At 61.1% G+C, this 52,317-nt stretch carries 72 protein-coding genes, 1 tRNA gene and 1 riboswitch (2 of these 74 cut by a window edge); of the genes, 32 read left to right on the top strand and 41 right to left on the bottom strand.

Going from position 1 to position 52,317, the window contains the following annotated elements:
- Positions 1-157 carry the 3' portion of a hypothetical protein gene (locus NO932_RS06555; RefSeq protein WP_309210311.1) on the top strand. It extends 263 nt beyond the left edge of the window, so only the last 157 of its 420 coding nucleotides appear in the window; its start codon lies off the left edge, out of view; it ends in the stop codon at positions 155-157.
- A 476-nt stretch (positions 158-633) separates the two neighbouring features.
- On the opposite strand, the gene NO932_RS06550 is transcribed toward NO932_RS06555, so the two are convergent.
- From NO932_RS06550 to NO932_RS06495, 12 genes are all read right to left on the bottom strand, one after another.
- Positions 634-1,224, bottom strand: a complete 591-nt coding sequence (locus tag NO932_RS06550) for a hypothetical protein (RefSeq protein WP_309210310.1) — start codon at positions 1,222-1,224, stop codon at positions 634-636.
- A 23-nt stretch (positions 1,225-1,247) separates the two neighbouring features.
- On the bottom strand, positions 1,248-1,460 hold the full coding sequence (locus NO932_RS06545) for a hypothetical protein (protein WP_309210309.1): 213 nt from the start codon (positions 1,458-1,460) through the stop codon (positions 1,248-1,250).
- Between the two features lie 74 nt (positions 1,461-1,534).
- A complete protein-coding gene (locus NO932_RS06540; RefSeq protein ID WP_309210308.1) occupies positions 1,535-1,729 on the bottom strand; it encodes a hypothetical protein in 195 nt (64 codons plus the stop codon).
- 8 nt (positions 1,730-1,737) lie between these two features.
- Positions 1,738-2,025 carry a hypothetical protein gene (locus NO932_RS06535; protein ID WP_309210307.1) on the bottom strand — a complete coding sequence of 96 codons (288 nt, stop codon included), beginning with the start codon at positions 2,023-2,025 and terminating at the stop codon, positions 1,738-1,740.
- Positions 2,022-3,839, bottom strand: a complete 1,818-nt coding sequence (locus NO932_RS06530) for a toprim domain-containing protein (protein WP_309210306.1) — start codon at positions 3,837-3,839, stop codon at positions 2,022-2,024. The genes NO932_RS06535 and NO932_RS06530 overlap by 4 nt, the downstream gene beginning before the upstream one ends.
- Entirely contained in the window at positions 3,836-4,603 is a 768-nt protein-coding gene (locus NO932_RS06525) for a hypothetical protein (protein WP_309210305.1), read from the bottom strand. The genes NO932_RS06530 and NO932_RS06525 overlap by 4 nt, the downstream gene beginning before the upstream one ends.
- Positions 4,600-4,827 (bottom strand): hypothetical protein, encoded by a 228-nt coding sequence (locus NO932_RS06520; RefSeq protein ID WP_309210304.1) that lies wholly within the window; start codon positions 4,825-4,827, stop codon positions 4,600-4,602. Before NO932_RS06520 ends, NO932_RS06525 begins: the two co-directional genes overlap by 4 nt.
- Before the next feature lie 11 nt (positions 4,828-4,838).
- Entirely contained in the window at positions 4,839-5,324 is a 486-nt protein-coding gene (locus NO932_RS06515) for a helix-turn-helix domain-containing protein (RefSeq protein WP_309210303.1), read from the bottom strand.
- Positions 5,321-5,701 carry an endonuclease gene (locus tag NO932_RS06510; protein ID WP_309210302.1) on the bottom strand — a complete coding sequence of 127 codons (381 nt, stop codon included), beginning with the start codon at positions 5,699-5,701 and terminating at the stop codon, positions 5,321-5,323. Before NO932_RS06510 ends, NO932_RS06515 begins: the two co-directional genes overlap by 4 nt.
- Positions 5,698-5,877, bottom strand: coding sequence for a hypothetical protein (locus NO932_RS06505; RefSeq protein WP_309210301.1), 180 nt, complete (start codon positions 5,875-5,877; stop codon positions 5,698-5,700). The genes NO932_RS06510 and NO932_RS06505 overlap by 4 nt, the downstream gene beginning before the upstream one ends.
- 6 nt (positions 5,878-5,883) lie before the next feature.
- Positions 5,884-6,330 carry a hypothetical protein gene (locus NO932_RS06500; protein WP_309210300.1) on the bottom strand — a complete coding sequence of 149 codons (447 nt, stop codon included), beginning with the start codon at positions 6,328-6,330 and terminating at the stop codon, positions 5,884-5,886.
- 289 nt (positions 6,331-6,619) lie between these two features.
- Positions 6,620-6,928, bottom strand: coding sequence for a hypothetical protein (locus NO932_RS06495; RefSeq protein WP_309210299.1), 309 nt, complete (start codon positions 6,926-6,928; stop codon positions 6,620-6,622).
- 247 nt (positions 6,929-7,175) lie between these two features.
- Here NO932_RS06495 and NO932_RS06490 point away from each other — a divergent pair, with 247 nt between their 5' ends.
- Positions 7,176-7,472 carry a hypothetical protein gene (locus NO932_RS06490; protein WP_309210298.1) on the top strand — a complete coding sequence of 99 codons (297 nt, stop codon included), beginning with the start codon at positions 7,176-7,178 and terminating at the stop codon, positions 7,470-7,472.
- A 5-nt stretch (positions 7,473-7,477) separates the two neighbouring features.
- Here NO932_RS06490 and NO932_RS06485 read toward each other — a convergent pair whose 3' ends face one another.
- The gene (locus NO932_RS06485; RefSeq protein ID WP_309210297.1) at positions 7,478-7,750 is read right to left on the bottom strand and encodes a GapR family DNA-binding domain-containing protein; all 273 of its coding nucleotides are present in this window, start codon (positions 7,748-7,750) and stop codon (positions 7,478-7,480) included.
- Positions 7,747-7,989, bottom strand: coding sequence for a carph-isopro domain-containing protein (locus NO932_RS06480; RefSeq protein WP_309210296.1), 243 nt, complete (start codon positions 7,987-7,989; stop codon positions 7,747-7,749). Before NO932_RS06480 ends, NO932_RS06485 begins: the two co-directional genes overlap by 4 nt.
- Before the next feature lie 101 nt (positions 7,990-8,090).
- On the opposite strand from NO932_RS06480, the gene NO932_RS06475 reads away from it, so the two are divergent.
- From NO932_RS06475 to NO932_RS06455, 5 genes are all read left to right on the top strand, one after another.
- Entirely contained in the window at positions 8,091-8,900 is an 810-nt protein-coding gene (locus NO932_RS06475; protein WP_309210295.1) for a S24 family peptidase, read from the top strand.
- On the top strand, positions 8,897-9,130 hold the full coding sequence (locus NO932_RS06470) for a hypothetical protein (RefSeq protein WP_309210294.1): 234 nt from the start codon (positions 8,897-8,899) through the stop codon (positions 9,128-9,130). The genes NO932_RS06475 and NO932_RS06470 overlap by 4 nt, the downstream gene beginning before the upstream one ends.
- Positions 9,131-9,274: 144 nt before the next feature.
- Positions 9,275-9,706 carry a hypothetical protein gene (locus NO932_RS06465; RefSeq protein ID WP_309210293.1) on the top strand — a complete coding sequence of 144 codons (432 nt, stop codon included), beginning with the start codon at positions 9,275-9,277 and terminating at the stop codon, positions 9,704-9,706.
- On the top strand, positions 9,669-10,109 hold the full coding sequence (locus NO932_RS06460; protein WP_309210291.1) for a helix-turn-helix transcriptional regulator: 441 nt from the start codon (positions 9,669-9,671) through the stop codon (positions 10,107-10,109). The genes NO932_RS06465 and NO932_RS06460 overlap by 38 nt, the downstream gene beginning before the upstream one ends.
- Positions 10,106-10,549 carry a hypothetical protein gene (locus NO932_RS06455; protein WP_309210289.1) on the top strand — a complete coding sequence of 148 codons (444 nt, stop codon included), beginning with the start codon at positions 10,106-10,108 and terminating at the stop codon, positions 10,547-10,549. Before NO932_RS06460 ends, NO932_RS06455 begins: the two co-directional genes overlap by 4 nt.
- On the opposite strand, the gene NO932_RS06450 is transcribed toward NO932_RS06455, so the two are convergent.
- Positions 10,515-10,817 (bottom strand): hypothetical protein, encoded by a 303-nt coding sequence (locus NO932_RS06450; RefSeq protein WP_309210288.1) that lies wholly within the window; start codon positions 10,815-10,817, stop codon positions 10,515-10,517. The genes NO932_RS06455 and NO932_RS06450 overlap by 35 nt on opposite strands.
- Before the next feature lie 212 nt (positions 10,818-11,029).
- Between NO932_RS06450 and NO932_RS06445 the strand changes: the two genes are divergently transcribed.
- The 17 genes from NO932_RS06445 to NO932_RS06365 all read left to right on the top strand — a co-directional run bounded on the left by NO932_RS06445 (position 11,030) and on the right by NO932_RS06365 (position 18,064).
- Positions 11,030-11,293 (top strand): hypothetical protein, encoded by a 264-nt coding sequence (locus tag NO932_RS06445; RefSeq protein WP_309210287.1) that lies wholly within the window; start codon positions 11,030-11,032, stop codon positions 11,291-11,293.
- Between the two features lie 63 nt (positions 11,294-11,356).
- Positions 11,357-11,653 (top strand): hypothetical protein, encoded by a 297-nt coding sequence (locus NO932_RS06440; RefSeq protein ID WP_309210286.1) that lies wholly within the window; start codon positions 11,357-11,359, stop codon positions 11,651-11,653.
- Positions 11,653-11,919 (top strand): hypothetical protein, encoded by a 267-nt coding sequence (locus NO932_RS06435; protein WP_309210285.1) that lies wholly within the window; start codon positions 11,653-11,655, stop codon positions 11,917-11,919. Before NO932_RS06440 ends, NO932_RS06435 begins: the two co-directional genes overlap by 1 nt.
- Positions 11,916-12,095, top strand: a complete 180-nt coding sequence (locus NO932_RS06430; protein WP_309210284.1) for a hypothetical protein — start codon at positions 11,916-11,918, stop codon at positions 12,093-12,095. The genes NO932_RS06435 and NO932_RS06430 overlap by 4 nt, the downstream gene beginning before the upstream one ends.
- Complete coding sequence (locus NO932_RS06425; RefSeq protein ID WP_309210283.1) at positions 12,092-12,220, top strand: hypothetical protein; 129 nt, start codon at positions 12,092-12,094, stop codon at positions 12,218-12,220. The genes NO932_RS06430 and NO932_RS06425 overlap by 4 nt, the downstream gene beginning before the upstream one ends.
- Position 12,221: 1 nt before the next feature.
- On the top strand, positions 12,222-12,416 hold the full coding sequence (locus NO932_RS06420) for a hypothetical protein (protein ID WP_309210281.1): 195 nt from the start codon (positions 12,222-12,224) through the stop codon (positions 12,414-12,416).
- The gene (locus NO932_RS06415; RefSeq protein WP_309210280.1) at positions 12,416-12,922 is read left to right on the top strand and encodes a siphovirus Gp157 family protein; all 507 of its coding nucleotides are present in this window, start codon (positions 12,416-12,418) and stop codon (positions 12,920-12,922) included. Before NO932_RS06420 ends, NO932_RS06415 begins: the two co-directional genes overlap by 1 nt.
- Positions 12,922-13,473: a Rad52/Rad22 family DNA repair protein gene (locus NO932_RS06410; protein WP_309210278.1), complete on the top strand. Its 552-nt coding sequence runs from the start codon at positions 12,922-12,924 to the stop codon at positions 13,471-13,473. The genes NO932_RS06415 and NO932_RS06410 overlap by 1 nt, the downstream gene beginning before the upstream one ends.
- An 87-nt stretch (positions 13,474-13,560) precedes the next feature.
- A complete protein-coding gene (locus NO932_RS06405; RefSeq protein ID WP_309210277.1) occupies positions 13,561-13,893 on the top strand; it encodes a hypothetical protein in 333 nt (110 codons plus the stop codon).
- Positions 13,894-14,105: 212 nt separating this feature from the next.
- Positions 14,106-14,525, top strand: a complete 420-nt coding sequence (locus tag NO932_RS06400) for a hypothetical protein (RefSeq protein ID WP_309210276.1) — start codon at positions 14,106-14,108, stop codon at positions 14,523-14,525.
- Between the two features lie 184 nt (positions 14,526-14,709).
- Positions 14,710-15,150, top strand: coding sequence for a nuclease domain-containing protein (locus NO932_RS06395; protein ID WP_309210275.1), 441 nt, complete (start codon positions 14,710-14,712; stop codon positions 15,148-15,150).
- The gene (locus NO932_RS06390; RefSeq protein WP_309210274.1) at positions 15,147-16,148 is read left to right on the top strand and encodes a hypothetical protein; all 1,002 of its coding nucleotides are present in this window, start codon (positions 15,147-15,149) and stop codon (positions 16,146-16,148) included. The genes NO932_RS06395 and NO932_RS06390 overlap by 4 nt, the downstream gene beginning before the upstream one ends.
- Positions 16,149-16,152: 4 nt before the next feature.
- Positions 16,153-16,380 (top strand): hypothetical protein, encoded by a 228-nt coding sequence (locus tag NO932_RS06385; RefSeq protein ID WP_309210273.1) that lies wholly within the window; start codon positions 16,153-16,155, stop codon positions 16,378-16,380.
- A complete protein-coding gene (locus NO932_RS06380; RefSeq protein ID WP_309210272.1) occupies positions 16,370-16,657 on the top strand; it encodes a hypothetical protein in 288 nt (95 codons plus the stop codon). The genes NO932_RS06385 and NO932_RS06380 overlap by 11 nt, the downstream gene beginning before the upstream one ends.
- A complete protein-coding gene (locus NO932_RS06375; protein ID WP_309210271.1) occupies positions 16,654-16,908 on the top strand; it encodes a helix-turn-helix domain-containing protein in 255 nt (84 codons plus the stop codon). The genes NO932_RS06380 and NO932_RS06375 overlap by 4 nt, the downstream gene beginning before the upstream one ends.
- On the top strand, positions 16,871-17,947 hold the full coding sequence (locus NO932_RS06370) for a tyrosine-type recombinase/integrase (protein WP_309210270.1): 1,077 nt from the start codon (positions 16,871-16,873) through the stop codon (positions 17,945-17,947). The genes NO932_RS06375 and NO932_RS06370 overlap by 38 nt, the downstream gene beginning before the upstream one ends.
- Positions 17,948-17,990: 43 nt before the next feature.
- Positions 17,991-18,064: transfer RNA gene (locus NO932_RS06365), tRNA-Gln, on the top strand.
- 241 nt (positions 18,065-18,305) lie between these two features.
- Here NO932_RS06365 and NO932_RS06360 read toward each other — a convergent pair.
- On the bottom strand, positions 18,306-20,939 hold the full coding sequence (locus NO932_RS06360) for a TRAP transporter permease (protein WP_309210269.1): 2,634 nt from the start codon (positions 20,937-20,939) through the stop codon (positions 18,306-18,308).
- Between the two features lie 70 nt (positions 20,940-21,009).
- Positions 21,010-21,972, bottom strand: coding sequence for a TAXI family TRAP transporter solute-binding subunit (locus NO932_RS06355; protein ID WP_309210267.1), 963 nt, complete (start codon positions 21,970-21,972; stop codon positions 21,010-21,012).
- Between the two features lie 178 nt (positions 21,973-22,150).
- Between NO932_RS06355 and NO932_RS06350 the strand changes: the two genes are divergently transcribed.
- The 3 genes from NO932_RS06350 (at position 22,151) to NO932_RS06340 (ending at position 26,137) form a co-directional block, all read left to right on the top strand.
- On the top strand, positions 22,151-23,395 hold the full coding sequence (locus NO932_RS06350) for a D-amino acid dehydrogenase (protein ID WP_309210266.1): 1,245 nt from the start codon (positions 22,151-22,153) through the stop codon (positions 23,393-23,395).
- Positions 23,396-23,564: 169 nt separating this feature from the next.
- The gene (locus tag NO932_RS06345; RefSeq protein WP_309210992.1) at positions 23,565-25,751 is read left to right on the top strand and encodes a PAS domain S-box protein; all 2,187 of its coding nucleotides are present in this window, start codon (positions 23,565-23,567) and stop codon (positions 25,749-25,751) included.
- The gene (locus NO932_RS06340; RefSeq protein ID WP_309161869.1) at positions 25,748-26,137 is read left to right on the top strand and encodes a response regulator; all 390 of its coding nucleotides are present in this window, start codon (positions 25,748-25,750) and stop codon (positions 26,135-26,137) included. The genes NO932_RS06345 and NO932_RS06340 overlap by 4 nt, the downstream gene beginning before the upstream one ends.
- Positions 26,138-26,246: 109 nt before the next feature.
- Here NO932_RS06340 and NO932_RS06335 read toward each other — a convergent pair whose 3' ends face one another.
- Genes NO932_RS06335 through NO932_RS06315 form a run of 5 tightly spaced genes read right to left on the bottom strand, consistent with a single transcriptional unit; the run spans position 26,247 to position 31,523 of the window.
- Positions 26,247-27,443, bottom strand: coding sequence for an ABC transporter substrate-binding protein (locus NO932_RS06335; protein WP_309210265.1), 1,197 nt, complete (start codon positions 27,441-27,443; stop codon positions 26,247-26,249).
- 30 nt (positions 27,444-27,473) lie between these two features.
- Entirely contained in the window at positions 27,474-28,673 is a 1,200-nt protein-coding gene (locus tag NO932_RS06330) for an ABC transporter substrate-binding protein (protein ID WP_309210264.1), read from the bottom strand.
- A 4-nt stretch (positions 28,674-28,677) separates the two neighbouring features.
- Positions 28,678-29,766 (bottom strand): ABC transporter ATP-binding protein, encoded by a 1,089-nt coding sequence (locus NO932_RS06325; protein WP_309210263.1) that lies wholly within the window; start codon positions 29,764-29,766, stop codon positions 28,678-28,680.
- Positions 29,763-30,839: an iron ABC transporter permease gene (locus tag NO932_RS06320; protein WP_309210261.1), complete on the bottom strand. Its 1,077-nt coding sequence runs from the start codon at positions 30,837-30,839 to the stop codon at positions 29,763-29,765. The genes NO932_RS06325 and NO932_RS06320 overlap by 4 nt, the downstream gene beginning before the upstream one ends.
- A gap of 12 nt (positions 30,840-30,851) precedes the next feature.
- Positions 30,852-31,523: a (2Fe-2S) ferredoxin domain-containing protein gene (locus NO932_RS06315; protein WP_309210259.1), complete on the bottom strand. Its 672-nt coding sequence runs from the start codon at positions 31,521-31,523 to the stop codon at positions 30,852-30,854.
- A 166-nt stretch (positions 31,524-31,689) separates the two neighbouring features.
- Positions 31,690-31,911: riboswitch (cobalamin riboswitch) on the bottom strand.
- On the opposite strand from NO932_RS06315, the gene NO932_RS06310 reads away from it, so the two are divergent.
- Complete coding sequence (locus NO932_RS06310) at positions 31,908-32,120, top strand: hypothetical protein (protein WP_309210258.1); 213 nt, start codon at positions 31,908-31,910, stop codon at positions 32,118-32,120. It overlaps the preceding riboswitch by 4 nt.
- 85 nt (positions 32,121-32,205) lie before the next feature.
- Here NO932_RS06310 and NO932_RS06305 read toward each other — a convergent pair whose 3' ends face one another.
- From NO932_RS06305 to NO932_RS06265, 9 genes are all read right to left on the bottom strand, one after another.
- Positions 32,206-33,171 carry a ring-cleaving dioxygenase gene (locus NO932_RS06305; protein ID WP_309210256.1) on the bottom strand — a complete coding sequence of 322 codons (966 nt, stop codon included), beginning with the start codon at positions 33,169-33,171 and terminating at the stop codon, positions 32,206-32,208.
- Positions 33,172-33,393: 222 nt separating this feature from the next.
- Positions 33,394-34,392: a branched-chain amino acid ABC transporter permease gene (locus NO932_RS06300; RefSeq protein ID WP_309163630.1), complete on the bottom strand. Its 999-nt coding sequence runs from the start codon at positions 34,390-34,392 to the stop codon at positions 33,394-33,396.
- A gap of 144 nt (positions 34,393-34,536) precedes the next feature.
- The gene (locus NO932_RS06295) at positions 34,537-35,394 is read right to left on the bottom strand and encodes a branched-chain amino acid ABC transporter permease (protein ID WP_309210254.1); all 858 of its coding nucleotides are present in this window, start codon (positions 35,392-35,394) and stop codon (positions 34,537-34,539) included.
- Positions 35,395-35,399: 5 nt separating this feature from the next.
- On the bottom strand, positions 35,400-36,104 hold the full coding sequence (locus tag NO932_RS06290) for an ABC transporter ATP-binding protein (RefSeq protein ID WP_309210253.1): 705 nt from the start codon (positions 36,102-36,104) through the stop codon (positions 35,400-35,402).
- A complete protein-coding gene (locus tag NO932_RS06285) occupies positions 36,101-36,823 on the bottom strand; it encodes an ABC transporter ATP-binding protein (protein WP_309210251.1) in 723 nt (240 codons plus the stop codon). Before NO932_RS06285 ends, NO932_RS06290 begins: the two co-directional genes overlap by 4 nt.
- Before the next feature lie 20 nt (positions 36,824-36,843).
- Positions 36,844-37,911 carry a maleylacetate reductase gene (locus NO932_RS06280; protein WP_309210250.1) on the bottom strand — a complete coding sequence of 356 codons (1,068 nt, stop codon included), beginning with the start codon at positions 37,909-37,911 and terminating at the stop codon, positions 36,844-36,846.
- A gap of 127 nt (positions 37,912-38,038) precedes the next feature.
- Entirely contained in the window at positions 38,039-38,956 is a 918-nt protein-coding gene (locus NO932_RS06275; protein WP_309161884.1) for a helix-turn-helix domain-containing protein, read from the bottom strand.
- A 327-nt stretch (positions 38,957-39,283) separates the two neighbouring features.
- Positions 39,284-39,883, bottom strand: a complete 600-nt coding sequence (locus NO932_RS06270; protein ID WP_309210991.1) for a dienelactone hydrolase family protein — start codon at positions 39,881-39,883, stop codon at positions 39,284-39,286.
- Positions 39,884-40,196: 313 nt separating this feature from the next.
- Positions 40,197-40,346 carry a hypothetical protein gene (locus NO932_RS06265; protein WP_309210249.1) on the bottom strand — a complete coding sequence of 50 codons (150 nt, stop codon included), beginning with the start codon at positions 40,344-40,346 and terminating at the stop codon, positions 40,197-40,199.
- Between the two features lie 33 nt (positions 40,347-40,379).
- Between NO932_RS06265 and NO932_RS06260 the strand changes: the two genes are divergently transcribed.
- Complete coding sequence (locus tag NO932_RS06260; RefSeq protein WP_309210248.1) at positions 40,380-42,305, top strand: cation-translocating P-type ATPase; 1,926 nt, start codon at positions 40,380-40,382, stop codon at positions 42,303-42,305.
- Positions 42,306-42,409: 104 nt separating this feature from the next.
- Here the strand turns inward: NO932_RS06260 and NO932_RS06255 are convergent, their stop codons facing one another.
- From NO932_RS06255 to NO932_RS06225, 7 genes are all read right to left on the bottom strand, one after another.
- Positions 42,410-42,820 (bottom strand): DUF6152 family protein, encoded by a 411-nt coding sequence (locus NO932_RS06255; protein ID WP_309210247.1) that lies wholly within the window; start codon positions 42,818-42,820, stop codon positions 42,410-42,412.
- 60 nt (positions 42,821-42,880) lie between these two features.
- The gene (locus tag NO932_RS06250) at positions 42,881-43,414 is read right to left on the bottom strand and encodes a hypothetical protein (RefSeq protein ID WP_309210246.1); all 534 of its coding nucleotides are present in this window, start codon (positions 43,412-43,414) and stop codon (positions 42,881-42,883) included.
- 14 nt (positions 43,415-43,428) lie between these two features.
- Positions 43,429-44,007, bottom strand: coding sequence for a DUF6644 family protein (locus NO932_RS06245; RefSeq protein ID WP_309210245.1), 579 nt, complete (start codon positions 44,005-44,007; stop codon positions 43,429-43,431).
- A gap of 11 nt (positions 44,008-44,018) precedes the next feature.
- Positions 44,019-44,534: a DUF6644 family protein gene (locus NO932_RS06240; RefSeq protein WP_309210244.1), complete on the bottom strand. Its 516-nt coding sequence runs from the start codon at positions 44,532-44,534 to the stop codon at positions 44,019-44,021.
- Positions 44,535-44,685: 151 nt separating this feature from the next.
- A complete protein-coding gene (locus NO932_RS06235) occupies positions 44,686-45,207 on the bottom strand; it encodes a DUF6152 family protein (RefSeq protein ID WP_309161891.1) in 522 nt (173 codons plus the stop codon).
- A 92-nt stretch (positions 45,208-45,299) separates the two neighbouring features.
- The gene (locus NO932_RS06230; RefSeq protein ID WP_309210242.1) at positions 45,300-46,646 is read right to left on the bottom strand and encodes a hypothetical protein; all 1,347 of its coding nucleotides are present in this window, start codon (positions 46,644-46,646) and stop codon (positions 45,300-45,302) included.
- A gap of 83 nt (positions 46,647-46,729) precedes the next feature.
- Positions 46,730-48,127, bottom strand: a complete 1,398-nt coding sequence (locus NO932_RS06225) for a hypothetical protein (RefSeq protein ID WP_309210240.1) — start codon at positions 48,125-48,127, stop codon at positions 46,730-46,732.
- 494 nt (positions 48,128-48,621) lie between these two features.
- On the opposite strand from NO932_RS06225, the gene NO932_RS06220 reads away from it, so the two are divergent.
- The 3 genes from NO932_RS06220 (at position 48,622) to NO932_RS06210 (ending at position 50,384) form a co-directional block, all read left to right on the top strand.
- The gene (locus NO932_RS06220; RefSeq protein WP_309210239.1) at positions 48,622-49,143 is read left to right on the top strand and encodes a hypothetical protein; all 522 of its coding nucleotides are present in this window, start codon (positions 48,622-48,624) and stop codon (positions 49,141-49,143) included.
- A gap of 96 nt (positions 49,144-49,239) precedes the next feature.
- Positions 49,240-49,890 (top strand): HupE/UreJ family protein, encoded by a 651-nt coding sequence (locus NO932_RS06215; protein ID WP_309210238.1) that lies wholly within the window; start codon positions 49,240-49,242, stop codon positions 49,888-49,890.
- Between the two features lie 32 nt (positions 49,891-49,922).
- Positions 49,923-50,384 (top strand): Rrf2 family transcriptional regulator, encoded by a 462-nt coding sequence (locus NO932_RS06210; RefSeq protein ID WP_309210237.1) that lies wholly within the window; start codon positions 49,923-49,925, stop codon positions 50,382-50,384.
- Positions 50,385-50,421: 37 nt separating this feature from the next.
- Here the strand turns inward: NO932_RS06210 and NO932_RS06205 are convergent, their stop codons facing one another.
- The 3 genes from NO932_RS06205 to NO932_RS06195 form a co-directional block, all read right to left on the bottom strand.
- Positions 50,422-50,934: a DUF6152 family protein gene (locus tag NO932_RS06205; RefSeq protein WP_309161899.1), complete on the bottom strand. Its 513-nt coding sequence runs from the start codon at positions 50,932-50,934 to the stop codon at positions 50,422-50,424.
- A 134-nt stretch (positions 50,935-51,068) separates the two neighbouring features.
- The gene (locus NO932_RS06200) at positions 51,069-52,262 is read right to left on the bottom strand and encodes a CoA transferase (RefSeq protein WP_309210235.1); all 1,194 of its coding nucleotides are present in this window, start codon (positions 52,260-52,262) and stop codon (positions 51,069-51,071) included.
- A 4-nt stretch (positions 52,263-52,266) separates the two neighbouring features.
- On the bottom strand, positions 52,267-52,317 hold the final stretch of the coding sequence (locus NO932_RS06195; protein WP_309210233.1) for a citryl-CoA lyase. The gene runs 756 nt beyond the window's last position; only the last 51 of its 807 coding nucleotides appear in the window; the start codon falls outside the window, past its right edge — the gene reads right to left on this strand; the stop codon is at positions 52,267-52,269.

The following is a 52,317-nucleotide window of genomic DNA, read 5'->3' as shown; positions in this document are numbered from 1 at the left end:
TGGCGCAAGAAGCGGGATACAGATAACTGAGCCCCTGCAATCAATCGTGGTAGAGCGCGGCCAAGTCGTCACTGCCACTGTTTCTCGGCAGTGCGGCTACCTTCTGGATATCCGCATCGAAACCGACCGAGGGGACGCATACTTTGAAATCGACTGACGAGCTTGATGGCGTTCCCCTGCGGCTTACGCGAAGCTCTTGTGATCTTGGTTTGGGAGGCTTTCGCCGTGTTCTTTTGCAAATTTCTTCGCGCAGTCGCGTGGTTCGGGCTGATCAGCGGGGCCTTGATGGCGGCAACCGGGTTCGCAGTTGCTTTTGGATGGGTTGGCCCAGGCGCGCTCACTCGGTACACGACGGCAGACACCACGGGAGGCGCCATCGACCGTGGATTGATGATCGTGGGCGTATCGCTGCTTGCCGGCGCAATCGCAGAGATTGGCCTATCGCTTTGGAGCCATAGCGCCCCAGTCCAACCGGGGAGTGAAGTTAGAAAGCAGGAACCGGGGTTTACTTCCAGAGATTGACGCAGCCTTTGTCCATATCTCCAGAAAAAAAGCGCCCAGCTACCGCCAGACGCTATTCTTCGATTTTCAAACTGGTGACAGTAGAATCTGATTTGCGGGGTTGCGTCAAGCCTATGCGGCCCGCTTCCCCACATTACCAGACAGGCCGTAATGGCGAACCAAGGCGTTGAGCGCTTCCCGGAGCGAACCCATCATTGCCTCATTGACCGGCGACCGATCGGCCATGACACAGTGCTGGAGAGCGCCAAAGAGGTTGGAGTGCAGCCTAACGGCGTTCTGCGCTTCCTGCACTGCCTTGCGAGCGTTTTCGTACCTCGCCTTGGCGATCAGCTTGCGCTTGACGTTCTCGCCGTTGCTAATGCCTTGGACGCGATCCAGATCGACGGCGGAAGGCTGTTGCGGCCCTTCGATGGTGAGGTAATAGGCTCGCGCGTCCTGCTCATAGAGGAACGCAGCGTCGGACTGGATGCGCGTGAGCATGTCGCCAAGGACCAGGCGCCCCACGGCGCTCCCGGCCAACTGGTCGCGGCTGAGCTTAGCCGATACGCCATATATCCGCTGACGGGCCTCGGTGCCCACGGAGATCATCTCCTGTTCTAGCTTATCGAGCCCTTCGGTGTATCGCTTTGCCCGTTCCCGGCGCTTGCGGGAGAGCCTACCGTTGGGCTCGCGCTTGCCTGTCGTCTCGATCTTGATGTTCATGTCACGTGCCCCGTGGTGTTGGATTATTCGTCTGGCTGCTGAGGACCGAAATCCTGGGCCAGTGCTCTATGGTCTTCGCGCAAGAAGGCCATTAAGTCGCTCCAATTCGTGAACCCGATCATCGGACGCAACGTCGGGCGGTCGCTCGCAAAGCCGGTGCCCGCGATGAGCACATAGCTGCCGTTCATCCCCGGCTGCACCTCGTAGCCGACTTTTGCAAATTCGCCTTTGTCCATGTTTCATTCCCCGTGGTGTTGGGTGGTGGGTTATTGGGAGAGAATGAGAGCCGCCTAGCAGTTCAGAATCGCGTCTAGCGGCAACCTTCCTTCCCGGCCATGAAGGCCTTGATCTGGATTGAGTTGTTCATCAGCCATGCCAGCGATGCCTTCGCCGCCGTGAGCTTCCGAATCCGCTGCTCGGCTCTGTAGCCAGTGGCCTTTGCCGTCTCATCGAGGACATCGGAGAGTTCACCTATCTGCTCGGCCAGTGGGACTTTGGTGGTCATGCTGCGCCTCAGAACGGAATGCCTTCGTCCATGCCACCGGGCTCAAATGCCGGCGCGGACTGCGGGCGGGACTGCTGGCGAGGCTGCGACTGGCGGTCATCCTGGCGCGGAGGCATCAGAACAAAACTCGTTTCGAGTCCGTTCTGACCCATCCGAGGCACAGGCAGAGCCTCAAGCTGGACACGGTAGCCGCCATTCTTCGTCGGGAAGGCGACCCCGATCTTGGACCATGCCGTTTTCTTCTCGCCGTTCGCTTCGTACTCACGGCCAATCATTGCGTCCAAGCGGTCGCTCATGCTGTCATCCTTTCAAGCTGGGAAAATTGAACGTATCGGCGCGCACCCTTGTCATCGTGCGAGGACCGATAGCGGTAGTTCTCTTGGTCAAACCAAAGGCCGATCTTGCCTTCAAAATCGCCATTGCGCTGCTTGGCGACGTTCATCACAACGCCCGAATTCTCGTCTTGAATGCGGGCGCGTTCCTCGTCGCTTTCGGCTTTCTGGTATTGGTCTTCCACGGCGCGGTTGCGCCAGACGGTCACAATGTTGAAGGCATTTGCGCCAATCTCCATCGCACCCTTGATGTCCTCCGTTGCCGGGGCCATCGCACCTTTCTCGCCCTTGCGGGCGTGTGCCACCAAATGCAGGTGCACGTTGCTTTTGATGGCCCAATCCACGAGCTGGAAAACAGCCTTCTCTTGGCCGTTGTAGTCATCGGTTGCGATGCCAAGCCTCATCAAGCTATCGATGATGAACTGGTCGCAGCCGTATTTGGCGCGGGCATAATCGAACACCTCAAGTAGAGGCTCGACACCGGCTTTCCCGACATGGTCGTAGAGCAGGATGCCTTGATCTAGGAATTGCAGGATTGCCGCGATGAAAGGCTCCGTAGGCCGATCGACCCCACCGGCTTGCTTCACCATACGCTTAAGCGTTTGGCTGGCCTTCATCTCAAGGCTGGCGATGCAGATGCGGCTTCCCTGCCTCACCCAATCTACAGCGCTGTCGGAAAGGATCTGGCTTTTTCCCGCCCCACTCGCCCCACTCCAAAGCGTCACCTCGGCAGGACGGAAAACGAGCTTGTCGCCAAGCTTGCGGTAAGGCGTCGTGTATCCGGTATGCGCCCCCGGCTCCGGCCAAAAGAGCTTGACCACTTCGTCATGGTAATCGCTGGCGCGGCGGAGCCCTTCTGGGTCCAGCCCCTCTGCGTAGAGAACGGCAGCGCCGAATTCCTCGACCGACACACCATCGACCAGGCATTCGTTGGCGTCCTTCCGGGGAAGTTTGACGCGGACACAGCGATGCCGCCCAAGCCTGGAGATGATCTCTGCGGCGGCTTCCTCGCCGGGGCCGTCCATGTCCGTGGCAACAAAGATTTTCTCGAAACGATCGAGCCTGTCGAACTCGTTCTCGATCCACTTCTGCTTTCCGCCCTTGCCGCCCCCGAAGGGAACCGACAGCGCCGGGAAGCCATAGGCGTAGAACGACATTGCATCGATCTCGCCTTCGGTGATGACTATTTCGCGGATATGAGGCGGGATTGCCTGCCAGCCGAACAGGATGGGCTCGCAATTGGCGGCGGTAGGCTTGGGAGCCTCACCATCTGCCGCCTTCCGGGATTTAGCCATTACCAGTTCACCATCTGGCGACAGGAACGGGAAAATGATCTCGTCTCCCCGCTCGCCAATCCGATAAGCCTCAAGAACTGCGTCGGTCAGGTTCCGGTCTTCAATCAGGTAGTCCCGCACTCGCCCCTTGGGCTTCCCACAATTGGGCTTCGGCGGCCTGGAATAGTTCGGGCGGGGATCACGGGCCGGCTGCTGGCGCTGCAAGCCAAGATAGGCGCGTATTTGCTCAAGCCCTTGCGCAAGGCTTACGCCCTTTGCGGCGCACCATAGGTCGATCAGGTCGCCGCTCTCGCCAGTTGCGAAGTCGGACCAGATGCCGGCTTTCTCGCCGCTGAGGTGGACGCCAAGGCTCTCGCCCTTCTCCCCGTTTACCGAACCTGCCCGCCATTCATTCGCCTGCTTGACGCCTCCCGGCAGGAGATGTTCGGCAACGGCCAGTGCGCGGCCAGCCAGGATGCGCTTGATTTCGAGGATCTCCGTCACAGCACACCCCGCATGTATTCCTTGACGCGGGCCTCATGTTCACGCTCCTCGCGGGTTTTGAAATCCACTGGAGGCTTTGGAGCGCCAATCACCCCACGGTACGGAAGCATCTCGGCCGACCGGATCACGCCCTGCACCCACTCCATCGGAGTTTCCTTGTGCTGTGCTTCGCTCAACCAATGGGCGGCGTAGGCCAGATCACCCTCGCATTTCTTGAGCAGATTGGTGATTACCCCGCCGGCAGACCTACCCAGCACGAACTTGCCGAAAGCGTAGACCTGCGCATCAGTCGGGTTTGAAAAATCGATGTGCGGCGCTTGCGCCCCCGAAGGGGTATTATTGTTTTCTATGTTTTCCCTGTTTTCTTCTTTGCGTCGCTTCTGCGTCGGTGCTTCGCCGGTTTTTGCGTCGGTTTCTGCGTCACGTGGCAGCGAAACTTTCTGATAATCGTTGTAATTACAGACAGTTAACCGCGTCACCTGCTGCGTCGTGTCTACGGTCAGCATTGCGTCGGTTTTGAGCTTGTTTAGGAAGCGTCTAACCTTGGCTTCGGACCAGCGGAATTTGGTGGCCATGAAGCGCGTGGTGAATGCGCACTGCCCTCTTTCAAGATCGACAAGATGCTTTCCGACACGAACTCGGGTCGCCTTCCATGCAGCTTCTTTGACGATCCATATCCATGCTTCTCGCTCGGTGAATGGCTCGTCCGCGAAGATCTCGTGGTCGAACAGATTGCGCGCGACAGCGAACACGCCACCCTTCATAGCCGAACCTCGCCTTTAACGATGACCAGGAGGTCGTCATACTCGCGCACAGCGGCGCGGAAGTTCTCGATGGACGGATGGCTTGTCGCGACAGCGTACGCCTCTCTGGCGCGCTCGTATGCGTCTTCCTCAGCCTTGGCCTGGGTGCTGCCAACTAAGTTGGTAACATCGGGCAGCTCAAGGCTAGACAAGTGGTCTGCGATGCTATTGGAATGCACTGTCATTGCCGTTCGTCCTATCGTTCGGCATTGAAACTGGTCCGGTGCGCTAACACCGGTTCGGGCTGGTGGCGGCGGGGCACTCCGCCAAGAGATTTTCGCCCCGCCACCACGATCTTTGATGGCTCGAATCTATCCCATTTCTCAGCGCGTTTCACACTTTCCGCCGACCTTTGCACAATCGATTTGTTTTCTTTTCGTTCTTGTCCGTAATTCCATTCTCTCGGAAGGCCGGCCGCAACGCGAGCATCGCCAGCTTGGCGCTCGCGGAATGTCTTCACGCCTTGCCGAACGCTGGATTCATCAAGGCCGATTGCGCGGGCAATTCGCGCATAGGACCAACCAAGACGGTCTCTCACCGATGTCATTGCCTCTTGGCGGGCGTGTGCTATCGGCTTTTCACGATGACGGCTTAAGATGTCGCGCCGATGCAAGCCGCGCTTGGTAGCGATCTCGTCAATGATCTGGGAAAAGCACTGGCGCGGGGTCATGATCTCAGTCATTCCGCACCCCCGATAGGCGAAAGGCGGACGACAACGGATCCACCAGGAACAATCTCCCCGCGCTCGATCTGGAGAGACCAACGGGAGTCGTCGATACCGGTGGCGTCTGCGATCCCATCCAGTGCGCTCTTGAGAGAGGAAAGAAGGTTGTCGCTATCCCTGCGGCGGTTGTCCGGTGCGTGGAACGTGACCGACACCCGGGCGCGGTCCCAGCCAAGGCCACGGATGCCTTCTGCCAGACAGAGCAAGCGGGCATCGTTACGGGCCTTCTTGGCTACACGGGATTTACGTGCCCAATGGAGGCGGGAGTTGGGGGAGAGATCGCTTGACGGCCACGGAAGCGTGACAGCGGCGACGATGCCGGAATGCATAGTCACTTACCTGCCCTCCCCTGATATCCGCGCAGATGGCGGGGGATGGGCTTGCCAAGCTCTTGAGCGAGGATGGTGTGAGTGGCAGCGTAGGTCTTATCAGCCTCCCGGAGCGCCTTGTGAGAGGCGCGGGTTTGGATGATCGACTTGGGCTTGCGCTTGAAGGGGTTCAGCCAGTTCATTTGTCGTCACGCTCCCTTTTGCTTTTCGAGCCGGAGCGCCGCTTTCTTGGCCGCCACCTTCGCAGCCAGAACCGCAGCGTCACGCTCAAGATCTGAAAAATCGTCATCTGAGACCTGCCCTTCGATCTGGATTTCGTGTTGAAGGCGGTCGATCATCTCGGCGCACATTGCGAGGTACGCCAGCTTGATCCGAGCGAAGACGGACACGTCACATGTCTTCGCGTTCCCTTTGCGCAGGTGCGAAACCTGCCAGAACGTCAGCCCTGTTTTGCGGGCGACTACGCCCATTGCGCGGTCGAGGTCGCCCCTGCCCCGCGTCTCTAGTTCGATCATTCGATTGATCTGATTGGTGGCAGCCGCTGCACTCATTTCGGCAACCTCTTTGTCGGAATTAGACAACGTGATTGTTCCTTTCCGCCGATAGCGTTGAAGCCATCGGTTGAAGCGGAACATGAAAGGTGTTGGTGATGATGCGCAGGATCGGGGATTGCCTGGACAGCGAATTGATCAAACGCATTTCGGAATACGAAGAGAAAGCCCAGGCGGCGCGCACGAAGCGCAGCACGCCTGGGAGTGACGCGGAGGGAGGGAGGACAAACCCCCGCGCTATCCCGGCCATGGAGGAGGAGAGCTTGGCCGGAAAGGTTATTCAGATGCCTTTGCGCAACGGAAGGACGAAGCCGCACACATGCCGCCCCGCTTGTGTCGTTCTTCCGTTCCGTAAGGGCATTGATCGGGAGCATCAGACGCGCTCCTCGATCTTCTGAGGGGTCAGGAGATGGGTGAACTTGGCGAGGTCATCGGATTGGGCAGTAAGCGGGCGGAACCGAACGGCGGCGAACGCTGGCTCGATGAAACCCCAAGCATAATCAGCGCGGGGGTTCTCGATCTCCACCAGACGCAATCCGGCCTGCCCATCGATTTCGAGCGTCTCGCGGATTGTGTAAGTCTCGCCTTCGCGGGGAAGGAACTCCCAGCCATACCAAGAGTTCGGCGGCCAACTACCGTTAATGCAAACGCACTTCACGCCGGGTTTCGCCCAATGAGCCATCACAGCGCCCCCAAGCTCTGCATGACGACGATGATCAGCATCACCAGCAGAGCGCCGGCCATGCATGCGATGTAGAATTGGGAGAGGCGGTCCATCTACCAGCCCTCACCGAGCGCCAGCACGACAGCGACAAACAGCGCCAGGACGAGCCAGTCAGAAGGGTGGGATGCAGAGAGAAGGCGGCGGATCATGGCTCGACTCCTCGGGCACCTTGGGCCACATTCACGATTTGATTGGGGGAAAGTTGATGACCGATACGCCTGTTGACGAAAGCCAGAAGACGATCCTGTTTGGCGGCTTGCACCTTGAGGTTACCGAGCCCACACCCGTCCATCCGGTATGGGTTGATCTGATTACCGAGCTGCGCGTAATTGCTGGCGTGGCCCACATAAGCTTTGGAAGCTTCATCGTTGACGGGAGCGGACCACCCGAGGCACGAGTCGCAACTCGCCTGCGCGTCCCGATGGCAAGCCTCTACGACCTTCAGCAAGGGATTGAGCGCATTCTTGCCGAACAAGAACAGGCCAAGAAGGCGGCGAATTGAGCCCATCACGCGGCCTCCTTACGCGCGTCACGCGCGAGGCTGGCCAGATAGAGGTCAACCAGCGCCTCGAATTCCTCGTCGGCGGCAACCTTCCGCGCGTCCTCGCTGTCGCGCTGACGGCGGAACGCGGCACGGGCAACCTTGGGGTCGAGCCCCTGCCCCTTCAACTCGGCCATAAGCTCTTTCAGGTCGTCAGAGACGGCCTTTTTCGCTTCCTCAAGATTGAGCCAGCGGCGGTAACCGGATTGGATGATCTCGTCGGCAACGGAGGTGCTCATGCCGCCTCCCCTTCTTTCTTGGGGGCGGTCCGCTTGCGATGAGTTTTGATGAAATCCTCGACACCCAGGGTCTTCCCGCGCTTATCTGCAGCCTTGATGATCTCTGGCCAGTGGTCGGTGGGGATACGCCCCCTATCCTTCCATCCCTGAACAGTGGTGACGGGCTTCCCGAGGATGTTGGCCGTAGCGGTCAACCCTCCAAAGAGGTCAATCACATATTCGGCGGCAGAGATTTTCATGAGTTTGCAGGCTCCGATGATCGGCGTTTCCCTCTTATACGTTTTCTGCGTACATCATGTCAACGTGGAAAACGTATACGCGAGATGCGTTGATGCGCGCCATGGACACGACGCCGGAATCAATCACCCGATACGTGAGGTCGCTGCGCGAGCGCGCGGGCCTGAGCATGGCCGCTATGGCGAAGGCTATGGGGTACCGCAATGCGTCGAGCTACCAGCGGTATGAAGACGCCAACGCCTATTCGGGCGGCCACCTAAAACGTGATCTGGTGGCGAAACTAGACCGTGCGCTTGTTGGGAAAGGCACCCCAGCGATAACGGAGGCCGAGGTCTGGGAGCTGGCCGGGCCGGAATTTGCTGAGGTCCGGGAACTCTCCTATGTCCGCAACGAGGACGAAGAGCCAGAAACCTCAGAGGATTACGCGCAGGGTTATACCCGCGACCATTGGGAACCGAAATTTCCCGGTGCTCTGCCCGAGCTCGACATCTCCGCTGGCGCAGGCGAAGGCAAGATCGGCAATGTGATCGTGCTCCCCCTCGACGGCGGCGGAATATCGGCCCACGAGGTGGTGGACGAATGGCCCCTGCCCATGACCTGGCTGCACGAGGCGGTCAACGATGTGAGCCAGTCGCTCGTGGTCAAGGTCGTCGGGGAATCGATGGTGCCCAACTACCTGCCCGGCGATCGCGTCATTGTGGATCTGAGCCAAGACCGGTTCATGAATGACAGCGTCTACCTAATCAGCGACGGTGAAGGCGCACCCCAGATCAAGCGATTGCAGCGCGTACCGCTATCGGTGCCAACGCGGGTAACGATTATCAGCGATAACCCCGCCTACAGAGATCATGAGGTCGAGGTGGATTTGCTGCGCATCCATGGTCGGGTGTGCGCGCATGTGGGGCGGCGATGACACCCGAGCGCTACGTCCAATGTCTCGAAATCCTACGATGGTCCAATGAGACACTGGCCGAGGCGCTTGGCTGTGATGAAAGCCTGACGGAAGCCTATGCCGTGGGGTTAAAGCCGGTCCCGATGAAGCTGGAAGTCTGGCTCAACGTGGCCGCAGAGACGCACCAGGCGCTTGAGGGCGAGAAGCCGACCGGGCTCAAGGGAAAGCGGTTTACGGGGCGGGATTTATAAAGGGGGCCTGCGACATTGCTAACCATTTGTTCAGTTGAAATGCTGTAGGCGTTGACATATATGTCAACTCGCGATCTGATCAGAGAGTGCATAGCGGGCGGTGATCTCGTTCGGCTGAAGCCGCGGCTGCCCGGGTCGGTTCACATGCGGGAAATGTTTGTAACGCACCATGTTCTGCGTTTTCTGAATGTTGAATCTGATACTCCGAAAGAGCTCGTCAAAAAGGCGATGGACACTCGCGGCGCCCTTGATGCTTACATGGCTAACTCGTGGTTGACCGTGGCCATGAATCCGGATGAAAAACCGCCGCACACTCAACTCGCCCGCAACAAGGATGTGTCTGATGGAATCTGGAGCTTCCGAATACGAGATCCGAAGCCGCACGTGAGAGTGCTAGGCGCGTTTGCGGATCGCGATCATTTTGTGGCGATAGACTATCGTGGGCGAGACGGCTTGGATTTTGACAAAGCTGTAGAGGCAACTCTGGATGCCTGGGGGGCGTTGTTCCCCGGCATCAGCCCGATAACAGGAGATAACATTGAGCTATACCTCTCAGACAGATATCGGCTTGTATGAACCTGTCGACGGGGCGAAGGTGGACTTCGCGACGCTGAAATACATGGCGGCGCTGTCGCGCCATCATGCCCACGATTGCCTCGTCGACGCTTTTGTTCGCAGTGGGATTTCTCAATCCGAACTCGCGCACCGCGTGGGTTACGACAAGTCACGCGTCTCGCGTCTCCTTAATACCCCGGCCAACCTCACGGTTGAGACGCTAGGCGAGATGCTGTTTGCCATCGACGGGAGCAGCCCCGTGTACGGGTGTAAGAACTATCTTCGGGAAGCACCCCGCAACCAATGTGAGCCCGAATGGCTGGCGATACCACAAGGCACATTAACCAAGCATAACGTCGTCATGTCGTCTGCGCCTGGGGCCGCGCGCCAGGTTAAGAAGTTTACTGTAAGGGCGCCGAAGTGACGCTACCAGTAGAAGTACTGCACTGCATGATCTGCGATTATGCCGCTATGCAGTCGGACGGAAAGTACACTTTTAGTGGCGTCTACACTGAGGACATCAATTTCGCCGGAGCAGGCGACTTAGGCCCACTGTCGTTTTTCATCTGCATCTTGGTGAGGCCGCTCAGTCCTTCTGGGACACTGATGATCGGATTGACTACGCCTGAGGACGCCAAGGCTCGTACCGTGGAATTCGACTCTGATGCATCGGATGCGGTTAGCGAACGGGATCGGTTCGTTCTGTTCACACCCGTGGCGTTAGACAAACCGGCTCTAGGAAAGCATCAGATATTGATCGGCACCTCGGCGGAAGATATGCATCCGGTCCATACCTTTTATGTTACGCAGCAGGGATCTGCGCCGGATCTCAATTCAGCCCCGGCGCCAGCTCAAACTCCCTGAGCACTTCCTTGATGGCCGGTATCACCCAAGGGTCGAGCGGCTTGCACATATAAATGCGGTCGGGATCGTCGCTGTCCCGACGCATCGTGCCCATGACCGGCACCACGGCGAATTCTTCGGGCTCCGAGAACGGCCCGAACGGCTCTATCTGGAAATGATACTGCGGGAACGAGCGCCCTAGCCTCTCCCGTATCCTGTCCTCCGCATACTCAACGGCTTTTCCCATTGCGCCTGGCGCGATGACGATGAACTGCGACACTTCCTGCATGGTGTTGTTCTCCTTTCGTTCTATTTGAAAGCAGAACGGATGGAAGGAGTCGAGTCACAACTTTATACGTTTTGCACGTACGATTATGCTTGCATCGTACGTTTTATGCGTATACGTTTATTCTCAACGGAGGCACGAAGACGGTTCGCCTGATCTGCCTCATCAACAGCGCATCGGCTCAAGCCTCACTGCGCAGAGAATGGAGAATGGGAATGCAGCGGATCGAAACCAAAGTCACTGATTGGGACCCGTGCAAGAACGGCCCTTGGTATCCGTCCCTGCCTCACGGCGGCTACGTCGCCTATCGCATCTGGCAGCAGTTTGATGGGCTTCGTTGGTTCCAGCGCCACGAGTGGAAGAACGCTGATGGCTCCACCGAAATGGAGGACTGGATCAAGGGCGTATCTGGCTGGTGCACGAGCGCAAAGCCCGCCGACCTGTATGACAATCAAAACCCAATCAAATCCGCAGCGTGACCTTACCCGGCTGCATCCAAACGGTGCAGCCCAGCAAGGCCAACTCCAACGGGAGAACCGATTATGTCCATTTTGTTCTACGCCGAGATCAAGGACGAGGAAACGGGAGCCCTGCTCATCCAAGACCTCGAATGCTTCATCGAGGCTTCCATTGAATATGGCAATGTCGTGATCTATGACATCCGGGTCAAAGACGCCACTGGTGTGACCCGCAGCCTTTACCACGGCACCGATCTTTCCCGCGCCATTGCTGCGCAGGTTCATGAACAAGCCCTAGCCGATGATGACTTCATAGACGCCGTTGGTGTCGAGCCTTGGGGTGTTGTCGAGCAGCAGCGCGAATTGGGGACGTGGTTCTGATGGCGAAGAAACTCACTTGGATTTGCGACGGCTGTGGCACCGAAAAGATCGTGCGCGATGGACGCACAGAGGATTGGCACACCATCACCGTCACACTTGAAGGTTTCAGGGGATACCCGGTCACTGACCATGGGAATTGGACAAAGGAATTCGAGCTTTGCCCAAACTGTCAGCGGTACCTTCACGAGATGGCTAACCCCCTCATGTGGCCACGGGAATCCATCGCCCTCGTGGACGAGGCGCAGAGCAAGGCAGCAGGGAAATGACATTCTTGTCCCAAGCCCAATCCCTATTCGCCAAGGGGGATAGAGAGGGCCTTACGGCCTTCATCCGCCACGAACAAGAGGCGCGGGAACGCGGTTGGTCCCAGACCCCCGCTCGCGACTTCAACAAGGCTTTCGACATGGAAGCCGAACTCAAGCGCAAGGAGACGGCAGCGTGACCGCCCTCTCCACCCTCAAGGGCGCTCTGGCCTTCATTGCCCTTTCCGCCCTCTACCTCTCCGCACTGTGGCCCTTACGCCATGACGGAGAATCCATAATCGAAGTTCTGATGAAGGTGATGTGAAATGAGACAGTACCCGATCGAACTGGAGGCCAAGGTTGCCGCTCAAAACCTTCTGGAGAGCGCAATCATCCTCAATGCCACCCTAGAAGGCTCTGAGCATTACCCGTACCGCCGCGAGGCGTTCGAGGAAGCCTTGGACAAGATGGAGCGTGTCCTGCGCATGCGCATCAAGGCCGCGAGCAAGAGGGCTGCGTGATGGCCGATTATCTCGCATTGGATGTTCGGCAGCTTGAGCGTGAAATCGGCTCTCTGCTCGAAGCGTATCCAGAACTGGCCGACGACGAAGAACTGCGCGCCGATGTGCTGGAGGGGGAAACCGACCTTGAGCATATCGCCAGCAGGATCGTTCGCCGCCGCAATCTGGCCCGCGCCAACGTCTCCGGCATCAAGGAAGTGATGGCCGACTTCAAGGAGCGGCAGGAGCGGTTCCAGCGGCAGGAGGATGCCATGAAGGCAATGCTTAAGCGCATCCTCTCTCTGGCTGGCACAGACAAGCTCACGCTGCCCGAGGCGACCATTTCCATCTCCAAGCCTCGCGAGAGCGTGGAAGTGCTGGACGTGGAAGCTCTCCCGCAGGGTTATTTCAAAACCATCCGCCAAGCCGACAAGACGGCCATCGGCGAAGCGCTAAAGGCGGGAGAGGCAATCCCCGGCGCTGCCTTGGTCTTGGGCGAGCCCGGACTGACGATAAGGAGCCGGTGATGTCTGGCGTAACGATTGAACAACTTCGCGACCTACACCGCCCCTTCCCTGCCGAGGCCATCCACTGGCGCGCGCAGATGGTGACGAAGGCTCGCCAGTCCGATGGCTATGCAGCCTTGGCGCTAGCCTATCTGGACGCCCGTGATGTGATGGACAGGCTGGATCAGGTCTGCACTCCCGCCAATTGGCAGAGCGAGCATTTCGACGCGGGCAATGGCCGGATGGGGTGCCGCATTGGCATCCTCATCAATGACGCTTGGGTCTGGAAGTCGGACGGCGCAGGAGACACGGACATCGAGGCCGAAAAGGGCGCGTTCTCCGGCGCTCTCAAGCGAGCAGCGGTATCTTGGGGCATCGGGCGATACCTCTACGACCTCGGAAACGTGTGGGTGCCGTGTGACGCATATGAGCAGGGCGGCAAACCGAAGTTCAAGAAGTTCGTGGCCGATCCTTGGGCGCACGTAAAGAACGCAGCCGCATTCCTTCCCAAGCCGAAAGCAGCGGACGCGAAATCCCACTTGGATGCGCTTCCGCAATCGAACGCCGCATAGAGATCAACCACAGCCAGGGCGCCCGCCGGGGAGTGATACCCCCATTGCGAACCCGGCGGGCGAGGGCTGGAAGAAGGGGTAGAGAAGATGGGACTGAAAGACAATCTTATCGCAGCCAAGGCGCTGATTGATACGCCCGAGAAGTGGGCGCACGAGGAAAGCCAGCGTGAGCACAATGGCGGATCATGCCTGTGCGCAATGGACGCTTGCGACAAGGCCATCGAGAAGCACGGCCTCATATACCAAGAGGGCTTTCGTATCCATCGAGCAATCGAAGAAGCCCTCCCAGCGAGCTTCACCGCTCGGGACGGAGCCACCGATGATCCTGTCGCGCAATTCAATGACCATCCTGACACCACCCACGCCGACATCATGGCGCTGTTCGATCGCGCCATAGCCGCTGCGGAGGATCACGCATGAGCCCCGCAAAGATCCACCTCCGACGCCGAATACCTCACCACCACTCAGCAGCGGATTCGGTCTGTAGGCCTCAATGCCGATCTATACGCCCGCATCCGAGAGGAGGTGGAGAGCGACCCGAGGTTTAAGGCAGCGCCAGAGCACATTCGGGATGAGATCACGTATGCGCTGGAAGGCCGGCGGGCGCAGATACAGAAGCTAGCGAGCGCGATATGAGCAAGGAAAAGCGCCCCTCGATCCTCGTTCGCAAGACCGCCCGTGGGTTGTCGCCAGTAACGGCCTATGACGCCGAACTGCTCTACGCGGCTGGAATGGGCGAGGAATTCGAGCTTAGCCCGATGACGAAACGAAGCAATCGCCAGTTGCGGACCTATTGGCTGGCCCTCAAGCGCGTCTGCGACACCACGGGACGCTGGCCGACGCCGGAACACCTGCACGACGAACTCAAGCTGGTGTGCGGCTTCAAGCGCAACGTGGTGGACATGCAAACTGGAGAGGTCGCCGTGGTGGTGGATTCCATCGCCTTCAACGCGATGACCCAGGACGAATTCCGGGTCTACATGGATCTGGCGATGGAGAAGCTTTCCGACGCAATCGGCTTCGACCCTCTCGCATTCTTGGAGGCAGCATGAAGCGCGATCCTAAAATGCAACCGATGGACACCGCCCCGAAAGACGGAAGCGTTATCGATCTGTGGAGCCCCACCTACGGCTGGGATCGGAATGTTTGGTGGGATGATGACGGCCCGGTGAATGGCGATGGATGGGTTACGATTTGCCCACGTCCGTTCACTGGCTGGAGAAGAGCGAGGCTCGCATGATCCGATCCCGCAAAATCCTTCGCCACGCCAAGGGCCAACCCTGCCAGCTACGGTTGCCGGGCATCTGCAACGGCAATCCCGAAACCACCGTCTGGTGCCATCTCAACGGTCACGGCAAGGGCATGGGGCTCAAGACCCATGATGTTCTCGGCTTCTTCGGCTGCTCTAACTGCCATGCAGCCTATGACCAGGGCAAAGGCCGTGCCGAGCTCATTCCGTCCGTTCTGGACGCTGTGTGCGCGTCGTGGGTGGTGCTGATCCGCGACGGCATCATCTTCGTCCCACAGGACGCGGAGAATCCCTCCCACGAGCGCCCAGTGAAGCCACGCAAGCCCAGGGGGGAGCGGGCGCCGATCCAATCACGAACCGAATGGCCATCTGGCCGGAAGATGCAATCGCGCCCCTTTCCGAAGCGGGCGGCACAGGAGCAATCATGACCGACGAAGAATTCAAAGGCGCAGCCGAGGCAACGGCGCACGATCACTTGCGTTCGATGCTGAGCCTTATGGCGCGCGGCGCAAGGATCAACCTTTCTGGCATTCCGGGCGATCCTACATTTCTGAGCTCGAACATATCCGGCGAAACGGCCCAGGAATTGGCGGCGCTGATTTCGGTTCAATTCGGCAGAGGCTACATGGCCGCTCTGGACGACGTGGAGTCGGACGCGAAAGCCGCTCTGCCCTCTGGGGTGAGGGAGACGGACGATCTGGCCGACAAACTCTGTCAGGCAATCACTCATTCGGGGGCGCTGATGTATCAGGAGGAGATCGTGGCGGTTCAAGACGTGATCCGCAAGACCCTCTCCGCCATCGAGCCCACCCAAGCACAGGGGGAGTGCGAAACGTGCGGCGGGACCGGAAATGAGGGGGTGAACTCGATCTGTCGAGATTGCGACGACCCCGCCCAAGCACCGCAGGGCGTAAGTCTGGATGGGCCAGAGCTTTGGGAAATCCTGTTCGGGGCGCTTCAAGGCGATGTGCCTGAAGCGCTGACCGACGATAAGCTGTCGGAGATTGCCGAGGCTATCAATTCAGCGTTTCTAGCCCCCTCACCCTCCCACGCCGAAACAGTCGCTCCCTACTCCGCTGCCCTCCGCATGATCCGTGATGCAGTGGGAGAGCTATTCGGTCCTGTCTCTGACCTTGAGAGCGAGGAGGCAGTGCTCTTACGCGGCCCAGAGCCTCACCATGAAGCGGAAGCGATTATTGCGGGGATGCAGAGGGTGGCCAAGCGAATGGATGAGGTAATCGACGCATTGAAGCCCAGCGCAGAAACCAAGGCCGCGTACACCGGAGAATTTTCGTTTCCGCTTGAATACGTCGATGATGACGGGAATAGCGCGACCACGAGGGTCCAGGTGCCGTGGACAACAATCAAGGAAATCATGGCCGCAATCCGCGCCCGCGCCGCCCTTCACCCCGAAAGGGAGGGATAAGGGGATGAGGAAGCTGACGACGGCGCAAATGCATACGTTAAAGCTGCTCGCGATCTCCGATGCGTCTGCCTACGGGATGGGTGTGGGCTTGGGCACTCTGAACGCCCTATCACTGAAGGGAATGGCGCGGATTATCCCGCAACCGGGGAACATGGCGTTCCCGCGTAACGCCATGTGGGCGATCACCCCCGCCGGCCGCGCTGCCCTAAAGGAGCGCTCCAATGAAGCCTGAGTGGTGCCCGCAGGACGTGTGGGAGGTCGCAGACGATCTCGTCGAGAACTACGGTTTCCATGACGTTCGTGAGCAGACCAACGTTACAGATGTCTGGGCTGTAGAGGACGACCTGCATCGCCAAGCCATCGCCCGCGCCCTCCTCGAAGCAGAGCAGCGCGGCAGGCGGATGGGGATGGAGGAAGGGGCAAAGGTGGCAGCGGCGATGCCGGGCTACATGCAGCCTCGTGATGCAGCCGACGTCATCCGCGCCAAGCTTGACGAGGTGCAGAAGTGAGCTTGCCCCTCCCCGCTCGCCGCCTTTTGACCGCGCAGGAAGCTGCGCAGTATCTTGGCCTTAAGTCACCCAATACCCTCAAGGCGCACGTTCGCATCGCCCCTGTGAAGATCGGGGATTCTGTGCGTTACGATGTACGCGACCTTGACCGATGGGTGGACGCAAGAACCCAATCCCGCCCCATCACGGCAGATGATTGGCTGGGGAAACTCGATGAGGATCAAGGTGAAGGGCGTCAAGCGCTATCGTGATCGTCACGGGAAGGTCCGGCTTTATCACCGCAAGAGCGGAGTGGCGATCAACCCCGAGTTATCTGGAGCCGAGATCGCGGCCGAAGTCGCTCGCCTCGATAAGCTTCACGCACCAGTCGAAGCGAAGACAGGAACCTTGGCCGGCCTACTCGAAAGCTACAAGAAGTCTCCGCTATTCACGGATCTAGCTGATAGAACGAAGGCCGACTACCACAAGTGCATGGACTACCTTAAGCCGCTGTCTGGCACGCCGCTTCACCTCATGGACACGGCGTTCATGGCAAAGCTCCGCGATAAGGCCGTGAAGGCCAAACGGGCGGGTTTCACTAACCACATGATGGCCATGCTTTCGAGCGCATTCCGGCATGGGGCGGAATATGGGTTAGTTGACAAGAACCCGGTCGCCGGTCTTGCCAAAGCGCGCATTGCATCCGACCGGAAGCGCGAAAACCGCCCATGGAGCCTGTCTGAGCGCGACAACGTTCTGGCCGCAGCGCCGGCGCATTTGCGTCTACCCTTGGCCTTGGCCCGATATCTCGGGATGCGCCGAGGCGACATTTTGAAATTGCCCCAGTCGGCCTATAAGGGCGGATTTCTATCGTTCCGCACCAGCAAGACCGGCAAGACAATGAAGCTGCCGGTTGTGGGGAAACTTCGCGCCATACTGGACGAGGCGATTGAAGGCGCACCGCAGGGCGATGCCGTCATGCTGTGCCTGAATTCATATGGGGAGGGCTGGTCTGAGGCAGGGTTCACCGCGTCTCAGCGAAAGTTCTTCGCCAAATGCATTGAGCGGGGATTGGCCGAGCCAGGAATAACGCTTCACGGTCTGCGCCATTCAGTGGCCACGGACCTTCGTGGGCTCGGGTATTCCTTGGACCAGATCAAGGATTATGTTGGCCATGAGAACTGGAAAATGACCGAGCACTATGCATCGAACGCGGATGCAAATGGGGTCTTGATCGACATGGCGAATATGCTACAAGGCGGCACCAAACGGGAACGCGGTTTGTCTAACCGCCCTCGCAAAAGTGTCTAACCACAAACTACCGCTCGGGTAAGGCACTGAAACAAAAGGCTTTTGGGGAATAGGTTAACGGTAGACCCACGGACTCTGACTCCGTTAGTCCTGGTTCGAATCCAGGTTCCCCAGCCAACCACTTTTTGCCTTAAATAGCGACTTGCCGGATCGCGGCAGCAGGGTCCATTGACCCTTTGGTTAGCGCGCAGCGGCAGGCGCGGTGTCATGCCCTGAACCATCGCGTTGGAACTCATGCGCCTATTTGGAGTATCGGTCCCGCAACTACATACGACCGTGCGATAACCTTTAGGATGTAGCGGAGATGGCCGCCGACCGGCCAATCTCGCTGAGAGGCGGCGTCGCGGTCATTGACAATTCAGGCCATCTGCGTCCGGTGTTTAGGCATCCCCGGCTGGTCCCAATCGCGGCGGCGCCATTGCAGGGCACCCACTATCCCGATCAGCAGGAGCGCCGGAATATAGGTCAGCTCGTTCGCCGGACTGTTGGGATCCCTCACGAAAACGCGGCTGATCGTCTGGCCTACCTCGATGCCGAGACTTTCGGCCTGGCTTCCGAACGCGGCTCCCAGCACCTGCACGCTGTCGCCGACAGGGGCGATCTGTATGCCGACCGCGGCCAGCCGCTCGGCCCCCGAACCGGGTTCGCCCATCGGCAGCCGCATGACGCGGGTTTCTTCGGCACCGGTAATGATATCCACCCCAACCACCTCGATCCGCAGGAACTCGTCCTCGGGCACCTGCTCGGCAAGCTCGAGCACCCGGCTGCCGTCCACGGGCATGTATTCGGGGACGATCCTGTCCATGAACCAGCCCGGCTGGAACAGCATGGCCGCCGCAACGAGCAGGATGGCCGATTCCCAGATGCGCGAGCGCGTGATGAAGATCTGCTGGGTCACGGAGACGAACATCAGCATCCCCAGCAGCGCGGCCAGGACCACCATGGCCAGTTGGAACCAGTTGTCGATCCCGATCAGCAGCAATTGGTGATTGAAGATGAACAGGAGCGGCAGGATGGCCGTGCGCATTTCGTAGCGGAAAGCCTGCACGCCGGTGCGCACCGGGTCGGCGCGGCTGATCGCCGAGGCAGCGAAGGAGGCTAGCCCCACAGGCGGAGTCACGTCTGCCATGAGCCCGAAATAGAAGACATAGAGATGCACCGCGACAAGCGCCACCGCCACCCCGTTCAACGTGGCCACGTCGACGATCACCGGCGCGATCAGCGTCGCGACAACGACATAGTTGGCCGTGGTGGGCATGCCCAGGCCCAGGATCATGCAGATCAGTGCGGTCAGCAGCAGCATCACGATCAGGTTGCCGGCCGAAATGGCGATGACGATCTCGGTCAGCACGAGCCCCACCCCTGTGAGCGACACCGTGCCGACGATGATGCCGGCAGCCGCGGTGGCGATGGCAATGCCGATCATGTTGCGCGCGCCCGTGACGAGCCCATCAAAGAGGTCGTCGAACCCCTCGCGGAACCGTGTCACCACGTCTCCGGCGCCACGGAACAGTGCGATCAGCGGCTTTTGGGTGACGACCAAGAAGATGAGGGCCATCGTGCCGTAGAAGGCCGAGAGGCCCGGAGACAATTCCTCTACCATTAGGCACCAGACGAGGATGAACACCGGCATCAGATAGTGGATACCCGTCGGAGCGACTTTGGCCGTGTCGGGCAGCACGACGTTGGAGTCGTTGGGATCGTCGAGTTCTAAATCGGGAAACCGCGAGCGGATTGCTACCGAACCGACATAAATGCCGAGGGCTCCCAAACCCGCCGCCCATGTGGATGCGGGACCGAAAACGTCACGGGTCCAGCCCAGCCCAACGCCCACGAGCCAGCAGAAGATCACAAAACCCGCCGCGGTCATGCCGAACAGGGCCGCGCTCATCAGGGGCGAGCGGTGAGATTCGCGTGGGAGGCCTTTGAGACTAGCCTTCCGGGCCTCGATGTCGACCACGTAGAACAGGGAGAGATAGGTCAAAAGGGCCGGCACGATGGCATGCTGCACCACCTGGCTGTAGGAGATGCCGACATATTCGGCAATCAGGAACGCAGCCGCACCCATGACCGGTGGCATGATCTGGCCATTGACCGATGCCGAAACCTCAATGGCGCCGGCTTTCACAGGCGGGTAGCCGACCCGCTTCATAAGCGGAATGGTGAATGTCCCGGTGGTTACGACATTGGCCACCGATGACCCGGAAATCAGCCCGGTTGCGCCCGAGCCCAGCACCGCGGCCTTGGCCGGACCGCCGCGGAAGTGCCCCAGCAGCGCGAAGGCGACCTTGATGAAATAGTTGCCGGCGCCGGCTTTTTCCAAAAGCGAGCCGAACAGCACGAAAAGGAACACGAACGAGGTCGAAACGCCCAGGGCGACGCCGAAAACGCCTTCAGTCGTCAGCCAGTATTGCGTGGCCGCGCGGGGTATCGAGGCGCCCCGATGGGCGAAAAGGTCGGGCATATAGGGCCCGAAAAAGGCATAGGCCAGAAAGACCATGGCCACGATCGGCAGCGCCAGTCCGAGCGAACGCCGCGCAGCCTCGAGCAGCACGACCACGCCGGCGACGCCCACCGCCACGTCCAAAGTGGTCGGTAGGCCTGGCCGTGCCGCCAAGGCGTCCTGAAACACAAAGAGGTAGAGGGCGCACGCGGCACCAAGAAGCGCCAATATCCAGTCCTGGATCGGGATCGTATGGCGTGGCGATGATTTGAAGGCAGGGTAGGCAGAAAATACCAGAACCAGCGCGAAGGCGAGATGAATGGCCCGGGCCTCGCTGGCGTTGAAGACGCCGAAGCCGAACGAATAGGGGAGCGGCGAAGCATACCAGAGCTGAAACAGGCTCCACGCCAGGGGGACGAGCACGAGCAGCCAGCGGGCAAAGCGGCCGTCCGGCTTGCGCCCGCCCAAATCGGCCTCGGCCACCAATTGAGTGGCGGCCGAAAGATCGCCCCGGTCTTCTTCCGGCCGGGCGGTGCTGTCACTGGTCATGAAAAGCCTGTTCGCAGGTGGAGGACAGTGGGATGGCCCGGCAAGAGCGGGCCACCGAAGTCGGGTCGGACTACAACCAGCCCTGTTCCTGGTAATACTGCTCCGCGCCCGGATGCAGCGGAGCTTCGAGACCGTCGACGATCATGTTTTCGGGCTCCAGATTGGCCAGGGCAGGATGCAGCGCCTTGAAGGCGTCGAAGTTCTCGAACACCGAACTGACCAGGGCGTATACCGCCTCATCGGGCGTATCGGCGCTCACCGCAAGTGCGGCCAGCACGCCGAATGTTTCGACATCCTCGTCGTTGTTGGCATAGGTGCCACCCGGAATGGTCGCCTTGGCATAGAAGGGCCGATCCTCGATAATACCGTCGATGGCCTCCCCGCTTATCGGCACGATTTGGGCCTCACAGGTGGTCGTCGGATCGGCGATGTTCGCCGAGGGGTGGCCCACTGCATAAAAGAAGGCGTCAATCTGGTTATCGCACAGGGCGGGACCGTGTTCGTCAGGCCGCAGTTCCGAGACCAGCGCGAAATCCTCGCGGCTCATATCCATCGCTTCGAGGATGATATCGATCGAAGTCTGCGTACCCGAGCCGGGTGCACCGACGTTGACCCGCTTGCCGGCGAGATCGGTGAAGCTCTCGATGCCAGCGTCGGGGCGCGCTACCAGGGTGAAAGGTTCCGGATGCAGGGAAAAGACTGCGCGCAGATTTTCCTGGGGACCGGCACCGGCAAAATCCTGCTCGCCGTTGACGGCATAAGAAAGCACATCGGTCTGCGACACGCCGAACGTCAGTTCTCCCGTGCCGATGGCGTTGAGGTTATAGACCGAGGCGGCCGTGGATTCGACCGAACAGCGGAAACCATGTTCGGCGCGCGTTTCGTTCATGAGCCGGCAGATCGCGCCGCCCACCGGATAATAGACGCCGGTAACGCCCCCGGTTCCGATCGTGACGAATTGATCCTGAGCCTGGGCAGCGCCCGCACCCGCCAGAACCGTGGCGGTCATGAGGCCGAGAAGCTTTCGATTCATTGCGTTTCCTTCCTTGTTCTGGAGCGCCTTGTGATCGGCCGCCATTGCCGCGGCACGTCCGGCACCCTAAGGATCGGTATTAAGGACAAGAATGCGCTCAAGAGCAAGTTCGGGAACCGGACGATCGTCGGCTTTGTCCACCGGCGGCCAAAGAGCCATGTAAAACGAGGTCATCGAGATGAAGATCATTATCATCGGCGCGGGCGTGGTGGGTCTTGCCACGGCATGGCGCCTCCAGCGGGATGGCCACCACGTCACTGTAATTGACCGCGATTCGGGCCCGGGACTCGGTACAAGCTATGCCAATGGCGCACAGCTAAGCTATTCGTACGTCGCCCCACTGGCCGACCCCTCGGTATGGGCCCAGTTGCCGCGCTTCCTCACCGATCGTGGCTCGCCGGTGCAGTTCCGGCCAGGGTTTGATCCGTTTCAATATCGCTGGTTGCTGCAATTTCTTGCTGCGTGCACTAAGCGGCAAGCGTTCGAAACCGTCGATAGGCTGGGCGAGTTGGCCGCATTGAGCCGTCGGGTGCTGCACGGCTCTCCCGAGTTGATGGCAGGGCAGCTTCACTGGACAGCCAGCGGCAAGCTGGTGGTTTACAGTTCTGAAAAGAGCTACGCGTCGGCGCGGAAACTGGCGGATCGCCAAATGGCCAGCGGCACGGAAAAGCGGGTACTGGACCGCGATGAATGTCTCGAACTCGAGCCTGCCCTCGCTTCGATTGCGGATCGACTTGTGGGAGGCGTCTTCGCACCCGATGACGAAACAGCCGATGCGTATCTGATGTGCCGGCGCCTGGAGCAGTTGATGCTGGAAAGCGCCAACCCGCCGCTCTTCCTCTACGAAACCGCTGTCACCGATTTCCGGCGCAAAGGCCGCGCGATCGAGGCCATCGAGACCGATCGATGTTCGTATACGGCCGATCTGGTCGTGCTGGCCGCGGGCGCCGGCGCAAGGACGCTGGGGCAGCGCCTCGGGCTCGATCTGCCGATCTATCCCATCAAGGGCTATTCCCTGTCCGTGCCCGTCGCGCGCGAAGCGGCCGCGCCTCGAGTCAGCGTGACGGATGCGGCGCGCAAGATCGTTCTGGCACGGCTCGGCAATTCGCTCCGTCTTGCCGGAGCGGCCGACATCGTCGGCTACAATCTCGATATCGATCCTCGCCGAACGAATAAGCTGATCGCCGACGCGATAAGCGATTTCCCGGAGGCGGCGGATTGGCAAAAGGCTGAACTGTGGGCAGGGCTCCGACCGGCAACGCCCACCGGTCAACCTATTGTTGGCAGCACGCCTGTCGACAATCTTTTGGTCAACGTCGGACATGGCGCGCTGGGGTTCACCCTTGCACTCGGCACGGCTCAACGTCTCGCGGACCTGATCGCCGGTTCGGCAGGGAGGTTTCGCTCGGCTGCATCGCCCTAGGCAGCGCTCTTGGCGACCAGCCCCGCCTATGGTTCGCACTCTTTTACACAAGCGATCTATTCGGAACCATCCGAGCCGGCAGTCGTTCAAGAAAGTTATCAATCCCTCCAGCCCCGGTGATCCCAGGGTGCCGCCGCCAGCTGTAGGACAACCGTCACGTAGGGGCATTTTGTCGAACGTAGAAGAATTCCCAATCGAAGCCCGCCGGACAACGGAATACGAGGCGCTCATGTCGGCGGCATCGAGTGTGCTCAATGCAATTCCAGGTGCCGTCTATTTGTGCGACCACGAAGGTTGGCTGGTCCGCTACAATGACGACGCAGCCCGGATTTGGGGTAGGACGCCGGCTCTTGGAGTGGAACGGGAGCGCTTTTGCGGTTCGCATGCCCTGTTCCTGCCGGACGGCACGCCATTGGCACACGACGTCTGCCCGATGGCCAAGGCCGTATATGAGGGTGCTGAAGCGCACAATACAGAAGTCGTTATCGAGCGGCCGGACGGATCACGCCGCACAGTGTTGGTGAACATTCGCGCGTTGAAAGGTCCTAAGGGGGAAATCCAGGGCGCGATCAATTGCTTCCAGGACATTTCTTCCCAAAAGGTGATGGAAGAAGAACTTCGGCACAAGAACGCCGATCTCGAAGATTTTTTCGAGAACAGCGCGATCGCCCTCCATATAGTGGGACGGGACGGGATCATTCTGCGGGCCAACAAGGCCGAACTCGAGCTCCTAGGCTATACCGCCCAAGAATATATCGGGCGGCATATTGCGGAATTCCACGCGGATGCGGAGGTCATAGGCAATATCCTCAGCCGGCTTGGCAGAGGTGAGCGGCTTGACCGCTATCCGGCCCGCCTTCGCGCCAAGGACGGCTCGATAAGGCATGTTCTCATCACCTCCAACAGCCGCCTCGAAGATGGAGAATTCGTCAACACGCGCTGCTTTACAACCGACGTCACGAACCTGCACGAAGCCGAAGTGGGGCGCCGCGAGAGCGAAGAGCGCTTAGCGGCCACCTACGAAGCCGCAACCATCGGAATCGCCGAAGCGGACGCTTCAGGACGCCTTCTCCGGGTCAACGACGCGCTTTGCCGGATGCTCGGGCTTTCGCGCGACAAACTGCTTACCATGTCGTTCTACGATTACACGCACAAGGACGATCGCGAGCGGGATGCCGCGTCCTACGCGCGCCAGACACGAGGAGAACTGGACAGCTACGTGCTGCGCAAGCGAGCGACCCGGGGTGACGGGAGGACAATCTATCTCGACATCCACAGCTCTTCCGTGCGGGGCGAGGACGGAGAGTTCCGTTATGGCGTGCGAGTCATTCAGGACGTTACCGCCGTCAAACAGATGGAAGACCAGATACGCTCCAGCGAGCAGCATCTTCGCGTTCTTCTCGAGGCGCTTCCCGCTGCGGTGTACACAACCGATGCGGAAGGGCGCATCACGTTCTACAACAAGGCGGCCGTCGAAATGTCCGGGCGCACGCCCGAGCCGGGCGATATGTGGTGCGTGACATGGCGCCTGTTCAATACTGACGGTACGCCGCTTCCGCACGATCAGTGCCCCATGGCGATCGCGCTCAAGGAGAACCGGCCGGTCCGAGGAGCGGAAGCCGTCGCCGAGCGGCCCGATGGAACTCGTGTCCCCTTCATTCCCTATCCCACGCCCCTGCACGACGAAGAGGGCAATCTGGTGGGCGCGGTCAACATGCTCGTCGACATTACCGAACGCAAGCAAGCCGAAAGCAGGCAGAAGACGTTAATCGACGAGCTCAATCACAGGGTCAAGAACACCCTCGCTACCGTACGGTCACTGACAGCACAGACCATCAGGCACGCCGACAATCTCGATGATTTCCTGGTTCGGTTCGAAGCCCGGCTGTTGGCGCTTGCGCGCGCGCACGACCTGCTGACGCGACGGCACTGGGAGGATGCGCCGCTCGAGTCGCTCGCCAGGGACGTATTGACCCCGCTTGCCGGCGAGGCTGCCGGCCGGGTGATGCTCAACGGGCCATCTATTGAGCTCACCTCTCGCGAGGCCCTGAGCTTGACCATGGCGCTTGCCGAACTCGGTACCAATGCCATCAAATATGGCGCGCTGTCCTCTGAAACCGGGTCTCTAACGCTCAACTGGCACCTGCAAGGCGCAGCAGGTTCACACTCGAGATTGATCCTCGAATGGCAGGAGCGTGGAGGGCCTGTCGTTAAACCGCCAACCCGGCGGGGCTTCGGGACGAGGCTTATGGAGGGTTGCATAGAACACGATCTGCGCGGCGAGTTCGATTTGGTTTTTTACCCGGAAGGCGTCTTCTGCTCCATCTCGATCCCCATCTGGGTGGAGCCGGCATGACGGTATTCACCGACGTCAAGGTGCTGATCGTAGAGGACGAGTTCACCGTCGCCATGATGATCGAAGATGCGCTGGCAGAGCTCGGGTGCAGGATTGTCTCGTCTTCATCTCGCGTTCCACATGCCTGCGAGATTGCGGAGACCGCCGACATCGACGTTGCGGTGCTCGACGTCAATGTGGCAGGGCAGCCGGTTTTTCCTGTGGCCGAGATCCTTAGGCGGCGTCGTGTTCCGATGCTTTTTAGCACCGGATATGGCGTTGCGGCACTGCCGCCTGCGTTTTCCAGTCATCCCGTTCTGAGCAAACCCTTTTCAGACCGAGAGCTGCAACAAGCCCTCACCCTTTGCATCACGGCCAATTCGGCAGCCAATGCAGGCGGTGTATGACGGCACCCCCACCCCGTGTCGAACGAGTTCGCCCGGGGCTATTTGGTTGGTCCGCTCCGGAAGCCGGATCGGTGTCAGATTTCTGCCGGCGTAAACGCCGGCAGAAATCCTACGGCCGTGTGAAGCAAACGCCGCTTTCGCCGGGAAACAACTCCGGAAGGATCCCGATCGCGTAGTCGCGGATCAGCCGGTCGACATGCACATAATTGGTTGCGCCGCACTCGGCATAATTCTCGTCGGTTCCGGTGAGGTAGTTGCCCTGGGCTAGCGCGGGAAAGCTCTGGTAGCGGGTGTCGGTGGCGATCGTCTCGACGTTCACCGCCTGCTCGTAATAGAGGATGAAGAAGTCGGCATTGGCGGCCCGGCCGAGCGAGGTTTCAAAATCGAAGGTCATTCCATTGCCAGCGTCATTGCCTTCGGCAAAGGGATTGTTGACCCCGAGCGTCTCCAGGATCTGCCCGTTGAGCGAGCGTGGCCCGTGAGCATACATGAAGGTGCAGCCGCGCTGCTCGCCGATACAGGCATAAGCTGCGCTGAAATCCGAAGGCAGTTGATTTTCCACCCTGTCCGCCACCTCCTGGTACCGCTCTTCGATCGCATCGAAATGCTCGTTGGCGTACCCTTCGAGATTATAAAAAGCTGAGAGGAATTTGAGCCATTCGGATGACCCGAGCGGGGTGGGCTCGATCCGGTTCGACACCATGACCGCCGGCAGGCCCCGATCCCGCGCGTCGGCCACTTCGCTGTAGCCGGGACCATATCCCGCCATGACCAGGATATCGGCCTCCAACCCAAGCGCGGTTTCAAAGTCGATGCCGCTCGATCCGAGATTTTGCGGATCGTTCGCGGCATCGAGCACCCTCCCGAACCAATGGTCGCTCTGTGCCGAGTTGATCATCCCATTGGAAACCCCGACGATGGTACCCAGCGCGTCGATCTCGTCGAGCATGGCAAGCCCGTTATTGTGCGTAATCATGGTTCGGTCGACGGGAATATCGACCACAAGCGCACCCTCGAGTTCCCCCGTGAGGTCCGGCTCGGGCGTGCCACACTGCACCAGCACGTAGGCCAGATCGGCTGCGTCGGGGAATTCCGAGTTCGGAACGGTCAGCAGCTTGTAGTTGTTGTGGTAGGAGATCGACCAGAACGCTGAATGGCGCGGTTCCACCTTTTCGGGGAAATAGTCGGTGGACGGATCGAACGCCTCGACACATGCGGCGGCCCCTCCCCCCTCTTGCGCGGCAACGGGCAGGCTCAGGCCCAAGAACAGGGCGGCACCGGCGATCGTGACAAATCCAGTTTTCATGTTCTTTCTCCTCAATCCCGCTCCAGCCACCTATTGCGAAGGCGCCTTGAAGCAGACGCCCTCCTCGCCGGGGAACAATTCGGGCAGCACGCCGATCGCATAGTCGCGGATCAGCCGGTCGACGCGGACATAGGTCACCGCGTTGCATTCGTGGTAATTGTCGACCGTGGAAATGATGTAGTTTCCCGAAGCCAGGGCCGGCACGTTCTGGTAGCGCGGATCGCTGGCCAGCGCCTCGGGCGAGGCCACGTAATAGATGATGAAGAAATCGGTATCCTGCACACGGCCCAACGCGGCCTCATAATCGAAGTCCATGCCGTTTGGCCGGTCATTTCCCTCGGCAAAGGGGTTTTTCACCCCCATTAGCTGAAGGATCTGCCCGTTGAGCGTGTTGTCGCCATGGGCGAACATGAAGCCGCAGCCGCCCTCTTCGCCAAGGCAGGCATAGCCGACCTCATAATCGTCGAGGCGTCCGGCGGCCTCCTGCGCGATGGAGGTATAGTCGGTGCTGATCGTCTCGAAGACGGCGTTGGCCTGGGCTTCCTCATTGTAGAAAGCGGCAATGAATTTGAGCCATTCGGATGAGCCGAGCGGGGTTGGCTCGGTGCGGTTGGAAACCATGATCGCCGGCAGCCCCCGCTCGCTCACCGTGGTCACTTCATTATAGCCTGGGCCATAGCCGGCCATGAAGATGACATCGGGTTCGAGCGCCAGCGTGGTTTCGAAATCGAGATCGGATTCCGAACCAACATCGACAGGGCTCCCGGCCGCGGCGACAAGTTCGGAATACCAGGCATCGCCTTCAGCGTAGCCGAGATAGTTTCGCGTCAGTCCCACGATAGTGGGCACCTGCCCGATCTCGTCGATCATGGCCAGGGCATTGCGGTGCGTGACGACGGCCCTCTCGATCGGCACCTCGACCAGCAGCGCGCCTTCGAGGTCGCCCGTCAGCTCGGGCGCCGGCGTTCCACACTGCACGAGCACGTAGGACAGGCTTCCTCCCGAGGAGTCTTCGGTATCGGCAACCGTCAGCACCTTGTAGTTGCCGTGATAAGACGCTTCCCAGAATTGGGAATGGTCCGATGCAACCTTGTCGGCGAAATAGTCCGCCTCCGGATCGAAATCCTCCACACATGTGGACGATTGCTGGCCCGAGCCCTCTTGGGCAACGGCATGAGGGATTGCTGTCAGCGCCGCCAAGGCGACGACTGCCCATGTCCATTTCTGCATCAGATCAGTCTCCCGCCCCTATCGGCATTGGTCGCTCGGCCAAAAGCCGCAGATGGGCGACCAGGCTTTCGAAATCATTGCCTCCACACGTCTGGCCATTGGCGTCCAGCCGCCAGGCCACGCCCTTATCCGCCAGCGTTTCGACGGAGAGGCTGTGGTGCGCGCGCACATCTTGCCCGACCGGGACGCAGCCGGCGCGCTCCACGGCGCGGGCGGCCCAGTGGGACGATACCCCTGCCCCCGACACGGCAATCCTTGGCCCACCCTCATCGGCTGTAACGATGAAGGTTCCCACCTGATGGTCGAACGAAATGCCGCGGCCGGCATAGGCGCGGGCGATCGAACCATTATGGGCGAGATCTTCCGGGCATCCGGTCTCGAACGCCCCGTCCCCATGCACCAGCCAGATCTGATCGGCGGTGCGCAGCGCGAGTTCGAGGTCATGCGTGGACATCAGGATCGCAAGTCCTGTTTCGTCCACCAGGCGCCGAAGCAGCGCTGTCAATTCGACCCGCCGCGTCAGATCGAGAAACGCAGTGGGCTCGTCCAGCACGAGGATGGAGGGCCGCTGCGCCAGCGCCCTGGCAATCATGACGCGCTGGCGCTCGCCGTCGGACAGCTCGACCACCTGCCGGTCGGCCAGCATCCGCGCTCCGGCGGCGTCGAGCGCCCATTCCACCGTGTCGCGGTCTTCCTGTTCCATCGCCGCGAACCAGCCCATGTAGGGCGCGCGCCCCAGGCCGACCAGCGCGCGCACCGACATCAGCCCGACGTCGACGCGGTCGGTCAGCACCACGCTCAGCCGTTGAGCACGCTCGCGGGCGGACATGCGGGCCAGGTCAACCCCGTCGAGCATGACCCGCCCGGCGAGCGGCCGCTGGCTTCCCACGAGGCTGCGGAGCAAGGTGGATTTACCGGCGCCGTTCGGCCCGAGAAGAAAGGCGAACTGCCCCTGTCTCAAGGTAGCGTCGATGCCGGTGAGCACGTTGGCCGGGCGGCCCCGCGCGCCACGATATCCGACAGTGAGATCGATCGCCTCGATCACCGGCCGGTCTGCCTGATGATCGGCCCTGATTTCCGATAACGCGTTCATGACGGCACCTGCCCGGCCTCGCGGCGACGCCGCAGCAACACCCAGAGGACGACCGGCGCGCCCACGAAGGCGGTGACCGAATTGAGCGGAAGCGAGACGTTGGTCAGCCCGTTGCCTCCCGCCACGTATTCGGCCAACAGCACGAGCAGCGCACCGACCAGTGCGGAACCGGGCAGCACGACGAAGTGATTGGAGTCGCGCAAAATGCCCCTGACCAGATGCGGGGCCGCCAGCCCCACAAAGCCGATGGCGCCGCAATAGGCGGTGACCACGCCGGCCAGGATGGCGACGATGGCGAGCGCGCTGAACTGGATGGGTCGCACCTTGATCCCCATGGTCGCGGCGTAGTTCTCGCCCAACAGCAGGATGTTCATCGATTTGGCGAGCAACACCGAAGCGAGAATGACGGCGATGCAAGCCGGGGCGACGATCTGCAGGTCGTGCCAGCTCACGTCGCGAACCGTGCCGCGTGTGAAAGAGGCAAGCCCCTGCAGCCGCTCGGGATCGGCATAATAAACGAGCACATCGACCAGCGCGCCCGAGAGAAAGCCGAACATGACGCCGACGATCAGCACGGTCGTCGGATTGCCGACCCGGCGCGCGAACGCCAGCGCAAGCACCAGCACCAGTCCCGCGCCCGCCACTGCGGCGCCCGTTACGCCGAGCTGACGAACGATGGTCAGCCCCGAGAGCCAGCCGGTGGTCGATGTCCCCAGGATCACGATGGCTGCTCCGAGCACCGCACCTGAACTGACCCCAAGCACGAAAGGATCGGCAAGGGGATTGCGGAACAGCGTCTGCATCAGCGCTCCGCCCACCCCCAGCGCGGCCCCGGCAAATACGGCGGTTATGGCCTTGGGCAGACGCGCATCCATCACGATGACGCGGTGAATGTCCCGGCTTCCTTCGCCGCCGAGCAGGATTTGCGTCACCTCCCCGATGGGGATGAACACGGTCCCCCGCGCGAGCAAAATCAAAAAACCGAAAGCCACCAAGGCGACGAAGGCGGAGAAACTGACCAGTACGCGGCTCGGCCGGGCTCCCGCCGGCATTCTTGCGGTCAATGTCGACATCTGCTCCCTCCCCTAGGCAATCGCCGCTTTGGCGGTGGTGGAAAAGAACAGATGCTCGGGCAGCGTCGTCTCCTCGACGATCACGGAGCGCACGAATTGGCGGACGGCTTCTCCATCGGGCAGCCGATACCATTCCCCTCGGGGATAGACGGCAACCATCGGTCCCTTGTTGCACGGAAACATGCAGCCCGTGCGGGTGGTCAGGCATTTGTGTCCGGCCTTTTGCCGGCTGATTTCCGATTTGAGCGCCACGACCATCGAGGCGGCATCGCGGTAGTGGCAGCGCGGCCCGGTACAAACCAGAATGTGGTGGGCGAAAGCTGGTGGCGTCTCCCAACCGGGCTTGCCCAGGCTGGTTTTGGCTGTTGTCGCAGGCTCGGCGGTAGCGACATTGTCGAGCGCGGACGCGGCCATGCGTTCGAGCAGATCGGTGGTTTCGAGCACCTCCCGTCCGATCGCTAGTTCAAGATCGTCCCGTCCCGTCAGTTCCAGCCAGTTCCCCACCGCGCCCGGCAGCCAGGCACGCATGGATTCGCTGAACGGCAGTCCGATTGGCTGGATCAATATGCGCCGGTGCGACCGTGCGACCAGCGCCTCGAGTGCATCGGGCAGGCTCGCGGAGCTTCCTTCCAGACGCACCAGCCTGGAAGGCACATTAACCGCCGCCTCCAACCGTGCGGCCATGGCTTTGAATCGCCCCGCGCTCAAATTGTGCTGTGAGATCGTAAAGAGAATGGCGTCAGGCTGCATCGCTATCCGCTCCCACAATGGGGCGGGCAGAACCGATCGGCCATTTCGACGAGCGAATGGTCATAGGTAGTTCTCTCCCGCCGAGGCACCTCGCTCGGCTCAAAGGTCGTGTCGTTCCGGCAGGTCTACTGGCTCCCGGCTCAAATGCCCGCCACCGCCTTCCCAGCCCGATGGGACCAGTGGCAGTTTGGCGACAGGCTCGCCGGTTACAGTTGCGAGGGCAGCCACGGAATTGGCCCCGATTGGGTCGTCCGCACCGTGTTCCCTTTTCATCCGATCGCGGCGTGTCGCCCTGATCGGAACCGTAACGCGCACACAATGGCAGCTTCGTCAGCAGCGCGCAAGCCGCTCGCGAAAGTGATCGAAATGCATTGGCGCCATGATGTTTCCTCCTCCATCAGAAAGCCGGAACCACAGCGGGATCAGGCTTTTAGCGCCCGTTCTTTCCAGCTTGGTCATCAGCCGATAGCAGAGAGTGTGCCGCAAGCCTTGACGGAAAACCTGCACATTCTTTTCCAGTTTTCTGTATGAAACTTGCACAGCCAATTCCAGTTTTCCCGCTGGAGCCCGCCCATAGCAAAAGGCACGGGCCGAGCCCGTGCCTTGCGATTGGCTGTTATTGCGGGACCTTGATCGGCTCGAGCGGAGCGACGATCTCGGCCCGGCGGCTTTCGAACCAGGGCGGCAGCATCAGGTTCTTGCCCAGCTCCTCGAGCGGCTCATCGGTTGTGAACCCGATATCGCATGTGGCGAATTCGGTCAGCACCCCTCCGGGCGAGCGGCAATAGACCGAGTGGAAGTAGTTCCGGTCCTTCTGCTCCGATGAGTCGGTGTAGCCGAGACCTTCGAGCCAATCCTTGAGGACCTTCTGGGTATCGTCGTTTTCGACCTGAAAGGCGACGTGGTGCACGGTGCCTTCGCCAAAGGTCCACGACCCTTGCGGCGTATCGGCGTCCTCACGCAGAATCACCGTCTTGCACGGGCCCCCGCCATTGATTTCGTACTGGTGGTAGTTGTCTTCCTGTCCGGTCTTTTCAAACCCCAGGGCATCGACGAGGTAGCTTTCCATCGAGGGGATTTCGCGCACGGACATCACGACGTTGTTGAATCCCTTGACCGAATTGGCTTCGGAGATCTCGTCGGTTGTCCACCCCTTGCGGGTGTCGCGATTGTCGCCGACCACTTCATAGCCCAGGCCCACGGGATCTTCGAAATAGATCCGGTCCTTGCCGAACAGGCGTTTGACGCCCGAATGCTTTACCCCATGGCGCTCGAGGTGCCGAGCCCAGAAGTCGAGGCTGTCTTCGCCCACGCTATAGGCGGTCACCGCGACCTGGCCTGTGCCCCTGCGCCCCTTGCGGCCGTCCTGGCGATAAGGAAAGGTGGTCATCACGGTGCCGATCTCGGCATCCGCATTGGCGTAGTAGAGGTGGTAGATCGGCACCTTGCCGTCAAACAGCACCGTCTGCTTGATCATCCGCTGGCCTACGACCTGCGTCAGGAAATCGATGTCCTCCTGAGCACCGCCCACGCACGATGTGACGTGATGGATGCCTTTCACGAGCTTATGTTCGTCGCGCATATTATACCTTTTCTGTACCGGACCATCGCCGGACGTCTCGCGATTGTCTCTTCCCAAACCGCCGCCAGGGCGGTCATCGAGCGGATGGACCCCCATCCTCGGAAAAGTTTAAGAGGCGGCGCGAGTGGGAACCTGCATAATCCGTTGCGAAATTCTGCACGAAACAAGCGGGCAATCGGATGCACACAAGCTATTGAAAATCAACAGTTTTTACGTTCACTTTCAATCCCGATCGGAGCGCTCCAGCCGCTTGCGCGTGGGGAAAAGGTGTATGTTGGTGGCCGAGGAAAACATCCCCCACAACCCTTTAGGCGCAAACAGCATCATGACGATGGCCAGGAGTCCCAGGAACATCAGGTACCATGGGCCGAAGGCCGAAAACCATGAGCGCAGCAGCACAAACACGATGGCGCCGATGATCGGCCCTTCGATCGTGCCCAGCCCGCCGATGACGACGATGAAGATCACATAAGCCGTCCAATCCATGACCGAGAACGCCGCATCGGGAGAAACGCGCGCCTGCTGCAGGAAATAGAGCGCCCCGATCAGCCCTGCGCCGAACGCGGCGAAAACATAGACGAGGAACTTGGTGCGGTTGATGTCGATCCCGACGCTTTCGGCGGCGATCTCGCCGTCCTTGATGGCCGAGAGCGCCAGTCCCAGGCGCGAGCGCAGCATGAGATAGGCCACGACCACGATCATCACCACCACGGCGAGAGCGCCCCAATAGATGACGATCTCCCGCGCTGCCGCCGCACGCGCGCCGAACAGCTCGGCGGCAAAATCGAGGCCGAACATCTCCGAGGTAGCGGCGCGCGGCAGCGCCGTGCCGCTGCCGCCGCCAAGAGCGGGCCAGATCGCGGCGATCAGGCGGAACACCTCGGCAACCACCCAGGTGACCACCGCGAAATATGCTCCCTGCAGCCGGAACACCACGAGCCCCACCGGAATGGACAGCAGGGCCACGAATACCGCCGAGATCAGCACCGACAACAGCGGATCGGCCCCCATCATGATCACCACGTAGAACATGCCATAGGCACCCACGCCGACGAACGCCTGCTGGCCCACCGAGATGAGCCCCGCATAGCCCGCCAGGAGATTCCAGCACTGGGCGAGCCCGATCAGCATCAGGATCAGGATCAGGTCCTGAAGCAAGGCGCGTTCGACGAAAGCGGGAGCCGCGAAAAGGACCAGGACGATAAGCCCCATGACGATCATGCCGATCCTGGACACTTTCGTATCGACGACGACACGATAATTACCCTTGGCCGCACCAAGGGCATCCTTGGCGTGAACCTCCCTCAGGCCCGTGTTTGCGATGGTGGTGCTATCTGTTTGTGAACTCATGGTGTGCCGCGCACCCTATTGTTTGGGGAACAGACCGCGCGGCCTGACCAGGATGATCAACAAGAAGACGATGTGGCCGACCAGGATCTGGTACTGGGGATGGATCGCGGCGCCGATGGCTTGGGACACGCCCAGAATGACTCCCCCCGCCAATGTGCCCCACAAACTGCCCAGCCCGCCGATCACCACGGCTTCGAAAGCGAACAGCAGCCGCGCCGGCCCCTGCGACGGATCGAAATTGGAGCGCGCGCCCATGAAGAATGCGGCAATCGCGATCACGATGAATGCCAGTCCCATGGCGATGGCGAAGACCTTGTGAGGATTGATACCCACGATCTGCACATAGGTGCGGTTGTCGGAGGTGGCGCGCAGCTTGCGCCCCAGCGCGGTCATGTAGAACAGCGCCGAAAGCCCGCCGATCACCGCGACGGCGGCCGCGAACGTGAACAACGGCATCACCCCAAGGCTGATGCCGCCGACCGTGAGCGACGCCGATTCGATCCCGCCCAGGCTCAGCCGCCGGCTATTGGCGGTGAACGCTTCCAAAAGACCGTTCTGGATGATGATCTGCAGCCCAAAGGTGACCAAAAGCGGCACCAGCAGGTTTTCTTCCACGGTGCGGTTGAGGATCACCCGCTGCAGCGCCCAGCCCAGGGCGAACAGGAAAGGCAGCGCGATCAGCATGGCCCAGAAAGGCGGGATGAAGAAAGCGGTCGAAAGCGCCAGGATGACGTAGGCGGCGAGCACGATGAAGTCGCCATGCGCAAGGTTGACCAGGCGCATGACCCCGAAGATCAGCGACAGCCCGGCGGCGTAAAGCGCGTACAGCCCGCCCAAAAGCACACCTTGAATGATCGTGTTGATGAGCGTCATGCCGCCTAAACCCCAAAATATGCGTCTTGTATCTGCTCGCGCGTGAGCTCTCCCGGCCGGCCTTCGAGGCTGACCCGCCCTTCCATGAAGCAGTAGACCCGGTCCGCAGCATCCAGCGCCGCCGTCAGGTCCTGCTCGACGATCAGCACGGTCGTCCCTCGCCGCTTAATCTCGGCGACTGCCAGGTAGACGTCCTTGACGATCGCTGGAGCCAGCCCGAGGCTGATCTCGTCGCAAAGCAGCACCTTGGGATTGCTCATCAGCGCGCGGCCGATGGCCACCATCTGCTGCTGGCCACCCGACAGCGTCGTTGAGGCTTGATTGCGCCGCTCCTTTAAAATCGGGAACAGGTCGTAAATGGCTTCCAGCGTCCAGCCGCGATCCTCGCTCATGCCGTGCGAGCCGACCATGAGGTTCTCCTCGACGGAAAGCGAGGGGAACAGCCGCCGCCCTTCGGGCACCAGCGCCACGCCCTTGCGCACCATGTCGAAGGCAGGCGTGCCCCCCACCGCCATGCCTTCAAGGCGAATCTGGTCGGGCTTGGAAGCGTTGAGCCCGCAAAGCGCGTTCAGGAACGAGGACTTGCCCGCCCCGTTCGAGCCGATAATCGCTACCGTCTCGCCGGCATTGACCACCACGTCGACACCGAACAGCGCCTGGAAGTCGCCATAGAACACTTCGAGATTGTGTGTTTCGAGCAGAGCACTCACGATGCCACCTCCTCAATGCCCAAATAGGACCGCCGCACCGCGGGATCGGCCATGACCGCCTGGGGCTCGCCCTGTGCGATCAGCTTGCCGCGCTCGAGCACGATCAGCCGCGAGACGACCGAGAGCAGCGCGTGAACGATGTGCTCGATCCAGATGATGGTGACGCCGCGCTTGTGCAGCGAGCTGATCAGTGCGACCAGCTTGTGGCATTCGCCCTCGGTCAGCCCGCCAGCGATCTCATCGAGCAGCAGCAGGTCGGGGTTGGTGGCCAGCGCCCGCGCCAGTTCAAGCCGCTTGCGGTCCAAAAGGGTGAGCTTGCCTGAAACGATATTGGCCTTATCGGCCAGTTCGGTCATCTCGAGGATGGCAAAGGTCTCCTCGAGCCCCATCGGGGATTCACCCGCGCCGAACTCGGCTGCCACCATGAGGTTTTCAAAGACGGTCAGGGTTTCGAACGGTTGTGGAATCTGGAAGGAACGCCCGATCCCCCCGCGACACCGGTCGCGCACGCTCGCACGGGTTATTTCATTGCCGTGAAAGGAAACGGTCCCCGCATCGGGGCGCAGCACGCCCGTGATGAGGTTGAAAAGCGAGCTCTTGCCCGCCCCATTGGCTCCGATGATTCCAAGAGCTTCCCCCTGCTCCACCGACAGGTCGATCCCCTCCGCCGCAACGACGGCCCCAAACCGCTTCGACACCGATTTCAACTCGAGAAGCATTCGATCCTTACCTGTCAGCTCTAAAGACTCGCCCCCGGCGCCCGCCCGAAAAAGGCGTCGTCGAGCAGGCCACGCAGGTCCTGCGCGTCGAGCGGTTGGGGGTTCCAATAGGGGTTGTTCATCATGATCTCGACGGCACGGTCGAGATCGGATTGCTTCATGCCCAATTCGCTCAGCGTCATGGGCGCATCGAGCCGCCGCGCAAAAGACCAAAGGCCCGACGCGGCGCTTTCGGACTGAAATATTGCGGCCACGGGGGCGAGTTCCCGCGCTACGGCGCGTTCGTTATAGGCGGTGGCGTGCGGCAGGATCACGGAATGGGTTTCGGCATGCGGCAAATCGAAACTGCCGCCCAGCACGTGGCAGATCTTGTGGTGCAGCGCCATCCCCACTGCCCCGAGCACCGTGCCGCAGGCCCAGGCGCCATAAAGCGCATCCGAGCGCGCCTCCGCATCGTCGGGGCGCTCGTGGATCACCGGCAGCGCGCGCGCCAGCGCCGCAATGCCCTCTTGGGCGATGATCGAAATGACCGGGTTGCGGTCCTGGGTATAAAGCCCTTCCACCGAATGGGCGATGGCATTGAGCCCCGAGGTCACCGTCATCTTGGCCGGCAGGCTCATCGTGAGATCGACATCGTAGACGATGACCTCGGGCAGCACCTTCATCGAGCGCTGCGTGGTCTTGGCGCCATCCTTGGTCTCACCCAAGATCGGGGTCGCCTCCGAACCCGCATAGCTGGTGGGGATGACGATCTGGGGCAGATCGGTGCGCAGCGCGATCGCCTTGCTGAGCCCTGTCGTCGAACCGCCCCCGATCGAAACCACGCAGTCGGCGCTCACCGCATTGACCTGTTCGAGCGCCTTTTCGGTCACCTCGACCGGCGTGTGCATGGCCGCTCCGGCAAAGAGACCCACCGCCCGCGCGCCGAGAGCCTCGAGCATTTTCCGCCCTGTCTCCTCCTGCTGGGGCGTCGTGAGCACCAGCGCCTTGGCGAGGTCCATCCGCGCAAGCTCGTCCCCCACCTGGTCGATGGTTCCCGAACCAAAGACGACGCGCTGGGAAAGTGCTTGGTAGACAAATGGATACATGTGCTCCTCCGGACGCGAAGTGCTGCGCCTTCCGACTCCGGAAGCTAGTTGCTAGCACCACCCCGCTCCTGCACGTTCTCGCAGGGGAACCTGCACAAAACAATCTTTGCTGCCGGCGCCTTCCAGCCTAGTTCTGGCACGATTTGCGATATGCTGCGGGCGTGGTCTGGAAACGCCGGCGGAAGAGGCGCGTGAGGTGTTCCTGGTGGGTAAAGCCACATTCGAATGCCACTTCGGCGACGGACACGCGCGTCTCGCGCAGTAGCTCCTGGGCTTTGTCGAGTCGCAGATTGACCAGATATTGATAGGGTGGCGTGCCCATCTCGTTACGGAACTGCCGCGCGAAATGGCTCGGACTGCGGTTGATGACCGCGGCGATATCCTCCAGCCCGATCGAGCGGTCCAGGTTTTCGCGCATATAGGCAATGGCTTCGTTGACGATCGGCCCGCCGAGCGCGCCCGAAGACATCCGATCGGTGGGAGAACTCTGTCGCAAACGCGCATTGGAATAGTCGCGCACCAGGCGCGAGGCTACCGCGCGGGCAAGGCAATCGACGTAGAGCGCGTTGGCATAATCCGCATCCTCAAGCGCAAACATCACGGCTTGGAGCAGGTTACTCATATGCACGTCTGAATCGACGAACTCGCCCATAACCGAGATATTGGTGGGATCGCCCACGGCCATTTCGGCGGCAACTTCTTCGATAATGGTTCGCCGGATGTAGACGTGAAGCGTATCGAGTTGCTCGAACAACCGGAAACCAAAGCTCATGCCGCCGGGAACAAGATGGATGCCGCCTGCCGGCACGACCCGCCTTTGTGCCCGGTCGCCATTCAGCCGATCGACGGCGACGGGACCGGTGCGATGAAGCACCAGCAACTGATCGTCCACCGCCGAAAAGAACGCCTCGAACGGATATTCGCTCTGCGAGGATGCATAGATCGAGTGCCAATTGTAGTTGTCGCTGCTGGCCGCAGTCTTGTTCGGTTTTTGCCCCAGAACCCCGTGAGTTTCGCCCACGCCAAAGGGTGCGCCTGCACGCATTTCCGCTCCTCCCACAAACCTCCTGGCCCAGCCGACGTAAGACCGCCGGCGAGCATTCACTCCATTCCTTTTCCGGCTGTGCCATCGTTCAGGACGGAGGATTACGTCCACCACCCCTATCGACCAGCGGCACCTCCTCGTGCCGGTCTGGTAGATTCCCATGGGGGGCAACGTCCGTCCTGCACGTTACCATCGCCTTTTGGGGCCTCCAATGCTCTCCCAAGAGCCGGGGCGTCCGGCACTTTATTGATACAAATCAACCTATTGCGTTGAAAGAAAACTGAATTTAGGGAGGAAGTTCGCACCTTGCCCTAGACTAAAGTTGTATCACCCGGGCTGCACAAAACGCTCATCTGCGGCTTCCGGCCGCACCGTTTCGACCATGCGTCGTGCAGCTGCAATTTCGACATCGAGCACCCCGTGCTCGCGATCCTCGAAGATATCGAGTTCAGGCCTGGCGCCACTCTGGCGTAACCAATCATAGGTTTCACGGACGCGGTCCGTCGGCACCCAGGGATCGTTCTCGGCGGTGGTGATGTAGGCAGGCATACCCGAAAGTACCGGCCGCAGCGGCCACACCGTTCCGGCGGGACCGATCAAGCCACCCGTCCACAAGATGGCGGCGGCATAGCGACGAGGATGGCGGGCAAGAAACTCCGATGTCAGGCATGCACCCTGGGAGAACCCGCCCACGACGATGCGATGAGCAGGCGTCCCCTTGGCGATGAGATCGGAGACGATCGCCTCGTAATGCCCGATCGCGGCGGAAAGGGCCGGCTCGTTGTCCGCGATCGGAGCCATGAACAGACCAGGATACCAGGTGTTGCCGGTAGCCAGGGGAAAAAGGAAGGTGACGTTATCGAGCGCAAGGCGTTCGGCATGAACCCTCATGTCTTGCGGTGACTGCGTCCGTCCGTGCACCAGCACGATTGTCAAGTCGCTTCCCTTTCCCAAGCTGAGGCTTTCAACGGGATTGTCATGCATGCCGGCTTCTCCTGAGTATGCATTTGGCCTTGGTGACACGTCGCAACGTCCCCGACAGCGTGATTGGTTCGTGCAGGTTTGCCGGAGTGATCGTGCAGGCAATCGGCGCAAGGTGGGCTAGTGTGACGGCTACGGCGCATCCAACACCTGCACGCCGATACGGCGCCTGCACAACTTTGCTGCACTTCTGCACGTTCCGCGCAAAGTTCTGCCGCCGCAGCGAACGAGGACGCGTCCTGATTTTAGGGAGGATGATTCAGCCATGATCGAACACGCGCCAAGGCAGCCGCACAGCCACCATCATCACGGGCACGATCACCACCATCATCATCACGATCACGATCACGATCACGATCACGATCATCATGACCATGATGACCACGGGCATGGCCACCATCACGATCACGAGTTCTCTCCCCTGGTCATCGCCCGGATCGCGGTGGCCGGTCTCTGCGCGGCGGCTGTGCAATTGCGCCTGCCCGACGCCAACCCGCCCCTTCTGATGATCGGGTCGGACATCTTTCTTCCCTTCTCCTGGTACGCGCTGGTGGGGCTGCTGTTCGGCGGCTGGCCGCTGTTCGTCGAAGCCTGGGAATCCATTCGCCGCCGGCAGATGACCATGGAGCTCTCCATGGTGATTGCCATCCTGGCCGCGACCTATACGGGCTATTTCTTCGTCGCCCTCGTCATCACCTTCTTCGTGCTGATCGCCGAGGTTCTCGAGGGCATGACGGTCGAACGCGGGCGGCGCGCCATCCGCAACCTGCTCGAATTGCTGCCGCGCGAAGTCTCCGTACGCCGGGCCGGAGCGGTCAATACGATCTCGACTTCCGATCTGGCTATCGGCGACACCGTTCTGGTCGAGCCTGGCGCTCTGGTTGCCATCGACGGCACGGTGACCGGCGGCAATTCCTTTGTCGACGAAACCCGGATCACCGGTGAATCCATGCCTGTCGAGAAGGTCAACGGCGCCCGCGTCTATGCCGGATCGATCAACCAATCCGGCGCCCTCGAGATCCGCGCCGAACGCATCGGCCGCGACACCAGTTATGGCCGCATCATCGCCGCCATCGAACAGGCCGAGCGCTCCCGCGCTCCCGTGCAACGCTATGCCGACAAGCTGGCCGCCTATATCGTCTACGTCGCGCTGGCCTTTGCGGTAATCGAATATTTCATCTCGGGCGGCAACATCTCCTCGACCATCGCCGTCATCATCGTCGCCGGCGCCTGTGGCGTCGCTGCTGGCACGCCCCTCGCCATCCTGGGCGCCATCGGCCGTTCGGCGCGGCTGGGCGCGATCATCAAGGGCGGCACGCATCTGGAAACCCTCAGCCAGGTCGATACCATCGTGCTCGACAAGACCGGCACGCTGACCTTCGGGGAACCCGACGTGGTCGCCGTCATGGCGGCGCCGGGCGCCAGTGAGGCCGATGTCCTGGCCGCTGCCGCGACGGCGGAAATCCGTTCCGAACACCCGCTCGGCAAGGCCATCGTGGCACGAGCCCGCGAGTCGGGGACGGCTATCGTCGAGCCCGACAGTTTCAGCTATTCCCCCGGCATGGGCATCTCGGCTACCGCCGGACATGGCACCATCGTCGTGGGCAATGCGAGCTGGATGGAGCGCAATGGTATTTCGCTCGCCGGCCTCCAACCCCGCGAGGAGGCGACCACCTGGGTGCATGTGGCCCAGGACGGCCGGCTGCTCGGGGCCATCGGCATTGCCGACCGCGAGCGCCCGGAGGCCCGCCGCGCCATCGCCGCCTTCAACAAGATGGGCATCCGCACGATTCTCCTCACCGGTGACAGCGCACCGGTCGCCAAGGCCATGGGCGCAAAGCTCGGCATAGAAGACGTCCGGCCCGAACTGCTGCCGGAAAACAAGCTCGATCACATCCGCGAACTCGTCGGCGGCAAGAGCAAGGTCGCCATGGTCGGCGACGGGATCAACGACACGCTGGCGCTGGCCGCCGCCGATGTCGGCGTGGCCATGGGCTCGGGCACGGAAGTCGCCCGCGAGCGGGCCGATATCGTGCTGCTGGGCAACGACCTCGAGCGTTTCGCCGAAACCGTCAAGATCGCCCGGCGGGCGCGCGGCATCATCTTCTTCAACTTCGCCGGCACCGTCGTCATCGATGTTCTGGGCATCATTGCCGTGATGCTGGGCTTTGTCGGCCCAGTGGCAGCCGTTCTGATCCATGTGGGCTCGGAACTGGCCTTCATCCTCAATTCAGCCCGCCTGCTCTCGTTCAGCAAGAAGGAGAATTCATTCGATTTCGACCTCGCCCACCTGCCCGCCAGCGGTCCCAGGCTGGTGATGGGAAGCCATCATCACGAGCACAGGGCGGAACCGGCCAACGCCGCTTAACCACTGACCCAACCAGCTCGGAGTTTGCGGCATGAACCCTCGGGCCAAGCCCGAGGGTCCATCAGCTTAAGGAAGCCACCTGCGTCGGATATGCCGCGAAGCCTCTACTCCCCGCCCGGCGCGTCCAGCCCTTCCGCCCGCCCGAACGCCCTGCCGCCCGCGTCGATCGAACCCTGCCACAACCCAGCCGGCCGATTGCCACGCATGGGGTGAACCAGCACCGTGATCCGATCACCTGGCGCGACGTAATCCTGCCTTATCCCCTGGGGGAAAAGCTGGGGCACCCCTTCCATTTCTATGGCCCAGTCCTGCTCGGTTCCGTCCTCGTCGGCAACGATGAGCTGCAGCCATGAATGGGGAATTGTGTAGTCGAAGCTCTTGACCTCGCCCACAAGGACCATCTCCTGGTCCATCAGATACATCGCATAGGAGGGATGGCCGAGCGCCGCCGTCGGCACGGCGAGCGCCAGCGCCGTGAAAAGGGCAAAACCGGTTGCGCGCGCTCGAAATCTCATAGGCACAAAACCACCCCGGCTGAGATCAGCGCCGAGCCATCCCGGCCCCCAAGCGGGTCGTCACCGCGACATCTCGATAACGCCCGGCTCGAGCTCATAGGTTCCGGCCAGCGTCAATTCGATCTCGATCGGCGTATCGAAGGAATCGTTGACGAAATACCAGCCGTGGATTCCCTGCAGCGGGGCGCGTACGAAGCCGTGCGACGCGCTTCCCTCCTCGTCGCGATAGAGCATGGCGTCGCCATAGGTCCCATCGTCATTGAGCGGATGCCCGTGCATTTCGTAATAGATGTCTTCCGAGGCCGTCCAGGAATAGAGCAGCACGTCCCCCTCTTCCATCGAGACCTTGTACTCCATCTGGCCGTAATTTTCGATCAGGCCGTTGACGGTGATGGTGATGGTATCGGTGCGCCATGGCGTTTCGAGGTCGGAGGCGATGTTCTCTGCGGCGCGCCCCAGCGCATAGGGGGCGAAATCGGTCTCCATCGGCCCGCCCTCCTGCACTTGGGACAATGCGGGAAAGGCGGCGAGGCCGATCAGTCCCGCAGCAGCGAGCGCGGCAAAGCCCCGCGCCGGAATGGTTGAATGTTTCATATGTCTCCTCCGATTTAGCCCACGGCAGTCTGGACCAGCGATATGGCACCGAAAAGATTGTCCAGGTCGAGATCACCTGCGGGCGGCGCCGAGAAGTTGAACCCCTTGGTGTAGCCGATCCAGCGGCCCAGAACGATGATCAGGACCCAGAGTGAAATCGAGGCAAATCCGGCGAAACGCGCCGCCGGCGGCGTGCGCCGCTCATTGTCCCAATGGGCCATGTTGCGCGCGGTGATCAGTTCGAACACCACCATGTTCAGTCCGGCAAAGACGAGCGCCACCATCTTGAGCTGAAACTGAAGGTTCACGTAGAACGTGGTCGCATTGGCCGCGAACATCAAAAGGCCGGTGACGGCGGCGAGGGCAAATCCGACCCAGGTCCATTTGAGCAGGTCTTGCGCTACCCGGCTGACCGGCCGGCTGACCGATTGCAGCCCGATCAGCCGCATGTCCACCATGAAGATCGTCCCGAACACCAGCGAGAGGCCCACGACGTGGAAGACGTTGATGATCGGCAACGCGTTGAGCGTCTCACGCACGAAGGTGCCGATGGCCGAGTTTTCGATTGCAGCAAAGAAGCTGTAGAAATCCATTTTGTCTCCCCTCAGGCCTGCGGCGACAGGCTGCCCCAGATTTCGGTGTCCCAGGCAATCAGGCGGCCCATCGCGATGATCCCCAGCCAGATGAAAAAGGAGAGCACCGCAAAGACCTTGGTGGCCGGCGCAACCATTTCGGTTTCCGCCCACTTCGCTTGATTGTTGCGGACGTGGATCTGAAAGGCGGCAGCGATGACGATACCGACTGCCAGAAGGCTCATTTTGGCCCAGAACGAGAAGCTCAGGAGTTCACGCGCCGGCTCGCCGACGATCAGGAGCAGCCCGCTGGCCGCCAGAACGACGATGCATCCCCATACCCAGGGGGCGTAGCGGCGCGTCACCGTTACCAGTGACTGGTCCTTGGCGATAACGCCCAGGATGCGCAGATCGACCATGAGCAGCGCGCCGATCAGCACGCCGAAGGTAACGATATGAACCGATTGGATGACCGGGATCATCCACAGGCTGGAAGCAATGGTCTGGCTCAACCCCGTGCCCGCCAGCCAGGCGGCGAATTCTTGCATGGCCGTGTATCCTTGATCTCTTCATTGTCTCGCGTGCCCGCTCGCCCGAGCCGGCCTCGCTTCGGCATCCCTGCCGGTCGCAAAGGCCGCCCGACCGGTTGTCGCACGCACCGGTTCATGGCCGCCGCGGGGCCACCCCAGCGCCGGCCCGTCAGCCATTCTGGTCCGGGTTGTATTCTTCTTCGAGTTCGCCCTCGACGGGGATTTCCCCATCGCCATGCGATGTCGACTCTGGCAAGTCCCAGCAATGCTCGCCCGCAGCCGGAGGCGTGTTCTCCGGGCATTTGTAGAGCGCCGACTCCCCACGGTCCCCGCCCGGCTGGCCGTTGCGCAGCGGGTGCAGTCCGACCGAGAAGATCGTGCCCGGCGGGAAGCCGTTGACCGAAATACCGTCCTGGGCCGCCTGCGCCGCACCGTTCATTTCGACCGCCCAGATCTGTGGTTCGCCATTGTCGTTGCGGAGCACCGCCTGGCGCGCTTCATCGAGCGGGGCGAAAAAGATCTGCAGGTGGTTGGCGTCGGGATTGATGCGCGTCACGACGCCCGTGAACACCTTGACTTGGCTGCCATCGAACATCGCAAACGAATGGTGCGCGAGGCCGGGCACAACGCCTGCCGCCAAAATACCGACCGCCGCGGCTCCGCCGATCAAGGCCTTTTTTGTATTCATCATCTTCCTCTCTCCTCTGACCTGCCCTCTACCAGAGCGGCAGGTTTCCTCTCTGCCCGGCCGGCAGAGCTGCCGGCCGGGATAACCTCATCAAATCAGAAACCGAACAGCGTCTGGGTTTCCGGAGCTTCCATGCCCTCCTCGTGGTGGCGCTCCCAGATCTGCGCCCAAGGGCGTCCGAACCAGTCCGGCTGGCGGTATTCGAAAACCTGGTTGGGCGAGACGTTCTGCTGGTAGCCATCGATCGGATAGATCGTGGGATTGCATTCGACGAAAACGTAGGGCTCGACCTCGTTGAGCGCTCCGGCATGCTCGAGTTCACGGACGATGCGCAGCGGCTCGACGAAGGCTTCGGAATCGTACAGCACAGTCTCGTGCGTGAGGCCGACGAACTCCCCGCTCTCATCTTCGCGAGGCGTGTAGATCTCCACGGTCTGGAGCTGGTTGGAAAATTCGAAGCCTGAGTGATAGACCCAACCCTGGATGTTGGACGTCCAGGTGATCAGGGCATCGCCATCCCAGAACCCAACGGTTTCGCCGTACCACCGGGGCACGTCGGCGCCCAGGCGCGGCACCGCGCCTTCGGTGTTCATCTCGCGGTCGATGTGGATCTGGCGCAGGAAATTGTCGGCAGTACCGCCCAGCCATTGCACCATGTCCGGGGTCACCATCAGATCCACCGTGAACATGGCCGGCCAGTGATAGAAGCGCATGAAGCCTTCCGGCCAGCAATAGGAGGCCGGCCACTGATGCGCGTTGGTCACCCCGATATGATAGAGCTGCTGCACCAGGCGCGTCTGATACTCTTCGGTTAGCAGCGTAAGGATCGTGGGCACCTGGTTGACGTGCAAATAGTTCCACTGGCTGCGCCCGCCGATGGATTCGCCGTTCTCGAACAGGGTGCCGGTATATTCGTAGCGCCCGTCCCACATCGGCAGCGTTTCGCGGGTGTGGATCGTGGGGCCGCCATTGCCCTCGGTCTCGGCCAGCAGGGCTTCATAGTGCTCCTGAGCGCTCCCGAAGGGGTAAGGGCTCACAATCGCGCCGCGCGGGTAATCGTTCTCGCAAACGCCCCAGGGCGCCTGCGCCGGGTCTTCATTGTTGATCGGATTGGAATTGGGATAGGCACCCCAATGATCCTCGATGGACACCGCGCTGTTGCAGCGGAAATAGCGCGGATCGCTCCAAAGCTCGCGATCGGCGTAGAAATCGGTTGTGGTGAACAGATCGACCTCCAGCGGCTCGACACCTTCGGGCGTCTCTCCCGCGCGCGCGCCGAAAACCTCGCCGCCGCCATAGATACTGCCGCCACCGACCACCGGACCGGATTTGGGCTCGACAGGCCAGCCGCGCCCGACACTCTCCTGGGCGAGTACCGGCGAGGTGCCGCCGGCAACGCAAAGCACGAGAGCCAACGCGGTTAAGGTCTTGGTTGTCCGCACCGATTTCCTCCCCTTGTGCCTAAGCCATGAATCTATTCGTCGGCGTCCAACCGGGGCGTTGCCGCCCCGGCCCATTGCGTCGGTCAGAAGCCGAACAGGCTGCTGGCTTCAGGACGCTCCATGTCCTGCTCGAAATACTGCTCCTGGATCTGCGCCCAGGGGCGGCCGAAAAGATCGGGAACGGTGTACTCGATCGTGGTGCCGGGCGGGACCGGCTGTGCGCGGCCCTCGATCGGGAAGATCGTCTGGTTGCATTCGATGAAGATGTACGGATCGACTTCATCGAACTGATCGAGCTGCCGATACCACTGGATCTGGCGCGTCGGCACGACGGTGGCTTCCGGATCGTAGAAGATCGCCTCGTGATGCAGGCCCGAGAAGTTCTCGGTCTCCATCGGCGTAAAGATCTCGATGATCTGGAGCTGGTTGGAATGCTCGTAGGCATTGTGAGTAACCCAGCCCTGGATATTGGACGTCCAGGTGATCAGAGCGTCCCCGTCCCAGAAACCGATCGACTCCCCATACCAACGCGGCACGTCCTGGCCCAGACGCGGCACGGCGCCCTCCATATTGAACTCACGCCCGATATTGTACTGGAGCACGAAGTTGTCGGCGGTGCCCATCAGCCACTGCACGAGGTTCTCGGTGACCAACAACTGGTGCGGCTGCTGCACCGAGAACTGGTGCCAGCGGCGCATCATGCCTTCGGGCCAGCAATACTGGCTCGGCCACTGCGCGGCATTGGTGTTGCCCTGATGATAGGCTTCCTGGACCACGCGGGTCTGGTACTCTTCGGTCAGCACCGACAGCATGGTCGGAATCTGGGTAATCCGGCCCCACCACCAGTTCTCGTAGCCCCATTCCTGGTTCTCACCCAAACCGCCCAGACGCTGATAGCGGCCGCTCCAGTTGGGCGGAGGATTGTCATGACTATATTCGGTTGGCCCGCCATTGGCCTCGGCCTCCGCCAGGAGAGTCTCGTAATGCTCCTGGGCGGTCTCGAACTGATAGGGGCTGACGATACCCTCACGCGGATAGCCGCGGTCGCAGAACCCCCAGGAGGTAGTCAGCGGCGGGTTGTCGCCATTGGCAGTGTTGCCGCCGTAGGCGCCCCACATCGATTCATTGGCGAGAGGCGAATTGCAGCGGAAGTAGCGCGGATCGTCCCAAAGCTCCGCGTCGACATAGAAATCGTCGGACGTGTAGAGATCGCGTTCCAGCGGCTCGACGCCCTCGGGAGCGTCACCGCCGCTGGCGGCCACGTTGTCGCCCGAGGCGCCGACCTGCTGGTACTCCCGCGCATCGACATAAGCCCAGCCTCGCCCGGCACTATCGCCTTCATAGGGGTCGTAGAAAGTGAGATCGGGGTTGGCCTCGATCATTTCGGCCTCGCTGGCCCACTGAGCCATCGCCGGGCCGGCCGCAAGTGCCAGCGCAATCGCCGATGCAGCGGTCGCAAAACCAATTCTCGTAATCGTCATATCGTCCTCCCTCAAATTCCCGACACTGGCGGCTCCACCTCGGGCGCACAGCTCGGGATGCACACCCGCAAGCATGCGAGCTGATCATGTCCAAGCCCCTCAATGCTGACCTGCATGTTAGCGATGCGAGTTCTGCACAAAACATGCAAAGCACCGCCGAGCGCGGCAGTCATGCGCGAGCTGTTTATACTTAAGTATTACAATGGGTTGGCTCAGCAGCCGGATGTCGCGACCGATCGGCTCCATCCAATCGTTCCAGCTCAACTCCCACACGCGCACAAGGCACCAGCGGGCTGGGTGTATCGGTAAATCGCTTGACCAAGACGTCGGCGATCGCATGTCCAGCGGCGGCAAATATATAAAGAGCGTGCCGGCTTTGTGCAGGCCAACGGGTTTCCCCGCCTGCTTGACTGAGCAGGCAATTCGGCACTGCCGGCCGTACCCAGTGTCGTCCCGCACTTTGGCGAAACCCTTTCATCCGGGAGAATCCAGAAATGACAACGACATCCAAGCTCTTTGGCACCGCCCTGGCCGCTGCCATTGTCCTTGCCGCCGGCCCTGCCTTCACGCAGGAAGCGCTCGAGGTTTCCTTCGCCGATGCCGAATGGACCGGAGAAGCCGTTCCCGAGGGCCAGCATTGCAGCCTTCAGGGCGGTTCGGGCGCCACACCCGCCCTCGAGATATCCGGCGTCCCGGAAGGCACGACCGAGATTCACGTCGCCTATTCGGACGAGACCTATCAGCCCATGAACAATGGCGGTCACGGCACCATCGGGTTTACCGTCACGCCCACCGACGGCACCGTCTCGCTTCCCAGCGTGCCGGGCGAAACCGACGATCTACCCGAACCCGCCTTCGTTGCCGCCCCCAACGCCACCTCGGGCGACTTCCTCGCCGAGGGCTACATGCCCCCGTGCTCGGGCGGCAATGGCAACACCTATTCCGCCCAGGTCTCGGCGCTCGACGACCAGGGCACCGTGCTGGCGACCGGGGAGATCACCCTGGGCACCTACTGATTTCCAAAAGCGCCGGAGCCTCGTCCCCGGCGCTTCTGGCCTTGTCCTGCACAAAAGCAGCATCGCGACCTGGCGGGAACGGATCGGAGGGCGACCATGAGCAGACCGAACAGAAAAAAGGTGACCGCACTGCTCGCCGGGCTCTGCGCACTGGCACCGGCGACGCCCGCTCTTGCCCACCACGCCCTTGGCGGCAGCCTGCCCATGCGGTTCGAGACCGGATTGCTTTCCGGGCTCGCCCACCCGATCATCAATTTCGACCATTTCGCCTTTGTCGCCGCGGTGGGCGTATTCGCTGCCGTGACGCAGGCGTCCAAGCTTTTGCCGCTGTGGTTCGTGCTCGGCACAGTGGCCGGCTGCCTTTTGACGGTCGCAGGTTTGGTCATCCCGCTCAATGTCTGGCTCGTTCATAGCGCACTGCTGGCGCTGGGGCTGGCTCTCGCGCTTGGCAAGCCGCGCATGCCGGTCTTTGACACCGCGGCCTTCGCGGTCGCGGGAATGCTGCATGGCAGCGTCTATGCCGAAGCGATCGTAGGCACGGTGTCGTCCTCGCTCGGGGGTTATCTCGTCGGCTTCACGATCATCCAGATGCTGGTCGCCAGCGGCGCGATGTTTGCAGCCTATGCGCTGTGGTGCGGCGACCGGCTTTATGCCAATGCGCGCATTATCGGCGGCGTGATCGCCGGAGTGGGCCTCACCGTGCTGGTCCAAACAGGGGTATCGGCCCTGTTTCCCCCTCTGGCCTGATCATGCAAGCGCGTCGTGGGGAGGCATAGGTTATGCGACTGTCCACGCAGACAAATTTCGCCGTGCGAACACTGGTCTATTGCGCGGTCAGCGGCAACGAACTCAATCGCGTTGGCGACATGGCCAGGGCATTCGGCATCTCGGACATGTTCCTGTTCAAGATCATCGTGCCGCTGACCCGCAACGGCCTGCTCGAAACCGTGCGCGGCCGCCGTGGTGGCGTGCGGCTCGCCCGGCCGGCGCCCGCCATCAATCTGCTCGAGGTCATCAGATTGACCGAGGACGGGTTCGCCCTCTCGGAATGTTTCACCCACGACCGCGAAAAGTGCCCCTTCAAGGACCGTTGCGCCTATACCAATGCGCTCGACCGCGCTCTCGAAGCCTTTCAGTCGGTGCTGGCCGAATATACCATCGCCGACCTTGCCGGAAACCCCGATCTCGAGAGCGCCCTCAATATCATTGCACTGCCCCAGGGCCAGAGACGCGCCCGTTAGGCCCGCCGCCGCTCCTCCGCGACGGCGGGGCCCACCCTCATTCAGGGTTGTATTCTTCCTCCAGCTCGCCGGCCACCGGGATCTCCCCATCGCCGTGCGCGGTGGAATCGGCCAAGTCCCAGCAATGCTCGCCCGCCGCCGGCGGCGTGTTGGCGGGACATTTGTAAAGCGCCGACTCGCCGCGGTCTCCGCCCGGCTGGCCGTTGCGCAGCGGATGCAGCCCCACCGAAAAGATCGTGCCCGGCGCAAAACCGTTCACCGAAATGCCGTCCTGGGCCGCCTGGGCCGCCCCGTTCATCTCCACCGCCCAGATCTGCGGTTCGCCATCCTCGTTACGCACCACCGCCTGGCGCGCGTCATCGAGCGGAGCGAAAAAGATCTGCAGATGGTTGGCGTCGGGATTGATGCGCGTCACCACCCCCGTAAACACCTGCACCTGGCCCCCATCGAACATTGCGAACGAGTGGTGCGCGAGGCCAGGTACAATACCGCCGGCCAGAACGCCGGCCGCCGCCACCCCGCCGATCAAAACCTTCTTTATGCTCTTCATTTCCCTCTCTCCTTTGAACTCATCCCCTCTCCCAAAGGAATGAGCGACACGGCCGGCCGGACAACCGGAACCGGACCATTTGATGCCGGCTCACGGCCGGTGTGCCCCGGGCGAACGGGCCTAAGGCTTTCCTTTCACTGCGCCGCCTCCTCCAGCCGGCGCTTAGTGGCCGCAAGCTCGGGCCAGCCCTTGCCTTCGGCCACGTTCCGGCGGATCGCCTCGCCATCGGCGTCAAGCCTGGGCGCGGGACGCACGTTCAGGAACGGCTCGCCGTCGACGGTCACCGCCGGGCGCACGGCCCTATCGGCTGCGTCGTCCCCGGTCTTTTCGACAGGCACGATGAGGTTGAGGTGATTGACTTGCGGGTCCTCCACTACCTCAGCAACTTCATTAACCGCAGCGAAAGGCACATCGAACTTTTCCATGATCGTGGCCCATTCGGCCCGATCCCGCCGGGCGGTAATGGCGTTGAGTTCTTCTCCCAGCGCCTCGTAATTGTCGATACGGGCGAGGCGTGTGGCAAAGCGCGGGTCTTCGCGCAGATGCTGGGCATCGAAGGCCTCGGTCAGTTCGTCCCAGAACTTTTCCGGGCTCGACAGATGGATGGCCACCAGTTTGTCGTCGCGCGTCTTGAGAATGTGCGCCTGCGCCAGACGCGGCCGATCAAGCCCCACCGGCGCCTGACCGAGTGCAAACAGCGCCGTAAAGGGTTCGATCGCGAAATGGGCCATCGCCTCGAGCATCGAAACCTCGACCAATCGGCCCTTCCCATCCGTTCCCCGGCTCACCAGCGCGCCTAGGACGCCATAGGCGGCATAAATGCCGGTGATGGCGTCCGCCAGCGCCGGGCCCAGGAAACGCGGACGTTCGCGGTCGGTCACGATGCCGAGAAAACCGCTCAGCGCCTGCGCCACGGAATCATAGCTGGGCCGGTCGCGATAAGGGCCATCCTTGCCGAAACCCGAGATCGAGCAGTAGACCAGCCGGGGATTGATTTCCGATAGCCTCTCATATCCCGCCCCCATGCGCTCGGCGGCGCCGGGGCGGAAGTTCTGGATGAACACGTCGGCTTCAGCCACCAATTGATCGAAGATTTTCTTGTCGTCTTCGGATTTCAGATTCAGCGCCACCGACCGCTTGTTGCGGTTATAGGCCTGGAAGTGCGGTGAATAATGTCCTTCCTGGTAGGTCCGGTAAGGATCGCCGCTTCCTGGGGTTTCCACCTTGATGACATCGGCCCCCAGATCGGCCAACATCATGCCCGCGCAGGGACCGGTTATGAATGTGCCCTGCTCGAGGACCTTGACGTTTTTGAGGGGCAGATTCATGCCTTCACTCCTCGGTCTTTTGCGGCACGAAGCCATCGGGGAGTTCACCCGAATA

The sequence above is a fragment of the Pelagibacterium sp. 26DY04 genome (assembly GCF_031202305.1).
Lineage (GTDB): Bacteria > Pseudomonadota > Alphaproteobacteria > Rhizobiales > Devosiaceae > Pelagibacterium.
The sequence above is the reverse complement of the archived record's forward strand: the minus strand, read 5'-3'. Positions and strand labels throughout refer to the sequence as shown.

Coding starts and splice junctions, on each gene's coding strand:
- NO932_RS06240 (WP_309210244.1), bottom strand. CDS start 44,534: ATGCAAGAATTCGCCGCCTGGCTGGCGGGCACGGGGTTGAGCCAGACC.
- NO932_RS06380 (WP_309210272.1), top strand. CDS start 16,370: ATGAAGCCTGAGTGGTGCCCGCAGGACGTGTGGGAGGTCGCAGACGAT.
- NO932_RS06525 (WP_309210305.1), bottom strand. CDS start 4,603: ATGAAGGGTGGCGTGTTCGCTGTCGCGCGCAATCTGTTCGACCACGAG.
- NO932_RS06355 (WP_309210267.1), bottom strand. CDS start 21,972: ATGAATCGAAAGCTTCTCGGCCTCATGACCGCCACGGTTCTGGCGGGT.
- NO932_RS06515 (WP_309210303.1), bottom strand. CDS start 5,324: ATGACTGAGATCATGACCCCGCGCCAGTGCTTTTCCCAGATCATTGAC.
- NO932_RS06310 (WP_309210258.1), top strand. CDS start 31,908: ATGGCAGCTTCGTCAGCAGCGCGCAAGCCGCTCGCGAAAGTGATCGAA.
- NO932_RS06410 (WP_309210278.1), top strand. CDS start 12,922: ATGTCTGGCGTAACGATTGAACAACTTCGCGACCTACACCGCCCCTTC.
- NO932_RS06505 (WP_309210301.1), bottom strand. CDS start 5,877: ATGAACTGGCTGAACCCCTTCAAGCGCAAGCCCAAGTCGATCATCCAA.
- NO932_RS06470 (WP_309210294.1), top strand. CDS start 8,897: ATGACACCCGAGCGCTACGTCCAATGTCTCGAAATCCTACGATGGTCC.
- NO932_RS06465 (WP_309210293.1), top strand. CDS start 9,275: ATGCGGGAAATGTTTGTAACGCACCATGTTCTGCGTTTTCTGAATGTT.
- NO932_RS06370 (WP_309210270.1), top strand. CDS start 16,871: ATGAGGATCAAGGTGAAGGGCGTCAAGCGCTATCGTGATCGTCACGGG.
- NO932_RS06285 (WP_309210251.1), bottom strand. CDS start 36,823: ATGCTTCTCGAGTTGAAATCGGTGTCGAAGCGGTTTGGGGCCGTCGTT.
- NO932_RS06250 (WP_309210246.1), bottom strand. CDS start 43,414: ATGAAACATTCAACCATTCCGGCGCGGGGCTTTGCCGCGCTCGCTGCT.
- NO932_RS06235 (WP_309161891.1), bottom strand. CDS start 45,207: ATGATGAATACAAAAAAGGCCTTGATCGGCGGAGCCGCGGCGGTCGGT.
- NO932_RS06245 (WP_309210245.1), bottom strand. CDS start 44,007: ATGGATTTCTACAGCTTCTTTGCTGCAATCGAAAACTCGGCCATCGGC.
- NO932_RS06350 (WP_309210266.1), top strand. CDS start 22,151: ATGAAGATCATTATCATCGGCGCGGGCGTGGTGGGTCTTGCCACGGCA.
- NO932_RS06300 (WP_309163630.1), bottom strand. CDS start 34,392: ATGATCGTCATGGGGCTTATCGTCCTGGTCCTTTTCGCGGCTCCCGCT.
- NO932_RS06415 (WP_309210280.1), top strand. CDS start 12,416: ATGGCCGATTATCTCGCATTGGATGTTCGGCAGCTTGAGCGTGAAATC.
- NO932_RS06435 (WP_309210285.1), top strand. CDS start 11,653: ATGGCGAAGAAACTCACTTGGATTTGCGACGGCTGTGGCACCGAAAAG.
- NO932_RS06545 (WP_309210309.1), bottom strand. CDS start 1,460: ATGGACAAAGGCGAATTTGCAAAAGTCGGCTACGAGGTGCAGCCGGGG.
- NO932_RS06215 (WP_309210238.1), top strand. CDS start 49,240: ATGAGCAGACCGAACAGAAAAAAGGTGACCGCACTGCTCGCCGGGCTC.
- NO932_RS06450 (WP_309210288.1), bottom strand. CDS start 10,817: ATGCAGGAAGTGTCGCAGTTCATCGTCATCGCGCCAGGCGCAATGGGA.
- NO932_RS06220 (WP_309210239.1), top strand. CDS start 48,622: ATGACAACGACATCCAAGCTCTTTGGCACCGCCCTGGCCGCTGCCATT.
- NO932_RS06420 (WP_309210281.1), top strand. CDS start 12,222: ATGAGACAGTACCCGATCGAACTGGAGGCCAAGGTTGCCGCTCAAAAC.
- NO932_RS06340 (WP_309161869.1), top strand. CDS start 25,748: ATGACGGTATTCACCGACGTCAAGGTGCTGATCGTAGAGGACGAGTTC.
- NO932_RS06520 (WP_309210304.1), bottom strand. CDS start 4,827: ATGACAGTGCATTCCAATAGCATCGCAGACCACTTGTCTAGCCTTGAG.
- NO932_RS06550 (WP_309210310.1), bottom strand. CDS start 1,224: ATGAACATCAAGATCGAGACGACAGGCAAGCGCGAGCCCAACGGTAGG.
- NO932_RS06225 (WP_309210240.1), bottom strand. CDS start 48,127: ATGACGATTACGAGAATTGGTTTTGCGACCGCTGCATCGGCGATTGCG.
- NO932_RS06485 (WP_309210297.1), bottom strand. CDS start 7,750: ATGAGCACCTCCGTTGCCGACGAGATCATCCAATCCGGTTACCGCCGC.
- NO932_RS06540 (WP_309210308.1), bottom strand. CDS start 1,729: ATGACCACCAAAGTCCCACTGGCCGAGCAGATAGGTGAACTCTCCGAT.
- NO932_RS06295 (WP_309210254.1), bottom strand. CDS start 35,394: ATGACGCTCATCAACACGATCATTCAAGGTGTGCTTTTGGGCGGGCTG.
- NO932_RS06320 (WP_309210261.1), bottom strand. CDS start 30,839: ATGTCGACATTGACCGCAAGAATGCCGGCGGGAGCCCGGCCGAGCCGC.
- NO932_RS06500 (WP_309210300.1), bottom strand. CDS start 6,330: ATGTTCCGCTTCAACCGATGGCTTCAACGCTATCGGCGGAAAGGAACA.
- NO932_RS06490 (WP_309210298.1), top strand. CDS start 7,176: ATGACCGATACGCCTGTTGACGAAAGCCAGAAGACGATCCTGTTTGGC.
- NO932_RS06205 (WP_309161899.1), bottom strand. CDS start 50,934: ATGAAGAGCATAAAGAAGGTTTTGATCGGCGGGGTGGCGGCGGCCGGC.
- NO932_RS06390 (WP_309210274.1), top strand. CDS start 15,147: ATGACCGACGAAGAATTCAAAGGCGCAGCCGAGGCAACGGCGCACGAT.
- NO932_RS06360 (WP_309210269.1), bottom strand. CDS start 20,939: ATGACCAGTGACAGCACCGCCCGGCCGGAAGAAGACCGGGGCGATCTT.
- NO932_RS06385 (WP_309210273.1), top strand. CDS start 16,153: ATGAGGAAGCTGACGACGGCGCAAATGCATACGTTAAAGCTGCTCGCG.
- NO932_RS06275 (WP_309161884.1), bottom strand. CDS start 38,956: ATGCGTGCAGGCGCACCCTTTGGCGTGGGCGAAACTCACGGGGTTCTG.
- NO932_RS06315 (WP_309210259.1), bottom strand. CDS start 31,523: ATGGCCGCACGGTTGGAGGCGGCGGTTAATGTGCCTTCCAGGCTGGTG.
- NO932_RS06335 (WP_309210265.1), bottom strand. CDS start 27,443: ATGAAAACTGGATTTGTCACGATCGCCGGTGCCGCCCTGTTCTTGGGC.
- NO932_RS06280 (WP_309210250.1), bottom strand. CDS start 37,911: ATGTATCCATTTGTCTACCAAGCACTTTCCCAGCGCGTCGTCTTTGGT.
- NO932_RS06445 (WP_309210287.1), top strand. CDS start 11,030: ATGCAGCGGATCGAAACCAAAGTCACTGATTGGGACCCGTGCAAGAAC.
- NO932_RS06325 (WP_309210263.1), bottom strand. CDS start 29,766: ATGAACGCGTTATCGGAAATCAGGGCCGATCATCAGGCAGACCGGCCG.
- NO932_RS06440 (WP_309210286.1), top strand. CDS start 11,357: ATGTCCATTTTGTTCTACGCCGAGATCAAGGACGAGGAAACGGGAGCC.
- NO932_RS06305 (WP_309210256.1), bottom strand. CDS start 33,171: ATGCGCGACGAACATAAGCTCGTGAAAGGCATCCATCACGTCACATCG.
- NO932_RS06400 (WP_309210276.1), top strand. CDS start 14,106: ATGAGCAAGGAAAAGCGCCCCTCGATCCTCGTTCGCAAGACCGCCCGT.
- NO932_RS06405 (WP_309210277.1), top strand. CDS start 13,561: ATGGGACTGAAAGACAATCTTATCGCAGCCAAGGCGCTGATTGATACG.
- NO932_RS06480 (WP_309210296.1), bottom strand. CDS start 7,989: ATGAAAATCTCTGCCGCCGAATATGTGATTGACCTCTTTGGAGGGTTG.
- NO932_RS06495 (WP_309210299.1), bottom strand. CDS start 6,928: ATGGCTCATTGGGCGAAACCCGGCGTGAAGTGCGTTTGCATTAACGGT.
- NO932_RS06395 (WP_309210275.1), top strand. CDS start 14,710: ATGATCCGATCCCGCAAAATCCTTCGCCACGCCAAGGGCCAACCCTGC.
- NO932_RS06255 (WP_309210247.1), bottom strand. CDS start 42,820: ATGAGATTTCGAGCGCGCGCAACCGGTTTTGCCCTTTTCACGGCGCTG.
- NO932_RS06475 (WP_309210295.1), top strand. CDS start 8,091: ATGGACACGACGCCGGAATCAATCACCCGATACGTGAGGTCGCTGCGC.
- NO932_RS06210 (WP_309210237.1), top strand. CDS start 49,923: ATGCGACTGTCCACGCAGACAAATTTCGCCGTGCGAACACTGGTCTAT.
- NO932_RS06535 (WP_309210307.1), bottom strand. CDS start 2,025: ATGAGCGACCGCTTGGACGCAATGATTGGCCGTGAGTACGAAGCGAAC.
- NO932_RS06200 (WP_309210235.1), bottom strand. CDS start 52,262: ATGAATCTGCCCCTCAAAAACGTCAAGGTCCTCGAGCAGGGCACATTC.
- NO932_RS06330 (WP_309210264.1), bottom strand. CDS start 28,673: ATGCAGAAATGGACATGGGCAGTCGTCGCCTTGGCGGCGCTGACAGCA.
- NO932_RS06430 (WP_309210284.1), top strand. CDS start 11,916: ATGACATTCTTGTCCCAAGCCCAATCCCTATTCGCCAAGGGGGATAGA.